Origin of the sequence: Xanthomonas sp. BRIP62411, from assembly GCF_003993525.1 — a bacterium.
GTDB lineage: Bacteria > Pseudomonadota > Gammaproteobacteria > Xanthomonadales > Xanthomonadaceae > Xanthomonas > Xanthomonas euroxanthea.
The window spans coordinates 57,672-115,342 of record NZ_QEZI01000010.1; the positions used below are offsets into that span (position 1 = coordinate 57,672).

Consider the following 57,671-nt stretch of genomic DNA (forward strand, 5'->3'; position numbering starts at 1 on the left):
GCTTGCAGTTCCACCATGTAGGAGAAGAACGGCGGCTGCGAACGGCTCAGGTAATAGCTGCGGTTGCCGTTGGGGATATGCCCGTAGGTGTCGATCAGGTAGGCGAAGTTGTCCAGCATCTGGCGGCTGAGCGTGGTCTGCCCGCTCTTCACCAGGCCGAGCATGGTGAAGTAGGAATCCCAGTAGTACACCTCGCGGAAACGCCCGCCCGGCACCACGTACGGATATGGCAGCGCCAGCAGGCTGCTGTAAGGCGGCACGTGGGTCTGGCTGCGCACCAGCTTGGGCCACAGTTCGTCAATGTGTTCGCGCAGCGCGGTGTCCTGGCGGATCGCGTCGGTCTGCACCGGCGGCGACTCTTCGAAATTGGCATCCACGAACTTGCGCAGGTCAAAGCCGGGGTGATCGTGCTGCGCCAGATAGTCGGCGTTGATCAGCGCCGGGTCGCGCAGCGGCAGAAAGTCGACGAAGTGCTTCTGGTCGTCGAACAGCTCGCCGCGCTGCACCGCCTGGAACAGTTCCGGGTAGGCCAGGTCGGGCGTGGGCGGGGTGGCCGCCGGGGCGTTGACGACCGGAGTGTCCATCGGCGCGGCGGTCAGCGTGCAGGGCGCCACGAACATGCTCAGCGACAGGCCAAGCAGCGACGTGCAGCACGGGGGCGCGGCAGAACTCATGGCATCTCCAGAACGGGCAGTGACGTGCGGCATGGTAAACGACCGAAGTGGCGGGCGGGGCCGGACGAGGGGGTCGGCAGGCCGACAGACTTCGCACGGAGACGACAGGATTCAGCAAGGCGATCGGGCGCGGGACTGCAGGTGGTTGCGCCGGTTGCCTTGCCGATTCAGGCCTATCGGCCCGGATCGAGGCAGCTTGAGCCGCATCCAGGCCGCGTCGGATTGCCGACATTGCTGCAAGATGCGCGCCACAGCGTGCGGCGGGTGCGCAGCGGAGTGAGCGACGGGCGGGGTGGCGCTGCCCGTGCACGGCAGCCGGTGCACGTGGGCAATGGCGGGCGTCAGGCGGCCCGCGCCCGGCGAATGGCGGCGGCGTGGACGCACCGGGCTGCACCGGCGGCAGGCCGGGTCACGCCAGGCGGCCTGCCGTCTTCGTGTGGTCCAGGCGCACCTGGGTGTTCTTGCGTCAGCCTGGGCGCTGGCGACCGATCTGCAGCAGCCGTTGCAGCTGCAGCGCGTTGGGCACCGCGAGCCCGGCGGCGGTGTTGTCGAAGATCACCCAGCGTTCTGCCTGTGGATGCGCCGCATCGTGCGCCGGCTTGCGCACCGCGTCGGCCAGTGCCTGCAGCGCACTGTCGTCGTAGCTGCTGTAGTAAATGCGTGGTGCGCCGTGCCAGCGCCAGTAGTGCGGGCCGGCTGTCGTCCCCGGTGTGGCGGCGGCCGGCACCGGTGCCGGGTCGGCGGCGCAGCGTGCGATGCGGTGGCGCGCCAGCAGCGCCTGTGCCTGCGGCAGGAACCAGCTGGCATGGCGCGGTTCGCAGACCACGCCGCCGTCCCAGCGCCGCCGCAGCATGGCGAAAAACCTGGCCGCCACTGCCGCATCGAAGACGGCGCTGGGTGGCAGTTGCAGCAGCAGGCAGCCCAGTCGCGTGCCAAGCGCGCCAGCCTGGGCGAGGAATGCATCCAGCAATGGGCCGGTGCCCTGCAGGCGTGCATCGTGGCTGATGCTGCGCGGCAGCTTGACCGAAAAGCGGAAATCCTCCGGCACGCTGTCGGCCCAGCGTGCATAGGTCCCGGCACGGTGCGGGCGATGGAACGAGGAGTTGATTTCCACCGCATCAAAACGTGTGGCATAGCGCTGCAAGACGCTGGTGCCATCGCCGAATGCGGCGCGGTCGGCGGCCGGAATCGACCAGCCCGCGCAGCCACAGCGCACGCGCGGCAGGGCGACGGATGAACGAGCTTGCATAGGGTGTGCGCAAGGCCAGTGGGCAGCACTCTATGCATGCGCGCGCGTCAGCGCCGCGTGTGCACCGCGCTCACGGGCGACTCACCGACGACTTCGATACTGGGCACATGCCAGAAGGCCCCTCCCTTGTCATCCTGCGCGAACAGACCGAGGCGTTTGTCGGTCGCAAGATCCTGCGCGTGTCCGGCAACAGCAAGCAGGACATCGCGCGGCTGGGGCAGCAGAAGGTGCTGGCGTTACGCAGCTGGGGCAAGCACTTCCTGATCGAGTGCGCGCAGTTCAGCGTGCGCATCCATTTCCTGTTGTTCGGCAGTTATCGCATCGACGAAGACAAGCCGAATGCGGTGCCGCGCCTGTGTCTGGAATTTTCCAAGGGCCAGCGCCTGAATTTCTACGCCTGCTCGGTGCAGTTCATCGAGCGCCCGCTGGATGAGGTCTACGACTGGACGGCCGATGTCATGAACCCGCACTGGGATGGCGCGCAGGCACGGCGCAAGTTGCGCGCCGCACCGGGCATGCTCGCCGCCGATGCATTGCTGGACCAGGACATCTTTGCCGGCGTCGGCAACATCATCAAGAACGAAGTGCTGCATCGCATCCGTGTGCATCCGGAAAGCCCGGTGGGTGCGTTGCCGGCGCGCAAGCTTGGCGAGCTGGTCACCCAGGCGCGCGCGTACAGTTTCGATTTCTACACCTGGAAAAAAGCCTTCGTGTTGAAGAAGCATTACCAGGTGCATACCAAAACCAGCTGCCCGCGCGATGGCGCGCCGTTGCAGTATCGCAAGCACCTGGGCAAGGCCGGGCGGCGGGCATTCTTCTGCGAGGTCTGCCAGCGGCTGTACCGCTCGGAGGACGGCTGAGGCGGGCACGTCCCGCGCCCGGCGAGCGTGGTCGGTCGCGATGGGCGTGCGCCCGGTGCACGGCAGGAAGGATGCGTGCCGTTGGGGCAGTGGCTGAGGCCGTTGGCAGGCGCCGCAACGACCCGCCGTGCTTGCCAATGTGAATGGCGGCTGGCGTTTGCCGCCCAAACAACGAATTTCAAACGCGCGCTGGCGCCGCGCCCGCTAGATTTGCGCATCCTGCACCGGGTTCACGGTGCGCGCACGCATCCCCCATCTCATCGGTCTCCCGCATTGTGATTACCCGCAGGAAGGAAACGCTTGTCCCGCATGTCGCTGCTGTCGCATGCACGGGCGCCATCCTGTTCTTTCTTGCCTGTCTGTTGCTCTACATGCCGCCGCCGCGCGACCCGGTGCGACGCGACGACAGTTTGCAGGTGTATTTCGTGCCGCGTCCGCAATTGACGCTGCCGGTGACGCCGCCGCCGCAACGCCAGCCCACACCGCGCGCTGCGCCGGCCGCGGCCTCATCCGCCCGCACTGCGCCACCACCGACACGCACCCCGCCGCCGCAGCGGCAGGTGGCAGCCGCCAATGCGCCGGCTGGCGAGTCGATGGCGGCCCAGCTCTACACCGGGCAAGGCCGCTTGCGCATGCCGCGTGACGCGCAGGTCGACCCGATGGCGCAGCCCGGTGCAGCGCCGCCGGGCATGACCGACGAACGCGCGCAGGCCAAGGCGCGCAACGTGATGGAACGGGTCAATCCGGTGCAGTACCAGGACACGCGCTTTGCCAAGGACTGGAAGAGCGACGGCACGCTGGGCGATGTGGCGATGCAGGAAATGAATCGCGGCATGAAGAAGTTCAACGACATGCTCAACGGGCCGCAGACGCAGGTGGCCAAGGCGCGGCCACCGCCGGATGTGCGCTTTAACCCCGCGTTGGCCGGCAACCAGGCCGAGATGGGCAGCGAAGCGACCGGCGATGCCTACAAGGCCGCGCCAATCGCGCACGAGACGCCGCCCGACCTCAAGGGCGAAGCCAGCCGCCGTATCCGCGAGGCGCTGGCAGCGCTGGAACAACGCAGCGCGCGTTGCGATGCGTCCAAACGCAAATCCCTGTTGTCGCCGGTGCGCGCGCATCTGGGCGACCTGGAACGCGCCGAGCACGCCTTGAACAATGGCGCCGACCCGGTGATGGCCGCGCAGATGCTGCCGCGCCAGGCCGATAGTGCCTATGACCTGGCCCGCCGCGCGCTGTGGTATGCGGACCGCCAGTTGAAGCAGTGCGCGATCGGGTGAGTGGTTCGGGGAGCGCGTTTGCCTGCGCTGCGCTGTAGGTGGCTGACAGCACCTTTAGAACGCTGCTGACAAGACGACTGAATGTCAGGGCGTCGCGGTATCTGGGTGTAGTCAACAGCTCGGTAAGTCGCGTGCGCGGCGCCCTCACCGCTTGCGGGACAGGCCGTGAACCCGTCCCTGGGGGCTCGGTGGCGGCATCCATGCCGCCACACGGTCCCGCAACCGGCGAGGGCACCGCACCAGATAGTTGGTCGGCGCTCATCTGAAAAGCTGTCTGTCGTGCGGTGTGCATCAGACCTGGAGCCGACGCTTCGATGATCGAACAAGACGCATCCGGCACCGCTCTTGCCATGCACACCGACCATCCCGACTGGTCCTTGCCCGCTCACCGTCGCGGGCTCTTACGCGGCATGGATGCCGCGTAAGAGCCTACAAGGACGTACTTGCGGCGTGTCCTGCGATGGTGGGCGGGCAAGGACCCTGCAGCCAAACCGCAGCTCCGCGGCTCTGCAGCCGACTCACCCACACCGCTCAATCACCTGGTCGCCGCGCGAAGTGGAAGTGGACGAGTGAGGAAGTTGGTGTGGTCGGAGACAGCCAGGAGCTATGAAAGCTTGCACGCCAAGCGCGCCGCACGAGCGCGTAGCAACCGCACCCTCATCCGGCGCTGCGCTTCCCTTCTCCCGGTGGGAGAAGGAAAGTGTCCCGACAGGAATTGAAGCAGTAAGGCAGTAATTGAAGAAGTAGGCAGTCTTCGTCAGATATCGCAACTAGCCCCCCCCGCCGGGGCGAGAAGGCACGGCTTTCGCAGCGAGGGCGCGTGTGCCTTGGAGCGCCCGCGCCGCAAGCGCGGTTGGAGGCGCGCAGCGGAAGGTGTGAGGGCACGTCTATGAAACGGCGGATCAGCCGGCAGCCGGGCTGCCGCCCGCGCTACATCAGGCGCTGAGTCCGTCCTGCGCCAGACTCTGGCGGTAACGGTCCTTCTCCGCGCTCAGCGCGACTTCGGCACGTAGGAACACTTGCCCGATCGGCTCGTCGCCGCGGGTTGCCTGCGCCTGGCCAATCAGCACCGTCAGGCCGTGGGCATGCTGTTGGTGGGCGATATCGCGCAGGCGCTGCAGCTTCTGGTCGGCATCTGCGCCGCGCAGCACGGCGATGAATTCTGCACTGTCGGTCACCCGGTCCACGCTGTCGCCGTCGGCTTGTGCCTGCGCTGCCAGGGCCTGGTCGAGCTGTTGCAAGGCGCGGCCCAGCAGCCGCTCGCTTTGTTTTTCGGCCAGCGCGGCCAGTTCCTGCACTTCCAGGATCACCAGGTAATAGCCGGTGTCGGCGGCCGCCGCGATGGCAACCGGTGCCACCGGCTGCAGGATCGCTTCGCGCTCGAGCTGCAACTCGCGCTTGCGCTCGTCCAGCAGGCGCATGGTGACGCGTGCCAATGCCTGCAGCCCGGTGCGTTGCATGTCGGTGAGCGTGCGCGGCTCGGTGTCGAGCACGCAGACCGTGCCCAAGGCCACGCCGTCGGAGGTGACCAGGGGCATGCCGGCATAGAAGCGCGCACCGGTCTCGCCGGTGACGACCGAGACGTCCGCAAAGCGGCTGTCCTGGGTGAGGTCGGGCACTTCCATCAGTTGCTCTGGGCTGCGGATGGCGTGATCGCACACCGCCTGGCTGCGGTCGGTCTGCTGCATGCCCAGGCCGAGCTGGGCCTTGAACCATTGGCGGTCACGGTCGACCAGCGACATCAGGGCGATCGGTGTGTCGCACAGCGAGGCCGCCACCTGCACGATGTCTTGGTAGGTGTCCTCGGGCAGGCTGTCGACGATGCGATAGCCGTCCAGGACCTGTTGGCGAGAGGCTTCGTCAGCCGGGGGCATGTGCTTCATCGAATAAGCCGGGCAAGCGCGAACGAGAAAGATGCCACGATACCGGCGCTGCCGATAACGCGGCGTGGATATCGGCCACGCGCCCTGGCGTGACCTCACGGGCGGATCCGGATCCGCATCCCTGTCGCACTGCGCAGGCGAGGAAGCAGGAACCGGCGGGCTGAAGCGCCGGGGGCCAGCTTGCCAGCCCGCGTGGGCCGCCTGCGTCTTGCGCGCAGGAGCCGGGTACTGAGACGCACACACGCCATTGCGTACCGCGCACCTGGCGACGGCGCGGCTTGCAGGCCGCGCCGTCGGTGTGCGACTGACCAGCCTCAGCGCTTGACCGGCTTGCCGTCCACGTCCAGCACCTGCACCTCACCCAGCTTGAGCGCCCGCACCGGGGCCTCGATCTTCTTCAGGTCGCCCACGATCACCCAGGTCATCGCATTGGGGGCGATGATTTCCTTGATGGCGGCCTGCGCGGCCGGCTGGTCGATCGCTTCCAGGCGCGGCTTGAGCGTCTGCACGTAATCGTCGGGGCGGTCGAACTGCACGATGCCCTCGATCGCACCCAGCACCGCGCCGGTGGTTTCGAAGCTGCCGGGCAGCGCGCGGATGCGCTGGTTCTTGATCTTCTCGATCTCGTCGGAGGTCAGCGGCTTGTCGCCGATGACCGCGGTGGCTTCCTTGAGGATCTCGTTGGCCGACTCGGCGGTCTTGTCGGTCTGCACCGGCGCGGAGAACATGTACGGCCGCTGGCCCTGCGCATCCAGCATGCGGGTGCCGGCGCCGTAGGCCCAGCGCTTGTTCTCGCGCAGGTTCATGTTCAGGCGCGAGGTGAAGGTGCCGCCGAAGGCACCGTTGGCCACGCCGATCGCCAGGTTGTCCGGCGCCTTGGTGGACGGTGCGAGCAGGCCGGCCAGGATCACCGACTGCGGCGCATCCGGCCGGTTGATCAGGTAGACGCGCGGCTTGGGCTGCGCAGCGACGTTGACCAGGTTCTTCTTCGGCAGGGGCGTTGCCGGCGCCTTCCAGTCGCCGAAGGCGGCATCGAGCTGCGGGATGATCTGCGCCAGCGTGGTGTCGCCGGCCACCAGGATGCGCAGGTTGTCCGGACGCAGCCACTGGCGGTGGAAGGCCTGCAGGTCCTGGGCATTGAGGCTCTTGATCGCCGCCTCGGTGCCGCTGCCGGTGAGCGGGATGCCGTAGGGGTGGTTCTGGCCGAACAGCAACGGCGGCAGCGCACGCAACGCCAGGCTGTTGGGCTGGGTCTTTTCCTGCGCAATGCCGGCCAGCCATTGGCCGCGGATGCGCTCGATGTCGGCAGCCTTGAAGGCCGGGTTGCGCACGATGTCGGCGAACAATTGCAGCGACGGCTGCAGCTGGTCGTTGAGCGCATCCAGCGAGGCGCTGCAGCTGTCCAGGTCGCAGCCGACCGCGGTGATCGCGCCCAGGCGCTGGCGACGCTGCGCCACTTCCACCGAATCCAGCGCCGCGGTGCTCTCGTTCATCAGCGCGGCGCTGAAGCTGGCGGTACCGAGCTTGTTGCCCTGGTCGGCCGCATAACCGGCATCGAACAGCAGCTCCACCTGGGTGACCGGAATGGTGTGGCGCTCGGCCAGGATCACCTCGATGCCGTTCTTCAACTTGCCGCGCTGCAATTGCGGGAAGCTCAGGTCGGGGAACTGGCTGGTCTGCGGCACGCCCTTGCCGCGGTCCAGTGTGGAGGCGGTGACGTTGTACTTGCCGGCGGCCGGCAGCTTGGGCGCCGGCTTGCCGGGTTCGGCACCACGGGCGACCACCGCCTTGTCTTCGGCGGCGGGGTCGAAGCCCTTGCCGGCCGGCAGCACGGTGAGCAGGTAGTCGCCCTTGCCGAACCAGGTGGCGGCGGTCTGCTTGACGCTGTCCACGGTGGCGGCCTGGCCGCGCTGCAGATCCTGCTTGTAGGCGCCCGGGTCGCCGCGATAGACCTGGCCCTCGGCCAGGATCACCGCCTTGCCACCGAAGCCGCCGACCTTTTCCAGCCCGCGCACGAAGCCGGCGCGGTAGGCCACCTGCGCGCGCTGCAGTTCGTCGGCGGTCGGGCCCTGGGCGATGAACTTCCTGAGTTCCTCGTCGATGATCGCCTCCACCTTGGCCGGGTCCACGCCGTCCTTCACGTCGGCCTGGATCTGCACCTGGCTGGACAGCGCGAACGGCTGGATCGCCGCCGACACGTCATCGACCAGATTGTCCTGGTAGACCAGGCGCTGATACAGCCGCGAGGTCTTGCCGCCGCCGAGCACGGTGGTGGCCAGATCCAGCTGGATCGCCGCATCGCTGCCCAGTTGCGGCGCCACCCAGGTGCGGTAGATGCGCGGCTGCGAGACGTGGTCGTGCTGCACGCCACGCTTCTGCGCGGCCAGCGGGGTCACCCAGGGCTGCTGGCGCGCCACCGGCTTGCCGGACGGGATGTCGCCGAAGTACTGCAGCGCCTTGGCGCGCGCCTGCGCCACGGTGATGTCGCCGGCCAGCACCAGGGTGGTGTTGGCGGCGCCGTAGTTGTCGTTGAACCACTGTTTGACGTCGGCCAGCGAGGCCGCGTCCAGGTCTTCCATCGAGCCGATGGTGTCGTGCTGGTACGGATGGTTGGCCGGGAACAGGTTGGACAGGATGTTCTGGTCCACGCGGCCGTAGGGGCGGTTCTCGCCCTGGCGCTTCTCGTTCTGCACCACGCCGCGCTGGGTGTCGAGTTCTTCCTGGCCGATCGCGCCAAGCAGGTGGCCCATGCGGTCCGATTCCAGCCACAGCGCGGTGTCCAGCGCAGTGGTCGGCACGGTCTCGAAGTAGTTGGTGCGGTCGAACCAGGTGGTGCCGTTCATGTCGGTGGTGCCGACCTTTTCCAGCGGCGCAAAGAAGCTGCCCTTGTTGTTTTCCGAGCCGGAGAACATCAGGTGCTCGAACAGGTGCGCAAAGCCGGTCTTGCCGGCCGGCTCGTCACCGGAACCGATGTGGTACCAGATGCTCACTGCCACCACCGGCGCCTTGTGGTCTTCGTGCACCACCACGGTCAGGCCGTTGGGCAGGGTGAAGCGGGTGTAGCCGATCTCGGGGATGGCACTGCTGGCCGCGGGCTTGGACAGGCTGGCCGGGGCGGCCGCGATGGCGGGGGCAACGGGACCGGCAGCGGCGCCGAGCACACCGGCGATCAACAGGGACAGCGGACGCAGCATGTGACACTCCAGGGGCAAGACAATCGGCCGAGGGTAGTGGCTGGCTGGCGGCGTCGCAAATGCTGTCCGGCAGGGGGGGCATGTGCGGGTGCCGGCAGGGCGGCAGGTGAACGAGGCCGGCTTGGGCGTCGGCCAGGGCGCGGCGGTCGGACCGGGCACCTTCGGGGGTGCCGGAGCGGCCCCCCGATCCCACACCGGGCCTGACGGCAAGGCGGGTGCAGGTGGCCTGGGTCATTCGCTCCCCCGCCGGGCGCGGTCGATTGCGCAGGCACGGCAAGTGCACCGGGCCGAGCAGCGAAGCCTTGCGACATTCAGATGCCAGCGGATCGGCCGGCGGGCACTGCGACCGCGCGCCGACCAGCCATCAAGCAGGCCCGGCCGCACATGCTCAAGTTGCCCGTCGCTTCGCCGTTACCTGGGGCGACCTACCTTGCCCAGACCTGACCTGCCGACCACGCCATGACCGTCCTGTTGCCGCCCGTGCCCGTTCCCGCCGACGACGCCTTGCGCGTGGAGGCGGTACGTCGGTTGGGGGTGCTGGACACCGAGCCGGAGGCCGAGTTCGACGATATCGCCTGGCTGGCTGCACACATCACCGGCGCCCCGATGGCGCTGGTGTCGCTGCTGGACGCCGACCGCCAGTGGTTCAAGGCACGTTGCGGCACCGATCTGGAAGGCACCCCGCGCGCCATGTCGTTCTGTTCCTATACGGTGATGGGGACCGAGCTGCTGGAAGTGCCCGATGCCGTGGCCGATGCGCGTTTTGCGCGCAACCCGCTGGTCACCGCCGCGCCAGGGGTACGCTCGTATGTGGGCGTGCCGCTGATCGGCCGCGAAGGCTATGCCTACGGCACCCTGTGTACGCTCAGCACCCAGTCGCGCCTGCTCGACGAGAGCCAGAAGCAGGGCCTGATCCGTCTGGCGCGTCAGGCGGTCAGCCAACTGGAGGCGCGCCGCGACCGGCTGGCCGCGCAAGCGCAGCGGCAGACCCTGAGCCGCCTGCTGGAAGCCATGCCCGATGGCGTGGTGTCCTGCGACAGCGACGGGCTGCTGCATGAGTTCAACCACGCCGCGCGGCAATGGCACGGCACCGATCCGCGCCTGTTGCCGCCATCGCAATGGGCGCAGCACTTCGACCTCTACACTGCCGACGGCAGTGCGCTGCTGCCCACCGAGGCCATTCCGCTGGTACGCGCCTGGGCCGGCGAGCACGTGCGCAATGCCGAGATGGTGATCCGCTCCACCGGCCAGCCGGCACGCAGCGTGCTGTGCAATGCCGATCCGGTGGTCAGCGACCAGGGCGTTGCCCTGGGGGCGGTGTGCGTGATGCATGACATCACCCAACTGCGCGATGCCTCGGCTGCGTTGGCGGGCGAGCGCGCACGCCTGCAGTCGCTGGTGGACGCTTCGCAGGATGTGGCGATCATCGCGTTCGATCCGAACGGGCGCATCGAATTGTTCAATCCCGGTGCCGAGCGCCTGCTGGGCTACGCGGCGGACGAGGTGGTGGGCAGCTGCCCGGCGCAGTTCCATCTGCCGGCCGAGCTGGAGCGGCACATGGCCACGCTGGCGTTGTCGCCGCCGTCCTACCTCAAGCTGGCCGCCGCCGCCGCGGGCGATCAGCTGGAAGAAGAAATCTGGACCCTGGTGCGAAAAGACGGCGGACTGCGGCGCGTGCGGCTGTGCTTCAACATCATCCACGACGCGCAGCAGGGGGTGTCCGGCTACCTGGCCATGGCCATCGACGTCACCGCCGAGCTGCAGGCGCAGGCCGCCGCGCAGCTGGCGGCGGAACACTTCAGGGGGGCGTTCGAAACCGCCCCGCAGGGCATGGCGATCGTCTCGCTGGACGGCGCCTGGCGCGACGTCAACCCGTCGCTGTGCAGCATCCTGGGATATCCGCGCGAGCAGTTGTTGCGCACCACCTTCCAGACCATCACGCATCCGGACGACCTGGATGTGGACCTGCGCCTGGTGGAAGAGCTGATCGACGGCAAACGCGACAACTACAGCCTGGCCAAGCGCTACATCAGCCAGCAGGGCGCGCTGATCTGGGCGCAGCTGTCGGTGTCGCTGGTGCGCGACAGCAGCGGCGCGCCGGTGCATTTCGTCTCGCAGATCCAGGACGTGACCGAACGCCATGTCGCCGCAGAACGCCTGGCCGAAAGCGAAGCGCGGCTGCGTGCGATCAGCGATGCCACGCCCACCCTGGTGGGGCATTACGATGCCGCCCAGCGCTGCCTGTTCGCCAACCAGGCGCATCGCGACTGGCTCGGCGTGGAGCCGGCCAGCCTGGTCGGCTCCACGATCACCCAGGTGCTGGGCGAGGACCTCGGTGCGGACGCGCGCGCTGCGCTGGCGCAGGTGAGCACCGGGCAACGGGCCAGCTTCGAACACGTCCTGCGTGGCGGTGCGACACCGCGCGATGTGGAAATCACCCTGGTGCCGGAAGTGCAGGGCACGGCGACGCAGGCGCAGGGATTCTTCCTGATGGCGCACGATGTCACTGCGCACAAGTCCCTGCACCGGCTGATGCACGAACGCGCCACCCGCGATGCCCTGACCGGCCTGCCGAATCGCCACGCCTGGTCCGAGGCGCTGCAGGTCGCGGTGACCCAGGCGCAACAGCAGCAGTGCGCGGTCGCGGTGATGTTCCTGGACCTGGACGGCTTCAAACGCATCAACGACGTCCATGGCCACCGTGCCGGCGACGCGGTGCTGGTCGCCTTCGGCCGCTGCCTGCAGCAGGCCGCAGGCAGCCGCTATCTGGTGGCACGCCTGGCCGGCGACGAGTTCGTGGTGTTGCTGGACGACCTGCAGGATCCGCAGACCGAATGCGCCGCAATGGCAGAACGGATTCGCACCGCGGCCGCAGCGGGCGCCGTGTTCGGGGAGCAGCATCTGCCGATCCACCCAAGCATCGGCGTCGCCTGGCAACACGGCCAGCACGCCGACGCTGCCAGCCTGATGCATGCGGCAGACGAAGCGATGTACGCCGCCAAACGCGCCCGCTGCGGCAACGCCACCGCCCCCACCGGACGCGACGCCTCGCGCTGACGCAATGCATCCAGCACCACTCCCTTCTCCCCCTGAGAGAAGGTGCCCGAAGAGCGGATGAGGACACGGCCGACCCGCAAAGCTGCATCAACCAGGAACACACCCTTCTCCCTCCGGGAGACAGTGCCCGCAGGGCGGATGAGGACATGGCCGACTCGCAAAGCTGCATCAACCACGAACACTCCCTTCTCCCTCCGGGAGAAGGTGCCCGAAGGGCGGATGAGGGCATAGCCGACCAGCAAAGCTGCATCAACCAGGAACACTCCCTTCTCCCTCTGGGAGAAGGTGCCCGCAGGGCGGATGAGGGCATGCCCTGCCCATAAAGTCGCGTCAGTCAGAAGTGCGCGTTGCACGGATCGATGTGGCGCTGGCAATGCAATCGCATCGATCGATGGTCACTGTCCGCGGCGTTGAAGCTCTAGATCCCTGTCGTGTTTAGAGGCGATAACCGTATGGAAGCGTCGATTGCACAGCGGCTGATCTGCGGCCTGGCTGCAGGTCCCTTGCCCGCCCACCATCGCGGGGACACGCTGCAAGTACGTCCCTGTCAGCTCCTAGGCGGCATCCATGCCGCGTAAGCTCCCGCGACCGTGGGCAGGCAAGGACCCGTCAGAAGGGTCGGTGCGCATGGTTACGAGCAGGACAGGGGCGTGCGTTGTCCGGATCACCGCGCCCCCCGATCCGCCGCCCCCGATCCGCTGCTCCCAGGCAGGCGCACCAGTGGCGTGCCTGCCGTCTCTTCCCGCCGCGCAGGGGCGCGGGCGATCACCCCATCGATCAAGCCGCCTGCACGACCGAGCGCCGTTGCGGCAGCGCAGCCTGCTGCGGCACCAGGCGGAACACTGCCACGGCGCGCGTCAGATCCGCCGCCTGATCTTCCATGCTGCGTGCCGCGGCGGTGGCTTCTTCCACCAGCGCCGCGTTCTGCTGGGTCATTTCATCCAGCTGCATCACCGTGGTGCTGACCTGCTCGATGCCGGCGCTTTGCTCGGTGCTGGCGGCGGTGATCTCGGCCATGATGTCGGTCACCCGCTTCACCGAGCTGACCACCTCGGTCATCGTGCTGCCGGCCTGCTGCACCAGGTCCGAGCCCTGCGCCACTTTTTCCACCGAATCGGAGATCAGCTGCTTGATCTCCTTGGCGGCGCCGGCCGAACGCTGCGCCAGTGCGCGCACTTCGGTGGCCACCACCGCAAATCCGCGGCCCTGCTCACCAGCGCGTGCCGCTTCCACCGCCGCGTTCAGGGCCAGGATATTGGTCTGGAACGCGATGCCGTCGATCACCCCGATGATGTCGGAGATGCGCGCCGACGATTGCGTGATCGCCTGCATGGTGGTGACCACTTCCTGCACCACGCGCCCACCGCTCTCGGCCACCTCGCCGGTGCCCTTGACCAGCTGATTGGCCTGGCGCGCGTTGTCGGCGTTCTGGCGCACGGTGGAGGTGAGTTCTTCCATCGACGCGGCGGTTTCTTCCAGGTTCGCGGCCTGATGCTCGGTACGCGTGGACAGGTCGGCATTGCCGCTGGCGATCTCGCCGGCGGCGGTGTTGATCATCTCGGCCGAGTGCTGGATGCCCTGCACGATGGTGGTCAGCTGGATCGCGGTGCGGTTGGCCGCATTGGCCAGGCGGCCGAATGCGCCCTCGTAATGCGATTCCACCCGCTGCGACAGGTCGCCATCGGCAATCGCGGCCATGATGCGGCCGACATCGTCCAGGCCTGCATCGGCCTGCTGCATCAGCCGGTTCAAGGCCTGCACCATCTCGGCGAACGCGAACTGGTAGCGCGCCTGCTCGCCGCGTGCGGAGAAGTCGCCGCGCGCGGCCGCATCGGCCAGGCGTGCGATGTCGCTGTTGATCGCCGACAGATTGCCCTTCACCGTATCCAGCGCCTCATGCAGCGCCGCGCGCTGGCCGGGCAGGCGGCGCATGTCGCGGCGCAGATCGCCACGGCCATACTCGCCCATCAGGTCCATCGCCTCGTTGATGGCATCCAGATGCTCGAATACCACCGTGTTCACGCCGTGCGCCAGGGTGCCGTAATCGCCGGGGAAATCCTCCGGAATGCGGTGCGCGATGTTCTCGCCCTGCTGCAGCCGGATCATGGTCTGCATCTCGCCGTTGAAGCGCTGCAACTGGGTCTGCATCTGCTGCATGCTGTGCATCAGCTGACCGGTCTCGTCGCGCGACTCGACCCGGATATCGTTATCGAAGCGGCCCGAGGCAATCGCCTCGGCGGTGCGCGATGCTGCGCGCAGCGGTGCCGCCATCGCCGAGGCGATCAACCAGCACAGGCCGATCACCATGGCCACCAGGGCGCCGCCGATCAAGGTCAGGGTGCGGGTGAAGCCCCAGGCCTGCACCTGGATGTCCTCGGCGTACACGCCCATCACCAGCACCCAGTTCCAGGCCGGAAAGGTCTTGGCATAGCTGATCTTGGGCAGCTGTTCCTGCTTGCCCGGCTTGGGCGCATCGTAGTAACTGAAGCCGTCGCCGCGCTCGATCGCGGTCTTGATGTCACGATAGACGTACTGCCCGGCATCGCTCTTGTAGTCGCTCATGTCGGTGCCGACGGCGCGCTTGGGATGCATCAGGATGCGCATCTGCGGGTCGACGATGAAGAAGTAGTCCACGCCGTCGTTGGTGCGCATGTCCGCCAGCGTGGTGCGCGCAGCTTCCTTGGCCTGTTCGACCGTCAGTTCGCCGGCCTTGGCCTTGTCGGCATAGTGCTGCATCACGGTCAGGCCCATCTCCACCTCGGTCTTGACGCTGAGCTTGCGCGCCTCGATCAGGTCCAGATACTGCAGGCGTGCCGCGGCCACTGCCAGCAGGATCACGCCCACCGTCAACAAGCTGCACAGCAGGACGAACTTGCGGGTGAGCGGGAGATTGGCAACGTGACGACGCAACAGGGACACGACAGGCATGGCAACGAGATCCAGAACGCGCACACGGCGCTATGTCATGGATAGCGGCTGATTCGCATGCGGGTTGAATGCTAATTGCGGCAGCGTTCGCTTGGACAATGCAGCAACACGCCACTGCAATGTAGGAGCGCACCCGGGCGCGCCCGGGCGTTACCGGTAACGCCTGGTCGCGCCCGGGTGCGCTCCTACGACGTCAGGAGCATTGATCCATCGACGCAATGGCGGACACGCGCTGCGTGCCCGCCGCATGCATCAGCCTGCCGCGCAGAAGCCGAACTCGGCCGTCGCACCGGCCGCCAGGGTGCGGTTGAAGTCCACGCCGCTGGCCTTGAGCGTGCTGCCGCTCTGCGACCAGGTGACGTTCCAGGCATTGTTGACGGTGCCGGTGACCGGCAGCGAGATCGCCCAGGTGCCGCTGGCGGTGCCGGTATTGGTGACCTGCACGCGATTGCAGTAGCCGCCGTTCCACTGGCTGTCCACGCTCACCTTGGTGCTGAAGCTGCCGCTGGGTGTCGGTGTCGGTGTCGGCGTGGGAGTCGGAGTCGGAGTGGGTGCGGGCGCCGGCGTGGTGCTGCTCAGCGTGCCCCACAGCGTCCGCAGCAGCGCCATCTTGTCTTCGCGCACGCTGGTCCAGTCGTCGCGCAGGATGCCGCCGGTGTCGCCGCTGTTGGGATTCCACGACCAGTAGAAGCCTTCGTTGATGCCCTTGCTGCGCAGGTACTGCACCAGCGCGTCCTGCCAGACCTTGTCGCGTGCGTCGCCTTCGCCGTACTTGCCGCCGAATTCGCCCAGCAGCAGCGCATACGTGCCGGCGAACTGGCCGAAGTGACGGTCCCAGATCGCAGGCATGTTGTTGGGGAACGTGCTGTCGTTGAAGTACGCCTGCGCGTACACGTCCGGCCCGTACACATGCGGTGCCAGCAGCAGCCGGTTGGCCGGAATGTTCAACGGGGTGCAGGCCAGCGGCTGCAGATTGCCGCCCCAGAAGATGCCGCCATTGGTCGAGCAGACCGGATTGTCGGTGATGCCTTCCACCGCGATGATCCATTTGGGCGCCACCGCCAGTACCGCGGCCGAACCGCGCTCGGCGGCCTTGTTCCAGTCGGTGGCCGCGTTGCCGGTGCCCCAGGTCGCGGCACCGTGCGGCTCGTTCTTCAGGTCCAGGCCGATCACGCTGGGCACGTTCTTGTAGCGGTTGGCGACAAAGCGCAGATCGTCCAGCCACTGCGCTTCGGAATACGAGCCGGTGTACCAGAGCTCGGAGATGGCAGCGCAGTCGGGGGTGTGGTGATCCAGCAGCACGTACATGCCGCGTGCGTTGAATTCGTTGATCACCTTGTCCAGGATCTGCAGCGAGCTCAGGCCCTGCAGATCGGCATTGAGGCTGTAATCGATGCTGGTCGGCATCGTGCTGCTGCGCAGGGTGGCCGGGCAGAACGGCAGACGCACGGCGTTGAAGCCCAGGCCCTGCATCTGGTTGATCATGTCCTTCCAGTTGCGTGCCCACAGGCCATGCATGACATGGTTGCCGGTCTCGAAGCCGAACACGTTGACGCCCTTGAGCTGGACCACCTTGCCGCTGTCGTCGACGATCTTGTTGTTGCTGATGGAGTAGCTGAAGGCCGGTGCGGCGGCGAGCGCCAGCGCCGTGGCCAGTGCGAGCGTACGTGCAGTCCTGAAGATGGACATGGTGGTCTCCCTAGCGAACCCGGCTCGACACCCGAACCCGGTGAGGGGGGCATCTTGGTCCGCGGCTGCGTCGTTTGGCGTGATCCGGCCCACAGAAAGGCGCATTGCCGCACCGATCACACGCCGGCTGCGGGCCGGTTCGCTTTCGCGCACACTATCGTCGTTGTGGCCTGTCCGCAGGCTGTCCTTTCTGTCCCCGGAGTGTCTTCCAATGTCTTTCCTGCGTGCCGAACTGGCGCAATGGCGCGCCTCGCCTGCGCGCGAACTGATGGCCGGTGCGGTCGCCACCTTTGCGCTGATTCCCGAAGTGATCGCCTTTGCGTTCGTGGCCGGTGTCGACCCGCAGGTGGGGCTGTTCGCGTCGTTCGTGATCGGGATCGTCATCGCGGTCTTCGGCGGGCGCCCGGCGATGATTTCCGCCGCGGCCGGGTCGGTGGCCCTGGTGGCCGCACCGCTGGTGGCCGCACACGGCTTGCCCTATCTGCTGGCGGCCGGGCTGCTGGCCGGTGCGGTGCAGATCCTGTTCGGCCTGTTGCGGCTGGGCGTGCTGATGCGCTTTGTCAGCAGCTCGGTGCGCACCGGCTTCGTCAATGCATTGGCGGTGCTGATCTTTGCAGCGCAGCTGCCACATCTGCAGCACGCCAACCTGGCCACCTGGGGCATGTTGGCGTTGGGCCTGCTCATCATCTACGGCCTGCCACGGCTGCCGCTGCCGGGCGTGTCGGCGATTCCGTCGCCGTTGCTGTGCATCCTGGTGCTGACGCTGCTGGGCTCGGCCCTGCATCTGCCGCTGGAGACGGTGGCCGACCTGGGCAAGCTGCCCGACGCGCTGCCATTCCTGCAATGGCCGGCGGTGCCGCTGACGCTGGAGACCTTGCGCATCATCGCCTTGCCGGCGCTGGCCATCGCGATGGTGGGGCTGCTCGAATCGCTGATGACCGCACGCGTGGTCGACGAACTCACCGACACTCCGAGCAACAAGAACCGCGAGTGCACCGGGCTGGGCCTGGCCAACACCGCTGCCAGTCTGTTCGGCGGCATCGCCGGCTGCGGCATGATCGGGCAGACCGTGGGCAACGTGAAGTACGGCGGGCGCGGCCGTCTCTCGACCCTGTTCGCCGGCGTGTTCCTGCTGATCCTGATGGTGCTGCTCAAGCCATGGGTCTCGCAGGTACCGGTGATCGCCTTGGTGGCGATCATGGTGATGGTCTCGGCCGAGACCTTCGACTGGCGTTCGCTGCGCACCGTGGTCACCCATCCGCGCACCTCCAGCGTGGTGATGCTGGCCACCGTGGCGGTGACCCTGGCCACCCGCAACCTGGCCGCCGGCGTGGCGGTGGGCGTGGTGCTGAGCGGTGTGTTCTTCACCTTCAAGGTGGCCGGGCTGCTGCAGATCACGCACAGCGACGGCGACGATGGCGTGCGCACCTACCACGTGCGCGGGCAGGTGTTCTTCGCCTCGGCCGACGTGTTCATCGACGCCTTCGACGCGCGCCAGGTGCCTGGTCGTGCGGTGGTGATCGATGTCAGCCGCGCGCATTTCTGGGACATCACCGCGGTGGCGGCGCTGGACAAGGTGGTACAGCGGCTGCGCCACCATGGGCTGGAGGTCCAGGTCAAAGGCCTGAATGCCGGCAGCCGGCGGCTGATGCAGGCGCACGCGCTGGGCGACGATGCGCTGGAGTCCGCATTGCCCTGAGCGGCGCAGGGATGCAGGCCTGTCGCGCGCCTGCACATCCGTGTACGCCGGCTGGCCGTGCGCGGCGGCGGCCGGCGGGCAGACTCAAGTTCGCGCGCGCAGCGCCGATGAACCGGCATCGAGATTGCCGGTAACCCGTCGTGATGCCAGTGCGTTCCAGCCCGAGAGGTGTGCCCGCGTGCCGTGACCGGCGCTGCGGGCCTGCGTCCGCCCGCAGAATGGTGGGGCAATGACCACGGCACCGTTGCTGGAACGCATGGTGGACCTGACCGCCATCCGCGACGCCGATCTGCTCGATCTGAGCCTGTTGCGCACCATGCGCGAGGTCTGCGCGTCCGAGGAGCTGTCGTTGCTGCGCATCGCCCCGGATGGCCGCACCATGGCCGAGACGCGGCTGCGCGAGGATGGCCGGCTGTCGCTGACGGTGGCCGACATCCACGACGCGCACCTGCGCACGCAGCTGGCCGACCTGCACGGGCCGGGCGATGTGGTGCAGTTGCAGCAGGACGGCCGCGCGTTGCTGGTGTATCCGATGATGGAAGCACGCGGGATCCGCACCTGCCTGCGCGTGGGCGGCACGCGCGCACCCGGCGCCGCCGAGCAGGTGATGCTGCAGGGTTTTGCACGTTTCTTCCAGAATTACCGCAGCCTGCTCGACGATGCCCAGCGCGATGCGTTGACCGGCCTGCGCAATCGCAAGACCTTCGACGATGTGATCCTGCGCCTGTTCTCCGGTGGCGCGGATGCAGCGGCCAGCGAAGGCGTGTGGCTGGGGATCGTGGACATCGACCACTTCAAGCGCGTCAACGACGGCTTCGGCCATCTGTATGGCGACGAGGTGCTGCTGCTGGTGGCCCAGTTGATGCAGCGCTGCTTCCGTCAGGACGACCTGCTGTTCCGCTTCGGTGGCGAAGAGTTTGTGATCGTGTTGCGCGGAGTGGATCGCGACACGGCGGTGGCGTTGTTCGAGCGCTTCCGCGTGGCGGTGGCCGAGCATGTATTTCCGCAGGTCGGCAAGGTCACGCTCAGCGCCGGCATCGTCGAGCTGACCGACGGCCGGCTGATCAGCCAGTTGCTCGACGAGGCCGACAAGGCGCTGTACTGGGCAAAGCAGCATGGCCGCAACCGCGCCGAGGTCTACGCCGAACTGGTGGCCAGCGGGCAGATGCGCCAGGTTGCCCAGCAGGTCGGCAGCGTCGACCTGTTCTGAGACGCATCGGCGTTCGCCGGCGGTAGCGCTGCAGTGTTGGCCGCCGCGGCATGCGGCGGCTGGACGCCACCCGGCGCCATGACACGCCCGCACAGCGCAGGCCGTGCGTCGGTGGCAGCATCGTCGCATGGCATCGCCACCTGGCCTTGTCGATCAGTGCTGCGTCGCTGCCACTGCACGTCGCCGCGCATCGGTGTCCGCCGTGCACACTCGATCGAACGCCGCAGTGGCTACACTCCAGGGCTGTTCGGACACTACCTGGGTGCTGCAGTGAAGCGAGTTGTTACCAAATGCGTTGCAATGGGGATGTTGGCGATGGCGGTCTCGACCGCACTGATGGCGGCCACGCCGACCTTCGATGGCGCGCGCATCTCGCGCGACGTCAAGGAGCTGGCCTCCGATGCCTACGAAGGCCGCGGCCCGGCCACTGCCGGCGAAGAAAAGACCATCGCCTACCTGAGCAAGCAGTTCGCCGCTGCCGGCCTGCAGCCGGGCGGCGATCTGCGCGACGGCAAGCGCGCCTGGACCCAGGCGGTGCCGCTGCGCCGCGCCGATATCGTCGGTACGCCGACCATCGCCCTGCAGCATGCCGGCAAGCCGCAGGCGCTGACCCAGGGCAAGCAGATCGCCATCCGCGCCGCGCTGGACGGCTCGTCCAAGGTCGATATCGCCAACGCACCGCTGGTGTTCGTCGGCTACGGCGTCAAGGCGCCGGAGCGCGACTGGGACGACTTCAAGGGCGTGGACCTGAAAGGCAAGATCGCGGTGGTGCTGATCAACGACCCGGACTTCGAAACCGGCAAGGGCGCCTTCGACGGCGCCGGCATGACCTACTACGGCCGCTGGACCTACAAGTACGAAGAAGGCGCACGCCAGGGCGCGCTCGGCGTGCTGGTGGTGCACGAAACCGCGCCCGCCTCCTACGGCTGGGACACGGTGGCCAGCTCCAACACCAACACCATGTTCGATGTGGTGCGCGACAACCCGCGCGCCGCGCATCCCACCCTGGAAGGCTGGATCCAGCGCGACCTGGCCGCCGACCTGTTCAAGCAGGCCGGGCTGGATTTCGATGCCTTGAAGAAGCAGGCGCAGACGCGCGGCTTCAATCCGGTGGAACTCAAGGGCCAGGGGCTGAGCGCAAGCTACCAGGTCAAATCCGATGTGATCACCTCGCACAACGTGGTGGCGCGGCTGGATGGCAGCACGCATCCGGATGAAACGCTGATCTACAGCGCGCATTGGGACCACATCGGCGTGGGCAAGCCGGACGCACGCGGCGACACCATCTTCAACGGCGCGCTGGACAACGCCAGCGGCACGGCCGCACTGCTGGAACTGGCGCGCGGCTTTGCCGCCGGCCCCAAGCCGCAGCGCTCGGTGGTGTTCCTGGCTGTCACCGCCGAGGAAAAGGGCTTGCTGGGCTCGGAGTTCTACGCCTCCAAGCCGCTGTACCCGCTGGACACCACGGTGGCGGTGATCAACATGGACGGTATGAGCCCGTTCGTGCCGTCGCGCGATTTCGGCATCTACGGCACCGCAAAACTCCAGTTGCTCGATCAGCTCAAGACCGTCGCCGGCCAGTGGAAGCTGCGCTACACGCCCGATCCCAAGCCGCAGGCGGGGTACTTCTTCCGTTCGGATCATTTCTCCTTTGCCAAGCGCGGCGTGCCGGCGCTGTCGTATGCGGCCGGGCAGGATTGGGAAGTGGGCGGCGTGGCCGCAGGCAAGGCCGCCTCCGACGACTACACCGCCAAGCGCTATCACCAGCAGGGCGATGAGTGGAAGCCGGACTGGACCTTCGCCGGTGCCGCGCGCGATCTGGGCGTGCTGTACGCACTGGGCCAGCAGCTGGCCGATTCGCGCCAGTGGCCGAACTGGAGCAACGATTCGGAGTTCCGCGCCACCCGCGATGTCAGCGAGGCGGCGCGCAAGTAGGACCGGCACGCGGCGACGGCGCTTCCATCAGCGGCGTCGCTGTTGCCCGATGCGGCATGTGCCCCGTGTGCATGCCGCCATCCGGCTCAAGCCACGTGCCCGGTGCTCGGGGGTCTTGTCAGTTGCTTCAAGGCGGTGAGCCTGCGGTTGTCCAGGCAGCCCTGGGTGCCATGGATGCGTCGTTTTGCAAAGCGGCTGACAAGTGGCCTGGTTCTCAGGCCAGTGCCAGCGCATCGGCGTGCTGCGAGGGCGCCAGAGCGGCGGAGCCGCGGGTTGGCTGCAGGGCCCTTGCCCGCCCACCATCGCAGGACACGCCGCAAGTACGTCCGTGTAGGCTCTGGCGCGGCATCCATGCCGCTCAAGGTCCCGCGACGGTGGGCGGGCAAGGACCAGTCGAGATGGCGGTGTGCGTGGTGCAAGCAGGGCATGGGGTGCGTTGTTCGAATCACGTTGCGTCCGATCAGTTCCTCGCGCAAGCCGAGCGGCAGACAGGCCTCCAACACGCAACCTGCAAACGTCTCGTCTGCTCCCCGCAAGCCGGGCAACACGCTTTCAAGAAAACAGCCGACCAACTGCCTGGTGCGGTGTCCTCGCCGTTCGCGGGACCGTGTGGCGGCATGGATGCCGCCACCGAGCCCCCAGGGAGGGGTTCACGGCGTGTCCCGCGAGCGGTGAGGGCGCCGCGCCCTCGACCCGCCAGGCGTTTGACCTGGCCTTCTGACTGCATCTAGACGCGGCACCGACGCGAGAATCCCGGTTGTCTTGAAGCGGTTACAGAGTGCGGAACGCACCGCCCGTGGCCAGAACAAGGTCGGCGCGGGCCTATAGCGCTGATTTCGAGACCCCCCTGACGCGCGCCTGCCGTCGCAATCCGGTCAACGTCATCGCCGCGATCGCCAGCGCCGGCAGGCTGTCGCTACAACCGATTGCGCCTCCTGGCACATCTATTGCATTTGTCTGACACGACAGCGTGGTTTGACGCCCGTGACGGCACGCGTGCCAGACTGCAATCTGTTGGGGTAGCGTTCGGTCGCTGCGGCGTAGTCTGCCGCGCGGTCCTCGTCAGGTGGGGCGAAGACTGCAGCGCGGCCTTCGTTTCCTTTAACGGTCGATTCTTTAAGATGAGCCGCGGCGTCATCGTCGCAGCCAGGAGAGCTTGTGCATCGGAGTGGTCTTAGAGCTGCTAATTCTGCGACGTGGTCGCGCACCGCCGGGCCTGCCCGGACCAGGGTGCATGCGACGGCGGCGCCACGCGTAGCGGGTAGGGATCTTCCGCTTCAGCCCACACTGCCGCGATCGTGCGGCGGGCAGCCTTGATGGACGGCACAGTGACTCTTTCCCCCGCACCAACCGATCTTCACCCCGTTTCCGCCCTCGACGCCGGTCAGCCCACGCTGCCACCGGAAGCGCCGCTGGCCATGCCCGAGCAATCCCTGCGCGAAGGTCGCCTGCAGGTGCCGCATCAGCGCACCGCGCCGGTCGGCATCGGCCTGCGGCGTTTCTATCTGATTGGCGGCACCGTCGCCACCACTGCGGTGGCGGTCTGGGTGATGCTGAGCGTGCTGTGGCCCGATGGCCTGAGCGTGCTGGAAGGCTGCCTGCTCGGCCTGTTCGTGCTGCTGTTTGCCTGGATCGCGATGTCCTTCGCCAGCGCGGTGGCCGGCTTCGTCACCGTGGTGGCGCGCGCCGGACGCAAGCTCGGCATCGACCCGGACGCTCCGCTGCCGACCCTGCACACGCGCACCGCGTTGCTGATGCCGACCTATAACGAGGACCCGCGCCGGCTGCTCGCCGGCCTGCAGGCGATCTACGAATCGGTGGCCGAGACCGGCCAGCTGGAGCATTTCGACTTCTTCGTGCTCAGCGACACCACCCGCGAACACATCGGCGCTGCCGAGGAACTGGTCTACAACGAGCTGTGCGATCGCGTCGGCGGACACGGGCGCATCTTCTACCGTCGCCGCGCCGACAATGCCGCGCGCAAGGCCGGCAATGTCGCCGACTGGGTGCGCCGTTTCGGCGGCAACTACCCGCAGATGCTGATCCTGGATGCCGACAGCGTGATGACCGGCGACACCATCGTGCGGCTGGTCGCCGGCATGGAAAACAATCCGGACGTGGGCCTGATCCAGACCCTGCCGGCGGTGGTCAACGGGCAGACCCTGTTCGCCCGCATGCAGCAGTTCGGCGGGCGCGTGTACGGGCCGATCATCGCCTTCGGCGTGGCCTGGTGGCACGGTGCCGAGAGCAATTACTGGGGCCACAACGCCATCATCCGCACCCAGGCCTTTGCCGACCACGCCGGGCTGCCGTCGCTGCGCGGGCGCAAACCGTTCGGCGGCCATGTGCTCAGCCACGATTTCGTCGAAGCAGCGCTGATGCGGCGCGGCGGCTGGGCCATGCACATGGTGCCCTATCTGCAGGGCAGCTACGAAGAAGGCCCGCCCACGCTGACCGACCTGTTGATCCGCGACCGCCGCTGGTGCCAGGGCAACCTGCAGCACGCCAAGGTGGTCGGCGCCAAGGGCCTGCACTGGGTCAGCCGCATGCACATGCTGATCGGCATCGGGCATTACTTCACCGCGCCGATGTGGGGCCTGCTGATGCTGATCGGCATCGGCATTCCGCTGGCCGGTGGCGGCATCGATCTGGCCGGCGACCTGCCGTTCTCGCCTGCCCGCTACTGGCATGGCAGCAGCCAGGGCAATGCGATCTGGATCTTTGTCTGCACCATGTTCGTGCTGCTGGCGCCCAAGTTGCTCGGCTACATCGCGTTGCTGCTCAACCCGCGCGAACTGCGTGCCTGCGGCGGCGCGATCCGCGCGCTGCTGAGCATCCTGCTGGAAACCGTGCTGGCGGCCCTGATGGCGCCGGTGGTGATGTACCTGCAGTCGCGCGGGGTGTTCGAAGTGCTGGCCGGCAAGGATTCGGGGTGGGATGCGCAGGTGCGCGACGACGGCAAGCTGTCGTGGCCGGCGCTGTTGCGCAGCTACGGCGGGCTGACCGTGTTCGGCCTGTTCATGGGGGCGGTGGCCTATACGGTGTCGCCGTCGCTGGCGGCCTGGATGGCGCCGGTGATCGTGGGCATGGCGGTGTCGATCCCGGTGGTGGCGTTGACCTCGCTGCGTCGCACCGGCCTGGGCCTGCGCCGCGCCGGCATCTTCTGCATTCCCGAAGAGCTCGATCCGCCCAAGGTGCTGGTGCGAGCGGCCGAGCTGCGCCGCGCCGCCGCGCTGGAGCCGTCGCTGATCTGAGCGCCTCCCAGGCGCATGGCGGTATGGCCATGCGCAGCGTGAGCTACCCGCCTGTCCTGCCAGGCAGGCCGCGACAGTGGCGACCCGGGTCACGCGCATGTCGCTTGGCCGCTCCGTGAGCGGCCCGGCCGATGGCGCAAGGCATAATGCCCAGCCCGCAAGCGGAGCTGGATGATGCTGGAAGTGATCGAACGCGAGACCGGACCGAACCCGCAATGGACCGTGCTGTGGCTGCACGGCCTGGGCGCCGATGGCAGTGACTTCGCCCCGATGGTGCCGGAGCTGGTGCGCCCGCAGTGGCCGGCGCTGCGTTTCGTGTTTCCGCATGCGCCGGTCCGCCCGATCACCATCAACAACGGCGTGCGCATGCGCGGCTGGTACGACATCGTCGGCATGGATTTCGCCACGCGCGCCGATAAGGCCGGCATCGCCGAATCGGTGGCCCAGGTCGAGGCGTTGATCGCCCATGAGCAATCCCGCGGCATCGCTCCCGAGCGCATGCTGCTGGCCGGGTTCTCGCAAGGCGGCGCGGTGACCCTGGCGGTCGGGCTGCAGCGCCGCGTGCCGCTGGCCGGGTTGATCGCCCTGTCCACCTACCTGCCGGACCCGGCGGCGGCCGCCAGCCAGCTGCAGTCGGCCGCCGCCCGCCAACCGGTGTTCATGGCCCACGGCACGGCCGATCCGGTGGTGCCGTTCGGCGCCGGCCAGGCCAGCATGCAGACCCTGCGCACGCTCGGGTTCGAACTGGACTGGCACACCTACCCGATGGGCCACCAGGTCTGCCTGGAAGAGATCGAGGCCTTGTGCAACTGGATGCAGGCGCGCTTCACCGCCGCCTGAGGCCATGGCCCAGCACGCGCCCCAGATCGCCTGGATGCCGGACCTGTGCCGGCTGCCACGGTTGGGCGCCATGCTGGGCCTGGCCGAACTGGTGGTGCTGGTGGTGACCCTGGTGCCCGACGCCGGTGCGGCGCGCACTATCACCGTGTCGCGCTTTGTCTCGGCCAGCGGCCTGGCGCTGTGGCTGGCGCTGGCGGTCAGCGTGCTGCTGTGCGTGCTGCGGCCGTCGTTGTCGCGGCTACCGCCACGCGTGGGCGCGCTGGCCGCGCTGTCGATCGCCGCGGTGGTGGCCATGCTCGGTGCCGGCATCGTGCATGCCCTGTATGCGGCGCTCGACCAGGCCCCGCTTGGCCTCCTGGTCGGCTTCTGGCGTTTCACCCTGGGCAGCGCGGCGACCGTGGTGCTGATCACCGCGCTGGCGCTGCGCTACTTCTACGTCAGCGACCGTTGGGAAGCACAGGTGCAGGCCAATGCGCGTGCCCAGGCCGATGCCTTGCAGGCGCGCATCCGCCCGCATTTCCTGTTCAACAGCATGAATCTCATCGCCAGCCTGTTGCGCCGCGACCCGGTGGTGGCCGAGCAGGCGGTGCTGGATCTGTCGGACCTGTTCCGTGCCGCGCTCGGTGCCGGCGAAGGCGTGTCCAGCTTGCGCGCCGAATGCGAACTGGCCGAGCGCTATCTGGCGATCGAATCACTGCGCCTGGGCGAGCGCCTGCAGGTGCGCTGGCATCGGCAGGAGCCGTTGCCATGGGAGCTGCCGATGCCGCGCCTGGTGCTGCAGCCGCTGGTGGAGAACGCCGTGCTGCATGGCGTTTCGCGCATGCCCGAGGGCGGCACGCTGTACCTGTCGCTGCGCCAGCGCGACAACCAGTTGCAGATCCGTATCGTCAATCCCGCCCCGCAGCCGGGCACCCAGTTGCCGCTGGTGGCCGGTGCCGGCCACGCCCAGGCCAGCATCTCGCACCGGCTGGCATTCCAGTTCGGTGCCGGGGCACGGATGGCGGCCAGCTGGGCCGAGGGCTACTATGCGTGTGAGATCACATTGCCGCTGCCGTGACGGGGGAGTCGCTGCAGCGAAGGGGGATGTCCATGACGGCCACGCAAGTGCGGGTGCTGATCGCCGATGACGAGCCGCTGGCGCGTGAGCGCCTGCGCATGCTGCTGGGTGAACATCCGCACGTCGAGGTGATCGGCGAGGCCGAAAACGGCCAGCAGGTGCTGCAGCAGTGCCACCACCTGCATCCGGATCTGGTGCTGCTGGACATCGCCATGCCCGGCGTCGACGGCCTGGAAACCGCGCGCCTGCTGCGCCAGAACCAGCCGCAGCCGGCGGTGGTGTTCTGCACCGCCTACGACCAGCATGCGCTGTCGGCCTTCGATGCCGCCGCGCTGGATTACCTGATGAAACCGGTGCGCCCCGAACGCCTGGCCGCCGCGCTGGAAAAGGTGGCCACCTTTCTGGCCGGGCGTGCGCCCAGCGCCGCGCCGCCGCGCACGCACCTGTGCGCACGCCTGCGCGGCAGCCTGCGGCTGATCGCCATCGGCGATATCCGCTACCTGCAGGCCGAGGAAAAATACGTCATCGTCCACCACAGCCGTGGCGAGGACCTGATCGAAGAGTCGCTCAAATCGCTGGAAGACGAGTTTGCCGATCGCCTGGTACGCATCCACCGCAACTGCCTGGTCGCGCGCGCCGAACTGGTGGAGCTGCGCCGCAGCGGCGATGGCCAGGTGCATGCGGTGCTGCGCAACGTGCCGCACCCCCTGGAAGTGAGCCGCCGCTGCGTGGCCAGCCTGCGCGAGCAGTTGCGCTAGCGCGCGGCATGCCGGAGTGTGGCCGGGTGCATTGGCCGGTCGGCGGCGCGGTGTTGCGGGCGCCGGCGTGCGGCCCAGGTAGGAGTTCCGCGCCCGGTCCGTGATAATGGCCCGATGACCACGCTCCGCATCGCTACCCGTAAGAGCCCGCTCGCCCTTTGGCAGAGCGAACACGTCGCCACCGCGCTGCGCCAGCACCACCCGGGGCTGGAGGTCGCGCTGGTGCCGATGAGCACCCGTGGCGATGAGGTGCTGGACCGCTCGCTGGCCGCGATCGGCGGCAAGGGCCTGTTCCTGAAGGAGCTGGAGCTGGCGATGCTGCGCGGCGAGGCCGATTGCGCGGTGCATTCGCTCAAGGACGTGCCGATGGAGCTGGACGCGCCCTTCGTGCTGCCGGCGATCATGGAGCGCGGCGATGCAGCCGATGCGCTGGTGTCCAACCTCTACGCCACCTTGCAGGCGCTGCCGCTGGGCGCGCGCGTGGGTACGTCCTCCCTGCGGCGTCAGGCGCAGCTGCGCGCCGCGCGCCCGGATCTGGAATTGATCGACCTGCGTGGCAACGTCAACACCCGCCTGGCCAAGCTCGACAACGGTGGCTACGACGCCATCGTGCTGGCCTGCGCCGGCCTGCAGCGGCTGGGCCTGGATGCACGCATCACCGCGCGCCTGGACGTCCCCGACTGGTTGCCGGCGCCGGCCCAGGGCGCGGTGGCGGTGGAATGCCGTGGTGACGATGCGCGCATCCACGGCCTGCTGGCGGTGCTGGATGCCGGCCGCACGCGCGCCTGCGTAGAAGCGGAGCGGGCAATGAATCGCGCGCTGCACGGCAGCTGCCACGTACCGGTGGCGGCGTTCGCGCGTTGGGAGGGGCAGGGCCTGTTCCTGCAGGGCATGGTCGGCAGCGCCAGCGACGGACGCCTGATCCACGCCGAGGCGCACGGCAGCGCCGACGACACCGAGGCACTGGGCCGCCTGGTCGCGCAAGGCCTGTTCGACAAGGGCGCCGCGCAGCTGCTGGCCGAGCTGTAAACACGCCGCCGCGTCACCTGTACCTGTAACGCAGTCGGCATCGAGATGGCGGCAGGTGCAAGTCCAGCCCTCGCCGCCAAGCAGGCAATACCCGCCCTCATGTGACGCCCGCTCTCGTAGGAGCGGCCCCGGCCGCGAGAGGCTTTACCGGTGAAGCCCCTTCGCGGCCAGGTCCGCTCCTACAGGGCGCGGTTGCGTATTCGAATGTGGGACTGACCGACTGACCGCCGCATCGCGGCCTGTCCGCCAAAGGCACCGCTCTTCGTAGGAGCGGCCCCGGCCGCGAGAGGCTTTACCGGGAAAGCCCTTCGCGGCCAGGTCCGCTCCTACAGGGCGCGGCTGCGTATTCGAACGTGGGGCGATCGACCGCCGCGTCGCGGCTTGTCCGCCAAAGGCACCGCTCTTCGTAGGAGCGGCCCCGGCCGCGAGGGGCTTTACCGGTAAAGCCCTTCGCGGCCAGGTCCGCTCCTACGGGGCGCGGTTGCTTATTTGAACGTGTAGACCAGGTTCACGGTGGTCAGCGTGTCGGTCTTCTTGTCGCCGTCGCTGACCTCGCTGTTGTGGCGCATCTGCCAGGCGGCCTTGAGCGCGAAGTGCGAGTTCATGCTGACCTGCACGCCGAAATCGTTCTGCGCGTAGGTGTTGTATTCGCCCGATTCGACCAGCAGCGTGTTGATCAGGTCGGTGTTGTCGGTGACGGTGTACTTGAGGTCGAACAGCCCGCGCCCGATCAGGCCGGTCTCGTTGCGGTCTTCGTCGCTGTTGTGCGCGCGCCGGATACCCGGGCCGATCTGTGCATCCAGATAGAAACGTTCGGCATCGATCAGGCGCGTGCCGTAACCGATACCGAAGGTGGCCAGGCGGTCGTAGGTGGCGAAGTCGTCGTGTTCGTAACGGCCGGTGGCGGTGAGCTGGCGGTGTTCGCCCAGCTGCAGCGCGCTGCCGGCGCTGCCGGTGTAACGCTCGGCCGTGGTCTGGCGTTCGCGCGAGGTGCTGCCGTCGTCGTTGGTATTGGTGTACTCGGAGCTGGAGCGCAGCGCGGTGGCATCCAGGCTGTGGATCCAGTCGCCGTCGGTGTAGCGCAAGCGGACCCGGCCGTTGAGGCTGTCGGTGGTGCTGTTGCCATGGGCGGCGGCGTAGCCGAGCTCGCCACTGCTCCCGCTCCACGGCGACGGCATCACGGCGGCAGCGGGGTCCGCCGGTGCCGGTGCAACTGCCTGGGCCCAGACGGTGGGCGTGATCAACAACAGGGGCAGCAGGGCAGACAACGGGGCACGGCGGGACATGGGCGGCTCGCTTTGGAGGTCAGGGGCGAAGAAGGGTGGAAGCGATTTCATGATAACGGACTGAGCGGCTGCGTCATGAGCGAGTGAACGCTACGCTTCAGAAGAGGTTGGGGCGCCGGCACCGGAACGGCAGCGACTGGCCCGGTTGCGCACCTCGCAGGCAGATCCGGCCCGCGCGCAGCACAGGCGAACGCGCCGGCCACGGTGGCACCGCCGCGGCGGCGTCGAGGCGGGCATGATTGCCGGTAGACAGCGACGCTCACCCCGCCACGCAAAGACTCGGACATAATCGACGCATGGACCGCTACGAACGCATCAATTCCCTGCATCGCTTGCTCAAGTCGGCACGCTACCCGGTCACGGTGGCGCGGCTGCAGGATGAGCTGAGCTGTTCCCGCGCAACCGTGTACCGCGATCTGGCGTTCCTGCGCGATGCGCTGATGGCGCCGGTGGAAGGCGACGGCGAATCGGGGTTCCGTTATCTCTCTGGCGAAAGCGATCGCTTCGAGCTGCCTGGCCTGTGGCTGAGTTCGGAGGAGCTGCACGCGCTGCTGGCGTCCCAGCAATTGCTGGCGCGCACCGGCGGCGGGGTGTTGTCCTCGATGCTGGCGCCGCTGCAGCAACGCATCGAAGGGTTGCTGGCCGCCCAGGCCGGTGTGTCGCAATGGCCGGTTGACCGGGTGCGGGTGATTCCGCACCGCGGCCGCAAGCTGGACGAGGCCAGCTTCCGCACCGTCGCCTCGGGTGTGCTGGAGCGCAAGCAGCTGAGCTTCGACTATCGCGCCCGTTCCACCGACGAATCGACCAAGCGCACCGTGTCTCCGCAGCGCATCACCCACTACCGCGACAACTGGTACCTGGACGCCTGGGACCACGGCCGCGATGGCGTGCGCAGCTTTGCGGTGGACCGCATCAATCACGCGCGGCTGCTCGAGAGCGTGCCGCGCGATGTGCCCGACAGCGAGCTGGACGAGCAGCTGGCGGCCAGCTACGGCATCTTTTCCGGCGCGCCCAAGGGCTGGGCCACCATCGTGTTCAGTGCCAAGGCCGCGCGCTGGGTTGCCGACGAGCATTGGCATTCGAAGCAGCAGGGCCGCTTTCTGGCCGATGGCCGTTATGAGCTCAAGGTGCCCTATAGCAACTCGCGCGAGCTGCTGATGGACGTGCTGCATTACGGCTCGGATGCGGAGATCGTCGAGCCGGTCTCGCTGCGCGAGCAGGCCAAGGCGCTGCTATCGCTGGCATTGAGCAACTACGACTGAGCCTGCGTCAGCGCTTGCTTGGCACTTCAAAACCCAGGCGGTCCACCTGCTCGCGCAACTGCGGCACGCGCTTGAGCTTGTCGGTGTAGATGGAATAGTCGTCGCGCATCTTGTCGACCAGCTTGCGGTACTGGTCGCGGCTCATGTCCGGCTTGCGCGCGAAGATCCAGGCCAGGTCGCGGCCGGGATAGGAAATCAGCATCCAGGAGCCGTCCGGCGCGATTTCCAGGATGCGCTGCTTGGCCGGAATGACCTTGTAGAACCACACCCGCCAATCGCGGTTGCCGCTCTCGGCGTCCACCGAGGCGCGCGCGTTGACCTCCTTTTCCGGCTCGCCGAAGCCCTCGCGGTACAGATAGCGCACCGCCACCTTGCCGTCTTCGACCAGGGTGTACTCGTCGCGGCTGGTGACGTGGCCACGCTCCACCGGATTGGGCATACGCGCAATCACGTACCAGGTGCCCATGATCTTGGACAGATCGACTGCCGGCTCGCTGGCAGGCGTGTCCTTGGCGGATGCCACGGGCAGGCCGAGGACGAACAGAAAAGCGAGGGCGATCGTAACGGTCAGGCGCATCGCAACATCACAAAGGGGCAGTTGGAGCAGCACACTACCGCATGCAGGGGGCAAGTTCGCGTCAACGGTCGGGTCTGGCGCACGCGGCTGTCTCAGACGCGGCATCTGGGGACTGGGTCTGGGTGCGAAAGAGGGTGCCGTTGGCGGCCTGGCGGTGCTGGTCGCGTTGCCGGGAGCGCTGCCGCTGCCGTGCCGGAGCGCCTTGGTGCCGGAGCTTTTGCTGGTTTCGCAGCCAGGTCGCAGCCGGTGAGATGGGCGCAGGCAATCCTGCCGGCCTGTTCCGATCCTTCCTGCCACGGAGTGCCGCCATGTCGATTCGTCCTTCCCGTCGTTCCGAACGTCCCGACCCGCGCGTGCTGCGCCTGGTCCGGCAGATCGCCCTGGCCGGCCTGGCCCTGGTGCTGGTATGGCCGGCCGCGCGCGGCCACAGCGAATGGATCGGCTGGCTGCCGCTGTGGCTGGTCGGCATGCCGATGCTGGCCTGGTGGAGCCTGCACCGGTTCGCGCTGCCGACCCTGGCGCGGCCCGGTGCGCGACGCGGCGCGCCACGTCGGCGCGGGCCGCAGGCGCAACGCCGACGCAGCACGTCGCGTGCGGCGACACAGGTGCGCGCGGCCTGACCTTCGGCAGGGTCGGGCGGGCGGAGGGCTATGCTACGTTCCCGGCGTTCGTTCTCCCGGAAACATTCATGTCCAAACTCGCCTCGATCTGCCTGGTTGCCGGTCTGATCACCGCTGGCGCCGTCTCTGCAGAGGAAACCGCCGTGTCCAACGACCCTTACGCCTGGCTGGAAGATGTCTCCGGTGCCAAGTCGCTGGACTGGGTCAAGGCCCAGAACGCCAAGACCGAGGCGCGCCTGGCCGCCACGCCGGCCTTCAAGCAGATGGAAACCAGCATCCGCGAGGTGCTGGATTCGGATGCCAAGATCCCGGGCGTGCAGAAGATCGGCGAGTACTACTACAACTTCTGGAAGGACAAGCAGCACGAGCGCGGCCTGTGGCGGCGCACCACGCTGGATGAATACCGCAAGCCGGCGCCCAAGTGGGAAACGGTGCTGGACCTGGATGCGCTCAACAAGGCCGAAGGCGAGAACTGGGTCTGGCACGGCGCCGACTGCCTGCGCCCGGACTACCAGCGCTGCCTGATCGCGCTGTCGCGCGGCGGCGCCGATGCCGATGTCACCCGCGAGTTCGACCTGGCCGGCAAGCAGTGGGTCAAGGACGGCTTCTTCCGTCCCGAATCCAAGGGCGGGCTGGGCTGGATCGACCAGGACACCGTCTACGTGTTCACCGATTTCGGTGCCGGCACGATGACCAGCTCCGGCTATCCACGCATCGCCAAGCAATGGAAACGCGGCACCCCGCTCAGCGCCGCCACGGTGGTGTACGAGGGTAAGCCCACCGACATGTACATCGCGGCGATGCATGACGACACGCCCGGCTTCGAGCGCGATTTCGTCAGCCGCACGCTGGCCTTCTACAACGAGGAGCTGTACCTCAAGGGTGCCGACGGCAAGCTGGTCAAGGTGGACGCCCCCAACTCGGCCAGCAAGTCGGTCAAGCGGCAATGGCTGACCCTGGAGCTGCGCGACCCGTGGACCGTGGGCGGCAAGACCTACAAGGCCGGCTCGTTGCTGGCGACGCGGTTTGACGACTTCATGGCCGGCAAGCGCAGCTTCGATGTGCTGTTCGAGCCCACCGACAGCACGTCGCTGGCCGGCACCGCGTGGACGAAGTCGCACCTGGTATTGAACGTGCTGGAAGACGTCAAGAACCGCCTGAGCGTGATCACGCCCACGCAGGATGGCTGGAAGAAGAGCGCCTTCGTCGGTGCGCCGGCATTCGGTACCGTCGATGTCGGCGCGGTGGACAGCGACGACAGCGACGCGCTGTGGTTGACCGTCACCGACTACCTGACCCCGACCACCTTGTCGTGGGTGGAGGTGGGCAGCGCGCCGCAGCCGCTCAAGTCCATGCCGGCGTTCTTCGATGCCGGCAAGGACAGCATCGAGCAGCACTTCGCCACCAGCAAGGACGGCACCCGCGTGCCGTATTTCCTGGTGCGGCCCAAGGCGTTGACGCTCGATGGCAGCGCGCCGACCCTGCTGTACGGCTACGGCGGTTTCGAGATTTCGATGACGCCGAATTACTCCGGCGGACTGGGCCGCGCCTGGCTGGAAAAGGGCGGCGTCTACGTGGTGGCCAACATCCGCGGCGGTGGCGAATACGGTCCGCGCTGGCACCAGGCCGCGCTCAAGCAGAACCGCCACAAGGCCTATGAAGACATGGCTGCGGTGGCAAAGGATCTGGTCACGCGCAAGATCACCTCGACCAGGCACCTGGGCGTGCAGGGCGGCAGCAATGGCGGCCTGATGACCGGCAACATGCTGACCCAGTATCCGGAGCTGTTTGGCGCAGTGGTGGTGCAGGTGCCGCTGCTGGACATGAAGCGCTACAGCCATCTGCTGGCCGGTGCCTCGTGGATGGCCGAATACGGCAACCCGGACACCGACGACTGGAAATTCATCCAGACCTTCTCGCCGTATCACCTGTTCGATCCGAAGAAGACCTATCCGCCGGTGATCTTCCTCACCTCCACGCGCGACGACCGCGTGCATCCGGGCCACGCGCGCAAGATGGCCGCCAAGATGATCGAGGCGGGCAAGGACGTGACCTACTACGAAAACATCGAAGGCGGCCACGGCGGCGCGGCCAACAACGCGCAGGCAGCGCACATGGCGGCGCTGGCCTACAGCTTCCTGTGGGAGCGACTGGCCGATTGATCAGGCGTTGATCGAACGCAGTCGGTAACGCGATTGCGTTGCTCATGCGGTGCCTTGAAGAAGCCCTGGGCCAAATGGCCAGGGCTTTTTTTCCTTCTCCCGCCGGGAGGTGCCCGAAGGGCGGATGAGGGTACATGCGCACGCAACCGGCGACGCCGGGACGGGGCGCACGTACTGCCAGGCGCGGCTGCGGTGCAGGCCTCGCTTCAGCGCGAGGCCTGCCCGCAAACAGCAGTGCAAAAACAGCGGCCAGCAGCAGTCACGGCTGTTTCCATCGGCGCAGTGAACCTGCGGCTAGGGCCAGGCGCTACCCGGAGAGAGGAGCCGTGCGCACTGCCGGCCGTCTGATCAAAGGCCTTGTAACCCACGCGCGATGCGCTCCACCGCCTGTTCCAGCCGCGGCAGGCTTTGGGTGTAGGCGATGCGCACGTGCTGGTTGGCGCGGTGGACGCCGAAGTCGATGCCGGGGGTGAAGGCGACATGCTCGGTTTCCAGGAAATGCGCGCAGAAGGCCTGGGCATCGTCAGAAAATGCGCTGATGTCGGCGTAGAGGTAGAACGCGCCCTGCGGTTCGACGGCGATGTTGAAGCCGAGCTGGCGTAGCGCCGGCAGCAGATAGTCGCGGCGTTGCCGGAACTCGGCGCGGCGGGCTTCGAAGATGGCGATGCTCTCGGGCGTGAAGCAGGCAAGCGCGGCGTGCTGGGCGATGGTGGAGGCGCTGATGTAGAGGTTCTGCGCGAGTTTTTCCAGCTCGGGCACCGCCGCCGGAGGGGCGATCAACCAGCCCAGGCGCCAGCCGGTCATGCCGAAGTACTTGGAGAAACTGTTCAGCACGAAGGCGCTGTCGTCCACTTCCAGCACGCTGTGCGCGTCCATGCCATAGGTCAGGCCGTGGTAGATCTCGTCCACCACCAGGTGCCCGCCGCGTGCATGCAGCGCCTGGGACAGGCCGGCCAGTTGCGCGCGCGACAGCACGCTGCCGGTGGGGTTTGCGGGCGAGGCGACCAGTGCGCCGACGCTGCCGGTGTTCCAGCAGGCCTCGACCAGGCCGGGCGTCAGTTGGTAATCGGTGTCTGCGCCGACCGGCACCAGTTGCGCGGCGCCTTCGACCAGGCGCAGGAAGTGCCGGTTGCACGGATAGCCGGGGTCGGCGAGCAGCCAGTGTTTGTCCGGGTCGACCAGCAGGCTGCTGGCCAGCAGCAATGCACCGGAGCCGCCCGGCGTGACCAGGATCCGTTCCGGGTCGAGATCACAGCCATAACGCTGCGCATAGAAGCCGGCGATGGCGGCACGCAGTGCGGGCAGGCCACGTGCAGCGGTGTAGCGGGTGTGTCCGGCCGCCAGTGCGGCCTGTCCGGCCGCGACGATCGGTGCAGCGGTGGTGAAATCCGGCTCGCCGATCTCCAGGTGGATCACATCGTGGCCGGCCTGTTCCAGCGCATTGGCGCGCGCCAGCAGCGCCATCACATGAAACGGGGCGATGTCCTGGCTGCGGCGGCTGTAACCGGAGAAGTGCGGAGGCGTGGTATCCATCGCCATGATGGTAGACCAGCGGCGGCACGGGTTTTGTTACTGCGCGGGAAAGCGCGCTACCAGCCCCCCTGGCACATGACGCTGCGCGCCGGTCTCTTCTACACTCGGGCGCTGGGATGGCATTGCGTTCATCCAACGGACCCCAATCTGATGAAGCCTGTCCTCTCTTTTCTGATCGCCAGCCTGATGACCACATCTGTTCCTTCCGCCCTCGCAGCTCTGCCATCGCCGCCGGACGTGGCCAAGCGTCCGCATGTGGTCAAGGCCCCGTTCGGTGCCACCCGTGATGACGACTATTACTGGTTGCGCGACGACAAGCGTGAGGACAAGGCGATGCTGGCCTATCTCAATGCCGAGAACGCCTACACCGACACGGTGATGGCGCCGCTCAAGCCGCTGGAAGACACGCTGTACACCGAGATCGTCGGGCGCATCAAGCAGGACGACGCCAGCGTGCCGTATCGCGAGCGTGGCTACTGGTATTACACGCGCTTCGAAGCCGGCAAGGACTACCCGATCCAGGCGCGCCGCAAGGGCAGCATGGAGGCGCCGGAACAGATCCTGCTCGACGTCAACCAGATGGCGCAGGGCAAGGGGTACTTCAGCGTCGGCGATGCGGAAGTCAGCCAGGACAATCGCATCCTGGCCTGGGCCGACGATGCGGTGGGCCGCCGCCAGTACACGATCCGCTTCAAGAACCTGGACACCGGCGAGATCTATCCGGACACGGTGGAAGGCGTGTCGCCCAACGTGGTCTGGGCCGACGACAACAAGACCCTGTTCTATGTCGAAAACGATCCGGAAACGCTGCTCACCGTGCGCGTGAAAAAACACGTGCTGGGCACGCCCGCCAAGGACGACGTGCTGGTCTACGAGGAGAAGGACGACAGCTTCTACATGGGCATCGGCCGTACCCGCGACGACAAGTACATCACCATTGGCGTGGAAAGCACGGTGTCGTCGGAGACGCGTTACGCGCCGGCCGACAATCCGGAGCGGTTCACGCTGCTGGCCAAGCGCCAGCGCGATGTCGAATATCACCCCGAGCATTTCGACGGCCGCTGGGTGATCCGCACCAATGCCGATGGTGCCAAGAATTTCAAGCTGGTGACCGCACCCACCGACGCGACCACGCGCAAGCAGTGGACCGACTGGGTGGCGCACGATGACAAGGTCTACATCGAGAATTTCGAGCTGTTCGATGGTTTCACCGCGGTCGAGGAGCGCTCCGGCGGCCTGGAACGCGTGCGCCTGCTCAAGCGCGACGGCAGCCAGGAGTACGTCAAGGCCGATGAGCCTGCGTATTCGATGGGCCTGGCGATCAATTCCGAGCCGGACACCGCATGGTTGCGTTACAGCTACACCTCGCTGACCACGCCGGCCACGACGTACGAACTCAATACGCAGACCGGCGAGCGCAAGTTGCTCAAGCAGCAGCCGGTGATCGGTTACGACGCCGGCAAGTACGTCACCGAGCGCGTCTGGGTGACCGCGCGCGACGGCGTCAAGGTGCCGGTGTCGCTGGTGTACAAGCAGGGCTTCAAGAAGGACGGCAGTGCCGCGTTGTTCCAGTACGCCTACGGCAGCTACGGCATGTCGATGGACCCGGCATTCAACCTGCCGGCGATCAGCCTGCTGGACCGTGGCGTGGTGTATGCCATCGCGCACATCCGCGGCGGCCAGGAAATGGGCCGCCAGTGGTACGACGACGGCAAGCTGCTGCACAAGAAGAACACCTTCACCGACTTCATCGACGTCACCCGTGGCCTGGTGGCACAGGGCTACGCCGCCAAGGATCGCGTCGCCGCCTCCGGTGGCAGTGCCGGTGGATTGCTGATGGGTGCGGTGGCCAACATGGCCCCGCAGGACTACCGCGTGATGGTTGCGCAGGTACCGTTCGTCGATGTGGTCACCACCATGCTCGATGCCAGCATCCCGCTAACCACCAACGAATACGACGAGTGGGGCAACCCGGAAAAGAAGGCCTATTACGATTACATGCTGTCCTACTCCCCGTACGACAACGTGACCAAGCAGGCCTATCCGGCCCTGTTCGTCGGCACCGGCCTGTGGGATTCGCAGGTGCAGTACTGGGAGCCCGCCAAGTGGGTGGCCAAGCTGCGCGACGACAACACCGGCACCCAGCCGATCGTCTTCCGCACCAACATGGAAGCTGGCCATGGCGGCAAGTCCGGCCGTTTCCGCCGCTACCGCGAGCTCGCCGAGTCGTATGCGTTTGTGCTGGAGCAGCTTGGGGTCAGGTAGCTGAGGGGCGGGGATCGGGGAGTCGGGATTGGGGATTGGGGATTGGTAAGAGCAGGTGGCTGGGTCCAACACCGACGCCAGGCCACCTCAACGCCGGCTGGCCGTATCATTTACCCATGACGCGACCGACTCGATTCCGCTGGGCCTGGTGGTTGCTGGCCTACGTCAGCCTGGCGACCGGCATCGTCGGTATCTTCGTGCCCGGCCTGCCGACGACCGTGTTCATCCTGATTTCCGCCTGGGCCGCCTCGCACGGCTCCGAGCGCCTGCACACCTGGCTGCTCTCGCACCCGCGCTTCGGCCCGGCGATCGTCGAGTGGCAGACCTATCGGGCGGTCAGTCGCAAGGCCAAGTGGATGGCCACGCTCACCATGAGCGTGTGCGCCGCCATCATGCTGTGGTGCGTGCCGGTGTTCTGGGTCAAGTGCGTGTCGATCGGCAGCATGGCGGTGGTGGCGATCTGGTTGTGGCTGCGCCCCGAGCCGCCACCGCGCGCGATCTCCGCGCCGCGCTGAGCACACGTCAGTCAGGGTGTTCTGGCTATACTTCGACGCATGAGCCTTCTGTCCCGACCATCCGTTCGCCTCGCACTGGTTGGTGCGACCTTTGTCCTGCTTGCCGCCTGCGGCAACAAGGGCCCGCTGGTGATGCCGCAGAAGCCGGTGCCGGTGGAAGCCCAGCCCGTGCCGCAGCCGCCGGACGCGCCGCAACCACTGGACGAGTCGAACCCGGCACCTGCGCCGGTGAATACCGATCCGCAGCCCGCGCCCACCACCGACCAGCCCGCTAGCAGCGGCAATGAGCGCTGACGGTCGCAGCGGGCGCCTGCGTTTCACCAAGATGCATGGCGCCGGCAACGATTTCGTGGTGCTGGACCTGCGCGACGGCACGCCGCCGCCGGATGCCGCGCTCGCTGCACATCTGGCCGACCGCCATTTCGGCGTGGGCTGCGACCAGATCCTGACCATCGAGCCTCCGCGCAGCAGCGAGGCGGTGGCCGCTTACGGCATCTGGAATTCCGACGGCACGGCCGCGCGCCAATGCGGCAACGGCGCGCGTTGCGTGGCGGCCTGGCTGGTGCGCGACGGCACTGCGCAGGGCGATGATTTCGTCATCGATAGCCCGTTCACCTCCCACCGCGTGCAACGTCTGGACGCAGGCACCTACGCGGTGGCGATGGGCGTGCCGCAATTCGAGCCCACACAGATCCCGCTGGCCGGCTTTGCGCGCGCGCGCGAGGAGTACGCGCTGCCGGTGCATGGCGAAACCGTGCGCTTTGGCGCGGTGTCGATGGGCAATCCGCATGCGGTACTGGAAGTGGGGCGGGTGGATGCGGCGCCAGTGGAGCGCGTCGGCGCCTCGCTGCAGCAGAACGCCGCGTTCCCCGATTCGGTCAATGTCGGCTTCGTGCAGGTTGTCGACCCCACGCACGTGCGCCTGCGCGTGTTCGAGCGCGGTGTCGGCGAAACCCTGGCCTGCGGCAGCGGCGCGTGCGCGGCGGCGGTGGTGCTGATGCAGCGCGGCCGTGTCGAGCGCGACGTGCAGGTGTCCTTGCCCGGTGGCGAACTGCGCATTCGCTGGGATGGCGATCAGCAGCAGGTGGTGATGTCCGGTCCGGCCGTGTTCGTCTTCGATGGAGAGTGGAACTGATGAGCGAGAACACGGACAAATTCGGCGCGCACGACGTGGCAACCTGGTTGCGACGCCATCCGACCTTCCTCAAGCAGTTCCCGGACCTGGCGGTGAGCCTGCTGGTGCCGCGCGACGACGGCCCGACCGCGTCGCTGGCCACCTACCAGCTGGAAGTGCTGCGCGACAAGAATCGCGAGCTGTCGCGGCGCCTGCACGAGCTTGGCCACAATGCGCAGGACAACGAGCGCCTGGCCGTGCGCACGCATCAACTGACCCTGGCACTGATGCGCCAGACCAGCGCGGCCGACACGCTCAAGGCGATGGCCGCCTCGCTGGCGGAGGATTTCAACGGCGAACTGGTACGGCTGGTGTTGCTCAAGCCGGTTGCCGGCCTGGAGGCCGACTGGCTGCAGGTCATTGCCGCCGATGACGCGCGGCTTGCCCCGTTCCGCGATTGCCTGGGCGACGGCGAGCCGATCTGCGGCCGCCTGCAGACGGAAAAACATGCGCTGCTGTATGCCGGCCAGGCCGCCGACGTGCAATCCACCGCGCTGCTGCCGTTGCCCGGCATCGGCCTGATTGCGGTCGGCAGCAGCGACGCCAACCGCTTCTATCCCGGCATGGGCACCTTGTTCCTGCGCATGATGGGCGAGTCCTTGAGCGTGGCGTTGCAGCGCTTCGATACATGATGCGTGGCGCGGGCTGCGCCGATGCGTGCCGCCTGCGTTGGATGGCCGCGCCGATGACGTGGCAACGAGGAGTCTGAGGTGGCGTCGGTCGACGATTTCCTGGCGTATCTGCAGATCGAGCGGCAGGTGTCTGCGCATACGCTGGATGCCTACCGGCGCGATCTTGCCGCGTTGGTGGGGTGGGCCGGCGAACAGGCCATCGACGATGTTGCGCAGCTGGAGAGCGCGCAGTTGCGGCAATTCGTCGCGGCCGAGCACCGGCGCGGCTTGTCGCCCAAGAGCCTGCAGCGTCGCCTGTCGGCATGCCGCAGTTACTACGCCTGGTTGCTCAGGCATGGCCGCATTGCCGCCAGTCCTGCCGCGGCGCTGCGTGCGCCCAAGGCGCCACGCAAGTTGCCGCAGGTGCTGGATGCCGACGAGGCGGTGCGTCTGGTCGAGGTGCCGACCGATGCGCCGCTGGGCCTGCGCGATCGCGCCTTGCTGGAGCTGTTCTATTCGTCCGGGCTGCGCCTGAGCGAGCTTTGCGCGCTGCGCTGGCGTGATCTGGATCTGGACAGCGGGTTGGTGATGGTGCTCGGCAAGGGCGGCAAGCAGCGCCTGGTGCCGGTAGGCTCGCATGCGATCGGCGCCTTGCGCCAATGGCTGCGCGACAGCGGCGGGCGTGCCGACACGCATGTATTCCCCGGCCGCGCCGGCGGAGCCATTTCGCAACGCGCAGTGCAGATCCGCATCAAGCAACTGGCGGTACGCCAGGGCATGTTCAAGGACGTGCATCCGCATATGCTGCGGCACAGTTTTGCCAGCCACATCCTCGAATCCTCCGGCGACCTTCGTGGCGTGCAGGAGTTGCTTGGGCATTCGGATATCGCCACCACCCAGATCTACACGCATCTGGATTTCCAGCATCTGGCCAAGGTCTACGACGCCGCGCATCCGCGGGCAAAGCGCAAGAAAGCCGCCGAGTAGGCGGGACGCAGCGCCTGACGTTGCGATGCCTGGTGCGCAGCGCAAGGATCTGCCGATTGCGTGATGGACAGCCACAGGCAGTTGATGCACGTCGCCGGCCGACCACCGCAGCTATCGCCTCTCCGCCGGTGCTAGAGGGGCTTGACCGCACTCAGGTGCTGCCATGTCCGAAGGCGGCGAGCAGGGCCGGCACGCGTGCGTCACGCTGCGCTTCCGCCTCTGGAAGATCGTCATGACCTCGTTTCGTTTGACCGGGCTCGATCCGGCCCTGTTCGCCCATCTGCACGGACTCGATGACGTTGCGTTGACCCGCCACCACGCAATGCGTGTGATCGCCGATGCCGATCACGGATTTCCGTGTCGTGTCAGCCTGCAGGATGCGCGCGCAGGTGAGCAGTTGCTGCTGCTGCCGTATCTGCATCAGGCTGCCGACTCGCCCTACCGCGCGAGCGGGCCGATCTTTGTGCGTGCCGCAGCGGTGCCCGCACGGCTGGAGCCCGATGCGGTGCCGGCTGCGATCCAATCGCGGCTGATCTCGCTGCGGGCCTACGATCATCGCCATCATCTGGTGAACGCCGAGGTGTGTGCAGGCGACCACGTCGCAGCGTGGTTGCACGCGTGCCTGGACGATACGCAGATCGCCTACGTGCACCTGCATCACGCCCGTCAGGGCTGTTACGCGTGCCGCGCCGATCGCGTTGCGGGGACTGAGCGTGATTGAAATCCTCGCCCAGCACCCCGGCGTGTGGCGAGGGTAGGCACGGGCGATGGATCGGCCGATGGCAGGCCGGATGTCGTGTAGACCGCGGCCCATCTGCCCGAAGCAGGCCTGCGGGCGCTGATGCGCCGAAGGTGCCGGGAGCAGTCCCGGGCGGACGCTGTCGCGCGCGTAGGGCGCACTCACCCCCGCCTAGATGCGGCGCCTGGTCGCAGCGCGCTTGAACCCGGCAGGGGCGTCCCCACCTCATGGGAAACCCCCGGAGGACCCATGGATCCCAGCCAGAATCCCAACATCGTTCACGCCACCACCATCATCTCGGTTCGGCGTGGTGGGCATGTCGCCGTTGCCGGCGATGGCCAGGTCACCCTCGGCCACACGGTCATGAAGGGCAATGCGCGCAAGGTGCGCCGGCTCGGCCGCGAGGGGCAGGTGCTGGCCGGTTTTGCCGGCGCCGCTGCCGATGCGTTCACCTTGTTCGAGCTGTTCGAAGCCAAGCTCGACAAGCATGGACAACTGACCCGCGCCGCTGTGGAGCTGGCCAAGGACTGGCGCACCGAGCGCCGCCTGGGCAAGCTCGAAGCGCTGCTCGCGGTCGCCGATAAAGAAACCTCGTTGATCATCAGCGGTACCGGCGATGTGATCGAACCGGAAGACGGCATCATCGCCATCGGTTCGGGTGGCTCGTACGCCTTGTCGGCCGCTCGCGCGCTGCTGGCGCACACCGAGCTCGATGCCAAGACCATCGCCACCGAAGCGATCAATATCGCCGGCGATATCTGTATCTATACCAATCGCAATGTGGTGGTCGAGGAGCTGTGAATCGGGAGTAGGGAATCGGGAATCGCAACAGCGGTTTCGGTTCCACCCCGACGACAGAGGCTCTTGATTTCGCGCTTGCGATTCCCCTTTCCCCATTCTCGATTCCCCAATGCCAAATCCCGATAGCTCAACCATGACTCCGCGCGAAATCGTGCAGGAGCTCGACCGTCATATCGTCGGCCAGCACGATGCCAAGCGTGCGGTTGCCATCGCGCTGCGTAATCGCTGGCGCCGCATGCAGCTACCCGAAGAGCTGCGCAACGAGGTGATGCCCAAGAACATCCTGATGATCGGCCCGACCGGCGTCGGCAAGACCGAGATCGCACGCCGCCTGGCCACGTTGGCCAATGCGCCGTTCGTCAAGGTCGAAGCCACGCGCTTTACCGAAGTCGGCTATGTCGGCAAGGATGTGGAGCAGATCATCCGCGATCTGGCCGATACCTCGGTCAAGCTGTATCGCGAACAGGCCAAGGTGCGCGTGCGCAACCAGGCCGAAGAGCGCGCCGAAGATCGCATCCTGGACGCGCTGCTGCCGCGCCGTGCGGCCGGGATCGGCTTCGATCCGGAAGCAGCACGCAACGAGCCCTCGTCGCAGGACAACGACACCCGCATCAAGTTCCGCCGCATGCTGCGCAGTGGCGAACTGGACGAGCGCGAGATCGAGCTGGAAGTGGCGGTCAATGCCAGCATGGACATCATGACCCCGCCGGGCATGGAAGAAATGGGCCAGCAGTTGCGGCAGATGTTTTCCAACCTGGGCAGCGGCAAGTCGCAAAAGCGCAAGCTCACCATCAAGGCCGCGCGCCCGCTGCTGATCGAAGAAGAAGCCGGCAAGCTGGTCAACGAAGACGATGTGCGCACGGCGGCGATCGAAGCCTGCGAACAGCACGGCATCGTGTTCATCGACGAGATCGACAAGGTGGCCAAACGCGGCGAAGCCGGCTCCAATGGCGGCGATGTCAGCCGCGAGGGCGTGCAGCGGGATCTGCTGCCGCTGGTGGAAGGCTCCAACGTGTCGACCAAGTACGGCACGGTCAAGACCGACCATATCCTGTTCATTGCCTCCGGTGCGTTCCACCTGGCCAAGCCCAGCGATCTGATTCCCGAATTGCAGGGCCGTTTTCCGATCCGCGTGGAATTGACCGCGCTGACCAAGGCCGATTTCGTGCGCATCCTCACCGAGCCCAAGGCGGCGTTGATCAAGCAGTACGAGGCCCTGCTGCAGACCGAGGGCGTGCGCCTGACCTTCGGCGCCGATGCGGTGGAGCGCCTGGCCGAGATTGCCGCACAGGTCAACGAGCGGCAGGAAAACATCGGCGCGCGCCGCCTGCACACGGTGCTGGAGCGTCTGCTCGATGTGCTGAGCTACGAGGCACCGGACCGTGACGGGCAGAGCGTCACCGTCGATGCGGCCTATGTCGATGCGCAGCTCGGCGAGCTGGTGCAGGATCCGGACCTGAGCCGCTACATCCTCTGATCGCAGCGCATTTGCGCGCAGATGCGCAATGCAATGCGCGTATGGCGTCTGCCGTGAAATGCAGTGCAAGCGCGGCAGAAACGCATCACGGGACGATGCAAGCTGGCCGCATGCTGGCAGATGCAGTCAAAAAGCCGAGTCGGTGGAGGGCGCGATGCCCTCACCGCTTGCGGGACACGCCGTGAATCCATCCGTGGAGGCTCGGTGGCGGCATCCATGCCGCCACACGGTCCCGCAACCGGCGAGGGCACCGCACCAGACAATTGGTCGGCGCTTAGTTGAAAAGCTGTCTGCGTTGTGGCGTGCATCAGACATGGAGCCGAGGCTTCATGATCGAACGAGGCGCATCCAGCACTCGAGGCGCATCCAGCACTGCTCTGCCATGCACACCGACCATCTCGACCGGCCCTTGCCCGCTCACCGTCGCGGGACCCTGAGCGGCATGGATGCCGCGCCGGAGCCTACAAGGACGTACTTGCGGCGTGTCCCGCGATGGTGGGCGGGCAAGGGCCCTGCAGCACACTCGCAGCGCCGAGCGCGCTGCGCCCTCACCGCTTGCGGGACACGCCGTGAACCCATCCCTGGGGGCTCGGTGGCGGCATCCATGCCGCCACACGGTCCCGCAACCGGCGAGGACACCGCACCAGACAATTGGTCGGCGCTCATCTAAAAAAGCTGTCTGTCGTGTGGTGTGCATCAGACCTGTAGCCGATGCTTCAATGATCGAACAAGGCGCATCCAGCACCGCTCCATCATGCACACCGACCAACTCGATAGGTCCTGCCCGCCCATCGTCGCGTAAGGGCCTACAAGGACGTACTTGCGGCGTGTCTCGCGATGGTGGGCGGGCAAGGGCCCTGCAGCCAGGTTGCAGATCACTCCCTGCAACGAAGGCGCAGATCATCGGCTCTGCAATTGGCCCTCACCTTGGCAGCCACCTGCACTGCACAGCCAATCTAAATCCGGCAAACCGCTCAGTCCTCGCCGATATCCTCGTTCCACACGTCCGGGTTGGCGGCGATATAGCCGCCCAGCAGGTCGATGCATTCCTGGCTCTGCAGGTCGATGACAGTGACGCCATGCTCGCGCAGCCAGGACACCCCGCCCTGGAAGGTGACCGACTCGCCGACCACCACGGTGCCGATATTGAACTGGCGCACCAGTCCGCTGCAGTACCAGCAGGGCGCCAGCGTGGTGACCATGATGGTGTCCTTGTAGCGGCGCTGACGGCCGGCCTTGCGGAAGGCATCGGTTTCGCCATGCACGGAAGGATCGTTTTCCTGCACGCGGCGGTTGTGACCACAGCCGAGCAGGCGCCCGTCGTTGTGATACAGCGCCGCGCCGATCGGGATGCCGCCTTCGGCCAGGCCCTGGCGGGCTTCGGCAATGGCGGTATCGAGCAGGGCGCGGTAGTCGGGGGTGGTGATCATGCAGGCTCCTGGGTGGCAGCGTCGGCGCGACGCAGCATGTCGATGTGGGGAATGCCGTCTTCCAGATAGGGGGCGGACGAGGGCGTGAAACCATGTGCGGCGTAGAACGCCTGCAGGTGCGCTTGCGCGCCGAGTTGCACGGCACTGGCAGGCCAGTGTTGCTGCACCACGCGCAAGCCTTCGCGGAGCAGTGGATGGGCAAAGCCGTGCCCACGCTGCGCGGCGGCAATCACCACCCGGCCGATGCTCGGCTCGGGATAACTCACGCCTGGCGGCAAGACGCGCAGATAGGCAGCCAACGCATCATCGTCGGTACTGCCGAGCAGATGCAGCACACCTGGCAGGCTGTCCTTGCCATCCAGCTCCGGGTACGCGCACTGCTGCTCCACCACGAACACGTCCGAGCGCAGCCGCAGCAGCGCGTACAGCTGCGTGGTGCTCAGTTGGTCGAAGCGCAGGCATTGCCAGTGCAGCGAGGGTAGGGGCAGGGACGACATCAGCGCATCATAGCGGCTGCGTCGCCTCAGTCGACCGCACTGTCGGTGTCGATCGCCACCACCACCGACATGCCCGGGCGCAGCCGCGGTGCCAGCGGCTGGTCGGGATCGACGCTGATGCGCAGCGGAATGCGCTGGGCGATCTTGACGAAGTTGCCGGTGGCATTGTCGGCCGGCAGTACGCTGAATTCCGAGCCGGCGGCCGGGGAGATGTCCTGCACGCGCCCGTGCAGGCGCGCATTGTCCAGCGCATCCACGGTGAAGCTGGCGCGCTGCCCGATGCGGATCCTCGCCATCTGGGTTTCCTTGAAGTTGGCCACGATCCACAGCGTGTCCGGCACCAGCGCCATCAGCTGCGTGCCATTGGTGACGTAGGCGCCCTGGCGTACGCCGAGCTGGCCGAGCTGGCCATCGCGCGGGGCAAGGATGCGGGTGTTGTCCAGATTGATCTGCGCCAGTTGCACCGCCGCCTGCGCGTTGGCCACTGCCGCTTCCAGCGCGGCGCGATTGACGGTGACGCTGCGTGCGTTTTCTTCGGCGGCCTGCACCGCGGCACGTGCCTGTGCCACGCCGGCATCGGCCTGCGCCCGTGCGGCGAAGGCGGTGTCGCGGTCCTGTTCGGAGACCAGTTTCTGGTCGGCCAGCTGCTGCGCCCGCGCATAGGCCGAGCGGGTGCGGTCGCGCTGGGCCTGGTTGCTGCTCAGTGCGGCACGTTGTTCGGCGATGGTGGCAGCGGCGCTATGCCGCTGCTGGTCCCAGTTGGACAGGTTGGCCTGCGCGGTCTGCAGTTGCGCCCTGGCCTGCTCGAGCTGCTGGGCGTAGATGCGGTCGTCGATTCTGGCCAGCAACTGGCCGTGTTTGACGTGCGCGAAGTCCTGCACCGGCACCTCGGTGACGTAGCCGCTGACCTGCGGCGCGATCACCGTGATCTGGCCATGCACCATCGCGTTCTCGGTGCGCTCGACGGCGCTGACGAAGGGCGGCAAGCGCCATGCATACAGCACCAGTGCGACGCCGAGCAGGGCCAGCCCGCCAAAGCCGATCACGCCACCGATGCGACGACGTCTGCGACGTTGCCGATCGGCAGCAGAGGTTGAATCTGCAGGTGTATTCATGGGCGTGGACTGGAAGCAGGAGAAGGGGGCGAAGCGGGTGGGCGCAGATAACGCCGCCACACCAGCACGGACAGGATCCACAGCCCGGTGGCGATGGCGATGCAGCCGATCAACAGGAACACGTCGTTATAGGCGAGCACGTTGGCCTCGCGCGTGGCCACGCTGCCCAGGGCGCGGACACCCTGGGCCTGGCGCAGGGCCGGGTCGCCGATGCTGCGGCCGTACAGGGTGGCATAGGCCTGCACGCGTGCGGCCACTTGGGGGTCGGTCAAGGTCAGATGCTCGACCAGCTGGCTGGAATGGTATTTCTCGCGTACGACCTGCACGGTGCCGAGCAGCGCGCTGCCGAGCAGGCCGCCCATGTTCTGCGCCATGCCGAACAGCACGATGAAGCTGATCAGGTTGGCCGGCTGCGCAATGACCCGGCCCAGCCCGGCCACCATCGCCGGGCCGATGAAGAAGGTGCTGCCAAAGGCGAGCAGGAACTGGCTGAGGTACATCTGCTCCGGGCGGGTGAGGCTGGTGGCATGGGCATCCATGAAGCAGCCGATGCAGATCGCCGCCACCGCGATGATCAGGTGCTCGGCCACGCGCGCCGGGTTGATCAGCCACGCGCTGGCGGCCACGCCAACCACCGCGCCCAGCAGCATCAGCACGAACAGGGTTTGCAACTGCGTGTTGGCCAGCCCCAGGGTCTGGAAGAAGCCGATCGCGCCGGTGCTCTGCTCGGACAGCACCAGCCGGATCAGCAGGATCGCCAGACCCAGCCGCAGCATGTCGCCGCTGGCTAGCCAGCGCGTGTTGATCATCGGGTTGCGGCGGTTGTGCTCGATCCACGCCGCCGTGCACAGCAGCACGATGGAGGCCGCCAGCACCACGCCCAGCCACGGCGTGCTGGTCCACCACAGTAGCCGCCCCAGCGACAGCACCGCCGCCAGGCCGGCCGCACCGGCCGCGAACAGGCTGAAGGTGAGGAAATCCAGCGGCTCGAACACGCGATAGCGATCGCTCGGCGGCAGCTTGAGCGCCAGCACGCAGGCCAGCGCGAACACCGCCAGGCCAAGTTCGAACAGGTACAGGCCCTGCCACTGTGCAAATTCCAGCAGATCGGTGGAGAACACCCGCGCCAATGGCAGCGCCAGCTGGGTCACCCCCAGCCCGGTCACCACGGCCTTGAGCCGGTACCGGGCCGGAAACGCCTGGATCACGTAATACAGCCCCAGCGAACTGAGCGCCGCGCCCACCAGTCCATGCGCGGCACGCACGGTGATCGCCGAGCTCAGGCTGTGCACGAACAGGTGCGCGAAGGCGATGACCGCATACAGCGCCAGGAAGATCTCGGTGAAGCGCCGCAGCCCGAACTGCTGGCGGAACTTCACCAGCAGCAGGTTGGCCGACATGTTGGTCATCACGTAGGCGGCCGGCAGCCAGGCCATTTCGGTGGCGTAGGCGCCCAGCGTGCCCTGCAGATAGGTCAGGTTGGCGGTGACCAGCGCATTGCTCAGCCCGCCGGTCAGCGCCACCACCACGCCCACCAGCCCGTACTGGATGCGGCGCCGGGTGGAATGCAGGGGCGTGGAGGCCGACCCGGGCAGGGTGGGCTTCTCGTGGGGCTGCCAGTCGCGCTGGACGTACTTGTCGTGCACGCAGGGCTCGCAGGGCCGGTCGCAGGGAAGACAGCGATTGTGGTCCGGTTGCGGTCATGGCGGCGTCAGCAGTGCGATAATCCGCCCATGAGCGAATCCCCCTATACCTCCGGTACCACCCATTTCGGCTTCCGCGATGTCGCTGCCAAGGACAAGCAGAAGCTGGTCGGCGAAGTGTTCACCTCGGTCGCGCGCAATTACGACCTGATGAACGATCTGATGAGTCTGGGCGTGCACCGAGCATGGAAACGCTACTTCGTGGCGACCGCGCAGGTGAAGCCGGGCGACCGTGTGCTGGATCTGGCCGGCGGCACCGGTGACATCGCCGTGCTGCTCAAGGAGCGCGTCGGCAACGAAGGCGCGGTGGTGCTGGGCGACATCAACGCCGGCATGTTGTCGGTGGGCCGCGACCGGCTGACCAACCGCGGCCTGGTGGCCGGCTTCGATTACGTGCAATGCAATGCCGAGGCGCTGCCATTCCCGGATCAGAGCTTCGATCTGGTGACCATCTCCTTCGGCCTGCGCAATGTCACCGACAAGGACGCCGCGCTGCGCGAGATGTACCGCGTGTTGAAGGTGGGCGGGCAGGCGCGCGTGCTGGAATTTTCCGAAGTCACCGCCGACTGGTTCAAGCCGATCTACGATTTCCACTCGTTCAAGATCCTGCCCAGGCTGGGCCAGCTGTTCGCGCGCGATGCCGACAGCTACCAGTACCTGGCCGAAAGCATCCGCAAACATCCGCCGCAGGAATCGCTCAAGGGCATGATGGGCGAGGCCGGGTTCGCGCGTTGCCACTACAAGAATCTGACCGGCGGCATCGTGGCGATCCATTCCGGCTACAAGATCTGAACCGGATCGGGCGGGTGCGTGTCTGAGCATCCCGCCCGGCGCACATCCCGCGCCGGGTACCGCGCGCCGGACATCGCACGAGCACGCCATGCTCGTGTTCGCTTGCCGCACGATTGCAGTCTGCGCGTGTGCGTTTGCCGACAAACTTTTGAGACTCCCGTCGCGTCGGCTCCACCAACGGTCGGCGACACTAGGCGCTCTTTTGTCGGAGACGTGGATGCGCTTGTACGCAGGGTTGTCGCGCGTGTTTCCCCGCTCCTTCAGTGCCAAGCTGCTGGCGGTGACCTTTGTCGGCATCCACCTGCCGCTGCTGTTGTTGATCGCCTGGCTGGCCGCGCAGAGCGAGTTGAGCGGGCGCCCGCTGTGGTCGGTGGTGATCGTGGCGCTGCTGGCCACGCTGGCAGGCACCGCGGCCACCTTGTCGGCGCTGTATCGCCTGCTCGCACCGCTGCGCATCGCCGCCGACGCCCTGGATGCGTATTACGCCGACCAACGTCTGCCCAGCCTGCCCGAACATGGCGACGACGAGCTGGGGCGCTTGCTGCGCGGAATCAATCGCAGCCTGCGTGGCATCGATGCCGGCATGCGCGATCTGAAGAAGCATGCCTTGTTCGACCCGCTGACCGAGGCCTTGAACCGGCGCGGTTGCGAGCAGGCGATGCGCGATTCGGTCACCGCCGCACAACGCGAAGGCTGGCCGTTCGTGTTGTTCGTGCTGGACATGGACAACCTCAAGCCGATCAACGACCGCTTCGGCCATCTGGCCGGCGATCGCGTGCTGGTAAGGCTGGTGGAGTCGGCCTACGGCTGGCTGGGCGCGCAGGACTGGATCGGGCGCTGGGGCGGCGATGAATTCCTGATCGGCGTGCATGCCAGCGAAGACGACGCCACGCTCAAGCTCAATCAATGGCTGTCGATGCTCGAACGCGAGGATGCCGACGAGGCGCCGCTGCATGTGAGCGCCGGCAGCGCGGTGTGCGAGCGGGGCCTGGATGCCACTGAGCTGTATCGCCGCGCCGATGCGGCGATGTATCGCGCCAAGTTTTCCGGCGGCCGGCGTCTGGTACGCGACGGGCATGACAGCCCGCGCAGCCATCCGGTGGTCTAGGCGCGATCCGGAGATCACCTGGCGGGCGGGCCGCAGGCTGCTGCGCGGCTGCGCACCGGCGGCATGCATCACGCTACCGCTGCGGCGGGCGCAGACGGTTCGCGCCGGCCCAGGCAGCGACATGGGCGTGGTCCTTTGCCGCCGCAGCTTGACCAGCCGCCAGGTGCTCGCCTGGCGCCACACGGGCAGGCAAAGGCCCGTGGCGTTAAAATGCCCAATTCCCTCGCTGCGGTGCCGTCGATGCGCTTCCCGTTCCTGTCGCTGTCCCTGGCCGTGTCCATCGCGCTGGCCGGCTGTTCCAATGAGTCCACGCCGCCGGCCGCCAGCACCGCCGCGCCGGCCACCACTGCCAAGGCCCCCGTGAAAGCAGACGCCCGCAACCACGATGAGAGCTCCTACGCCCAGCCGCAGCTGGTGGTCATCAAGGATCTGGCGCTGGACCTGAAGCTGGACTTCGACAGCAAGCAGATCGGCGGCACGGCCACCTATACGCTGCAGTGGAAGGACAAGGCCGCCAAGCAACTGGTGCTGGACACGCGCGAGCTGAGCATCGCGCAGGTGCAGGCCGACGACGGCAAGGGCGGCCTGGCACCGCTGCAGTTCGCGCTGGCGCCGGCCGACAAGACCTTCGGCAGCAAGCTCACCATCGAAGCGCCGACTCAGCCGGCCAAGGTCGTGATCACCTATCACACCGCACCGACCGCCTCCGGCCTGCAGTGGCTGGAGCCGTCGATGACCGAAGGCAAGCAGCTGCCCTTCATGTTCAGCCAGTCGCAGGCGATCCACGCACGCAGCTGGGTGCCGTTGCAGGACACCCCGAGCGTGCGCTTCACCTACAGCGCGCATGTGACCTCGCGCCCGGACGTGATGGTGCTGATGAGCGCCGACAACGACCCCAAGGCCGCGCGCGACGGCGACTACAGCTTCAAGATGCCCGAGCCGATTCCGTCCTATCTGCTGGCGATCGCCGCCGGCGATGTGGTGTTCAAGCCGATTTCCGCACGCTCGGGCGTGTGGGCCGAGCCGGCCATGGCCGACAAGGCCGCCAAGGAATTCGAAGACACCGAAAAGATGATCGGCGCCGCCGAAAAACTCTATGGCCCGTATCGCTGGGGCCGTTACGACATGCTGGTGCTGCCGCCGTCGTTCCCGTTCGGCGGCATGGAGAATCCACGCCTGACCTTCGCCACGCCCACCGTGATCGTCGGCGACAAGTCGCTGGTCTCGCTGGTGGCCCACGAACTGGCGCATAGCTGGTCGGGCAACCTGGTGACCAATGCCAGCTGGAAGGACATCTGGCTCAACGAAGGCTTCACCACCTACGTGCAGGCGCGCATCACCGAGGCGCTGTACGGCGCGGAGATGGCCGAGATGGAGCGCGAGATCGACCAGGGCGATCTGCTGGCCGAAGTGAAGGACATGGCGCCGGCCGACCAGGCGCTGGCATTGCCGCCGCTGGCCGAGCGCGACCCCGACGAGGCCCTGAGCCAGGTGGCCTACGTCAAGGGTGCGTGGTTCCTGCAGTTCCTGGAGCAGCGCTTCGGGCGCGCGGTGTTCGACCCGTTCCTGCGCGGCTGGTTCGACGATCATGCGTTCCAGAGCGCCACCACCGACCAGTTCGTCGACTACCTCAGGAAGAACCTGCTGGACAAGCATCCCAACACGGTCAGCGCGGCCGAGGTGGATGCGTGGCTGAAGCAGCCGGGCATCCCGGCCTTCGCCACCAAGGCGCGCTCGCGCAGCTTCTCGATCGTGGACACCGCGCGCATTGCCTGGAGTGGCAGCGGCACGCTGCCGAGCAAGCAGGTCACCGGCGAATGGGGCACGCAGGAGTGGGTGCACTTCCTCAGCGGCATGGGCGCCACGCTCAAGCCCGAGCAGCTCAAGCAGCTGGATGATGCCTATCACTTCACCGGCACACCAAACGGCGAGATTGCCATGCGCTGGTACCCGCTGGCGATCCGCAGCGGCTACACCGATGCGCGCACCGCCGCCGGTGAGTTCATCGAACGCGTCGGCCGCCGCAAGCTGGTGCTGCCGATCTACACAGAACTGCTGAAGACCCCGGACGGCATCGCCTTTGCCGAACAGGCCTTCGAAAAGGCCAAGCCCGGCTACCACCCGATCACCACCGCATCGGTGGCCGAGATGATCGCCAAGGCCAAGTCGGCACCGCCGGCGCAGCCGCAGCCGCAGCCGTAATGGCAGAGGAGGGCGGTGCAGACGCCCTCCGTCGCTTCCATCGCCGCATCGTGCCTGCAATCACCGCCGTAGGAGCGCACCCGGGCGCGACAGGCTTTCCCGGTGAAACCCGATCGCGCCCAGGTGCGCTCCTACGATGCGGGGTGGCTGATCGCGGGTGGTGCGGCAGGCCGGTATCGTTGCCGCTGCCGTCCATGCCTTCCGGAACCGACGATGCAGTCGCGCCGTGGTGCATGCCCGCCCGCCGCTTCCATCGCCGCATCGTGCCTGCAACCACCGCCGTAGGAGCGCACCCGGGCGCGACGGGGCTCCACCGGGAAAGCCCGTCGCGCCCGGGTGCGCTCCTACGCTTTGCGGCGGTTGATCGCGGGGCATGCGGGCAGGCTGGTATCGTTGCCGCTGCTTTTCATGCATTCCGGAGTCGACGATGAAGTATCTGCTGAGTGCGGCCTTGTGCGTCGCTGCAGTGAGTGGCTGTACTGATCGCGAGGCGCAACGCCAGGCGCAGGAAACCGCGCAGGCGCAAGCCAAGGAACACGATGCCGATGCACTCGCCAAGCAATACGACGAGGCAGTGAAGGCCGAAAACTGGGACATGGCGCGTGCGCATGGCGCCGCGGTGCTGGAAGGGTTTCCGGGCACGGCGGCGGCCATACGTATCGAGCCCGGTTATGCCGACATCAAGGCCAAGGGCGAACAGGCGCGCGAACTGCGCCGCATGCAGGCGTTGTGGCAGTACTCGCAAGTGCCGGCCAAGGGCGGCACGCAGCGCTCGGCGATGATCGATGCCAAGAGCCGCGTGGATGTCGACGGCAGCGGCCCCAAGCCGGTGAGCCTGGTGTTTCGTGATCACCCGCAGTGGAAGCGCCACAGCTATCTCGTGCTCAAGGCCGGCGACTTCAACTGCTATCGCGGCTGCAAGGTGCAGGTCTCGGCCGATGGTGGCGCACCACGCGCGATGGCCGCGCACCGCCCCGATACCGACGAAGCGATCGCGATGTTCATCGACGATGACAAGGCGCTGTGGACGCTGGTGCGCAACGCCAAGCGCATCAGCATCGCGTTCCCGGTGAAGGCCGGCGGCACCCGCACGGCAGAGTTCGACGTGGGCGGCCTGGAGACCACCCAGATGCCGGGCTGGAAGTAGGCACGACCGCCGGCTGCCTGGCACCGGGCGCGCGCTCGGTGTACGGCATCGGCATGCACTGCTGGTCCATTGGGGTGAATGCGCCAGGTGTGGGTTCACCTGGCGACGGCTTGCGGTATCGCGTCAACCATCTCTCGAGTGTTTGCACGTATGGACGGTAGGACCATCCCACAGAGAACGCCCGCACTTTCCACCTACCGCCATTGGGTGTTCGACATGGACGGCACGCTGACCGAAGCCGTGCATGATTTCGCGTTGATCCGGCGTACGTTGGAGATTCCGCCCGAGGCGGACATCCTGCATCACCTGGCAGCGCTGCCGGCCGAGCAGGCCGCAGCCAAGCATGCGTGGTTGCTCGCGCACGAGCGCGAACTCGCGCAGGCCGCACAGCCGGCACCCGGTGCAGTGGCATTGGTGCACGCGTTGCAGGCCGCCGGCTGCCGGCTGGGCATGCTGACCCGCAACGCGCGCGCGTTGGCGCAGGTAACGTTGCAGGCGATCGGCCTGCACGATGCGTTTGCCTGGGACGACATCGTCGGCCGCGATGAAGCTGCCCCCAAACCCGCACCCGACGGCCTGCAGTACTTCGCACGACGCTGGTCGGTGGAGGGCGCGGCCCTGGTCATGGTCGGCGACCACCACAACGACCTGGCCTGCGGTCGTGCAGCCGGCGCCCGCACCGTGCTGGTCAACACGCCCGGCGATCCGTGGCCCGGCCTTGCCGACTGGCGATTGCAGGATTGCACGCAGTTGCTGGCGCAGTGGAACCGCTAGCGTGAGGTTTGGCGAGTAGGCCAGGCGCGCGGAAGGATGGATCGCGACGTGTGACTGGCCGCGTGTCGCTGGAGGTTGCTTGCGATCAGGACATCGTCATCGCATTGGACCCCGTCATCGCATTGGAAGAGTGGCATGCGCCCGAGAGGCGTGGACGCTGCTGAATCCTGCAACGCGTCATCGGCAAGCCGGACACCACACGGGCTGTCTGCGCCGTCAACGCATCCACCCGTCGGGCAGCGTCTCCCGATGGCAGAAAGAAATGCGGCGGCACCTTGGTCAACCCTGTCGTACGGTCTGTGGATGATCTGCGGCATTGAGTTGCACGAACCAGAGACAAGCATGTCGCCTCGCGCAAGCTGAGTTCATGGCACCGGCTGACAGGCCGTTCCACATCCGCTGCGCCACCAATGTCACAGCACGCCCGGCGCAAACTGTGCCAGAACCGTGACAGCGCGCCTGACGCAAGCCACTGCCATCACTGCAGATGCCTGCTGCTACGACATGGTGCGTCGCACCAGTACGCTGGCATGGCGTTTGCTCTTTCCCTCTCGACGTTTTCCGACGTCCGCGACGCAACTGGCGGGTGCAACGCCGGCGTCGCGGGATGTTTCAACCGACTGGTTGTTCAATCGAGAGGGGTAGACGCACATGCACCAATCTTCCTGCCGCAGCCTGCGCAGCAGTGTGCTGCTCATGCTTGCGCTGAGCGCCGCGCTGGCCGGCTGTAAAAAAGAGGCCGCCACCGAGACCGCTGCGCCGGCACCGGCCGCTGCACCCGCCGCTGCGCCGCCGGCCGCCGCCGTGGTCGATACCGATGGCGAGTTCACCACCAATGCCAGCAATCCGGACAACTGGGGCGGCATCGGGCGCGACTTCGCGCTCACCCGGCACAGCCCGCTGGCCGAGATCAATCGCGACAACGTCAAGAACCTGAAGATGTCGTGGGAAATGAAGACCGATGCCACGCGCGGCCACGAAGGCCAGCCGCTGGTGATCGGCAGCATCATGTACATGGTCAGCGCGTATCCGAACAACGTGTTCGCCATCGACCTGGCGGCGCAGGACGACGGCGGCAAGGTGCTGTGGAAATACACCCCGCAGCAGGACGAGCGCTCGGTGGCGGTGGCGTGCTGCGATACGGTCAACCGTGGCGCCTCGTATGCCGATGGCAAGCTGGTGTTCGGCAGCCTGAGCGGCGATGTGATCGCACTCGATGCCAAGACCGGCAAGGAAGTGTGGAAGCAGAAACTCGCGCACCCGGACAAGGGCGAGACCATCACCATGGCGCCGATCATCGCCGACGGCAAGGTGGTGGCCGGCATCAGCGGCAACGAGTTCGGCGTGCTCGGGCGCGTGGCCGCCTACAACCTGGCCGATGGCAAGCAGTCCTGGTCCTGCGATGCGGCCGGCACCGACAAGGCGATCTGCCTGGGTGCGGATTTCAACAAGGCCAATCCGCAGCACGGGCAGCTCGGCGATCTGGGCGTCAAGACCTTTCCCAACGACGAATGGAAGCGTGGCGGCGGCGCGGCCTGGGGCTGGTACAGCTACGACCCGAAATTGAAGCTGCTGTATTACGGCACCGGCAATCCCGGCCTGTGGAGCCCGTCGTATCGCTGCGGCAAGACCTCGCAGGAGGAATGCAACAACGGCGAGCATGACAACAAGTGGTCGATGACGCTGTTCGCGCGCAAGATCGATACCGGCGAAGCGGTGTGGGGCTATCAAAAGACCCCGTTCGACCAGTGGGATTATGACGGCATCAACGAGCCGATCCTGGTGGACCTGAGCATCGACGGCAAGCAGGTGCCCTCGGTGGTACAGTTCGATCGCAACGGCTTTGCCTACGTGCTCGATCGGCGCGACGGCACCTTGCTGCGCGCGCACAAGTTCGTGCCGGCCAACTGGGCCGAACGCATCGACATGAAAACCGGCCGCCCGGTCAAGGTGGCCGCGCATTCGCCGCTGGAACGCGGCAGGAAAGTGCAGGCCTTCCCCTCTGCCATGGGCGGCAAGGACCAGCAGCCGTGCTCGGTGGATCCGGCCAACTCCGCAGTGTTCTTCTGCGGCACCAACAACTGGCACATGGAGCTGGAACCGCAGGAACGCGGCAACACCATGATGGGCCTGCCCTACGTGTTCGCCAACGTGATGATGAAGCCCAACGAGCCGGGTGCGCTGGGCATCGTCAAGGCCTTCGATGTGGTGGAAGGCAAATCCAAGTGGGAGATCAAGGAGAAGTTCCCGGTGTGGAGCGGCACCCTGGTCACCGACGGCGGGCTGGTGTTCTACGGC

Annotated in this window: 41 protein-coding genes and 1 pseudogene (2 of these 42 cut by a window edge); 29 read left to right on the forward strand and 13 right to left on the reverse strand. The window is 67.0% G+C overall.

All coding sequences use genetic code 11. The features are described 5' to 3' along the window. Window positions 1-674 carry the 5' portion of an alpha,alpha-trehalase TreA gene (treA, locus tag EO139_RS07835; RefSeq protein ID WP_126970106.1) on the reverse strand. It extends 1,000 nt beyond the left edge of the window, so only the first 674 of its 1,674 coding nucleotides appear in the window; the start codon lies at window positions 672-674; its stop codon lies beyond the left edge, outside the window. 466 nt (window positions 675-1,140) lie between these two features. Then, on the reverse strand, window positions 1,141-1,923 hold the full coding sequence (locus tag EO139_RS07845; RefSeq protein ID WP_126970108.1) for a DUF72 domain-containing protein: 783 nt from the start codon (window positions 1,921-1,923) through the stop codon (window positions 1,141-1,143). A 107-nt stretch (window positions 1,924-2,030) separates the two neighbouring features. Between EO139_RS07845 and EO139_RS07850 the strand changes: the two genes are divergently transcribed. Beyond that, the gene (locus EO139_RS07850; protein ID WP_104649252.1) at window positions 2,031-2,783 is read left to right on the forward strand and encodes a DNA-formamidopyrimidine glycosylase family protein; all 753 of its coding nucleotides are present in this window, start codon (window positions 2,031-2,033) and stop codon (window positions 2,781-2,783) included. Window positions 2,784-3,058: 275 nt separating this feature from the next. Then, on the forward strand, window positions 3,059-4,063 hold the full coding sequence (locus tag EO139_RS07855) for a hypothetical protein (protein ID WP_164739777.1): 1,005 nt from the start codon (window positions 3,059-3,061) through the stop codon (window positions 4,061-4,063). Between the two features lie 935 nt (window positions 4,064-4,998). Here EO139_RS07855 and EO139_RS07870 read toward each other — a convergent pair. After that, the gene (locus tag EO139_RS07870; protein ID WP_126970110.1) at window positions 4,999-5,946 is read right to left on the reverse strand and encodes a GAF domain-containing protein; all 948 of its coding nucleotides are present in this window, start codon (window positions 5,944-5,946) and stop codon (window positions 4,999-5,001) included. A 314-nt stretch (window positions 5,947-6,260) separates the two neighbouring features. Beyond that, a complete protein-coding gene (locus tag EO139_RS07875; RefSeq protein ID WP_126970112.1) occupies window positions 6,261-9,140 on the reverse strand; it encodes a pitrilysin family protein in 2,880 nt (959 codons plus the stop codon). A gap of 384 nt (window positions 9,141-9,524) precedes the next feature. Between EO139_RS07875 and EO139_RS07880 the strand changes: the two are divergent. Continuing rightward, window positions 9,525-12,197: pseudogene (locus EO139_RS07880) on the forward strand (PAS domain S-box protein). Window positions 12,198-12,974: 777 nt separating this feature from the next. On the opposite strand, the gene EO139_RS07890 reads toward EO139_RS07880, so the two are convergent. Further along, a complete protein-coding gene (locus EO139_RS07890; protein WP_180496982.1) occupies window positions 12,975-15,107 on the reverse strand; it encodes a methyl-accepting chemotaxis protein in 2,133 nt (710 codons plus the stop codon). A gap of 270 nt (window positions 15,108-15,377) precedes the next feature. Further along, a complete protein-coding gene (locus EO139_RS07895; protein ID WP_126970116.1) occupies window positions 15,378-16,814 on the reverse strand; it encodes a glycoside hydrolase family 5 protein in 1,437 nt (478 codons plus the stop codon). 211 nt (window positions 16,815-17,025) lie between these two features. Between EO139_RS07895 and EO139_RS07900 the strand changes: the two genes are divergently transcribed. The 8 genes from EO139_RS07900 (at window position 17,026) to hemC (ending at window position 28,596) form a co-directional block, all read left to right on the forward strand. Further along, on the forward strand, window positions 17,026-18,513 hold the full coding sequence (locus tag EO139_RS07900) for a SulP family inorganic anion transporter (protein ID WP_126970118.1): 1,488 nt from the start codon (window positions 17,026-17,028) through the stop codon (window positions 18,511-18,513). Between the two features lie 229 nt (window positions 18,514-18,742). Further along, window positions 18,743-19,723, forward strand: a complete 981-nt coding sequence (locus EO139_RS07905) for a GGDEF domain-containing protein (protein WP_164738999.1) — start codon at window positions 18,743-18,745, stop codon at window positions 19,721-19,723. Window positions 19,724-20,029: 306 nt separating this feature from the next. Then, on the forward strand, window positions 20,030-21,658 hold the full coding sequence (locus tag EO139_RS07910; RefSeq protein WP_164739784.1) for a M28 family metallopeptidase: 1,629 nt from the start codon (window positions 20,030-20,032) through the stop codon (window positions 21,656-21,658). Between the two features lie 1,316 nt (window positions 21,659-22,974). After that, window positions 22,975-24,912: a glucans biosynthesis glucosyltransferase MdoH gene (gene mdoH / locus EO139_RS07920; RefSeq protein WP_126970122.1), complete on the forward strand. Its 1,938-nt coding sequence runs from the start codon at window positions 22,975-22,977 to the stop codon at window positions 24,910-24,912. Between the two features lie 171 nt (window positions 24,913-25,083). Beyond that, window positions 25,084-25,752, forward strand: coding sequence for an alpha/beta hydrolase (locus EO139_RS07925; RefSeq protein ID WP_126970124.1), 669 nt, complete (start codon window positions 25,084-25,086; stop codon window positions 25,750-25,752). A gap of 4 nt (window positions 25,753-25,756) precedes the next feature. Then, window positions 25,757-26,809, forward strand: coding sequence for a sensor histidine kinase (locus EO139_RS07930; protein WP_126970125.1), 1,053 nt, complete (start codon window positions 25,757-25,759; stop codon window positions 26,807-26,809). A 32-nt stretch (window positions 26,810-26,841) separates the two neighbouring features. Continuing rightward, window positions 26,842-27,567, forward strand: a complete 726-nt coding sequence (locus tag EO139_RS07935; RefSeq protein WP_164739778.1) for a LytTR family DNA-binding domain-containing protein — start codon at window positions 26,842-26,844, stop codon at window positions 27,565-27,567. Window positions 27,568-27,681: 114 nt separating this feature from the next. Beyond that, window positions 27,682-28,596, forward strand: coding sequence for a hydroxymethylbilane synthase (gene hemC / locus EO139_RS07940; protein WP_119129546.1), 915 nt, complete (start codon window positions 27,682-27,684; stop codon window positions 28,594-28,596). 485 nt (window positions 28,597-29,081) lie between these two features. Here the strand turns inward: hemC and EO139_RS07945 are convergent, their stop codons facing one another. Further along, complete coding sequence (locus tag EO139_RS07945; protein ID WP_104583746.1) at window positions 29,082-29,882, reverse strand: DUF481 domain-containing protein; 801 nt, start codon at window positions 29,880-29,882, stop codon at window positions 29,082-29,084. A gap of 296 nt (window positions 29,883-30,178) precedes the next feature. Between EO139_RS07945 and EO139_RS07950 the strand changes: the two genes are divergently transcribed. Beyond that, window positions 30,179-31,144: a YafY family protein gene (locus tag EO139_RS07950; RefSeq protein ID WP_024940221.1), complete on the forward strand. Its 966-nt coding sequence runs from the start codon at window positions 30,179-30,181 to the stop codon at window positions 31,142-31,144. Window positions 31,145-31,151: 7 nt separating this feature from the next. On the opposite strand, the gene EO139_RS07955 is transcribed toward EO139_RS07950, so the two are convergent. Beyond that, complete coding sequence (locus EO139_RS07955; protein WP_104583747.1) at window positions 31,152-31,721, reverse strand: lipocalin family protein; 570 nt, start codon at window positions 31,719-31,721, stop codon at window positions 31,152-31,154. 308 nt (window positions 31,722-32,029) lie between these two features. Between EO139_RS07955 and EO139_RS07960 the strand changes: the two genes are divergently transcribed. Beyond that, window positions 32,030-32,341 carry a hypothetical protein gene (locus EO139_RS07960; RefSeq protein WP_126970127.1) on the forward strand — a complete coding sequence of 104 codons (312 nt, stop codon included), beginning with the start codon at window positions 32,030-32,032 and terminating at the stop codon, window positions 32,339-32,341. Window positions 32,342-32,409: 68 nt separating this feature from the next. Next, entirely contained in the window at window positions 32,410-34,503 is a 2,094-nt protein-coding gene (locus EO139_RS07965; RefSeq protein WP_126970129.1) for a prolyl oligopeptidase family serine peptidase, read from the forward strand. A 348-nt stretch (window positions 34,504-34,851) separates the two neighbouring features. Here EO139_RS07965 and EO139_RS07970 read toward each other — a convergent pair whose 3' ends face one another. Further along, entirely contained in the window at window positions 34,852-36,036 is a 1,185-nt protein-coding gene (locus EO139_RS07970) for a pyridoxal phosphate-dependent aminotransferase (RefSeq protein ID WP_126970131.1), read from the reverse strand. A 150-nt stretch (window positions 36,037-36,186) separates the two neighbouring features. Between EO139_RS07970 and EO139_RS07980 the strand changes: the two genes are divergently transcribed. The 9 genes from EO139_RS07980 to hslU all read left to right on the forward strand — a co-directional run bounded on the left by EO139_RS07980 (window position 36,187) and on the right by hslU (window position 44,605). Beyond that, complete coding sequence (locus EO139_RS07980) at window positions 36,187-38,301, forward strand: S9 family peptidase (protein WP_164739779.1); 2,115 nt, start codon at window positions 36,187-36,189, stop codon at window positions 38,299-38,301. A gap of 116 nt (window positions 38,302-38,417) precedes the next feature. Further along, window positions 38,418-38,816, forward strand: a complete 399-nt coding sequence (locus EO139_RS07985) for a YbaN family protein (RefSeq protein ID WP_126970135.1) — start codon at window positions 38,418-38,420, stop codon at window positions 38,814-38,816. Between the two features lie 39 nt (window positions 38,817-38,855). Further along, window positions 38,856-39,110: a lipoprotein gene (locus EO139_RS07990; protein ID WP_104583750.1), complete on the forward strand. Its 255-nt coding sequence runs from the start codon at window positions 38,856-38,858 to the stop codon at window positions 39,108-39,110. Then, a complete protein-coding gene (gene dapF / locus EO139_RS07995; protein WP_126944629.1) occupies window positions 39,100-39,951 on the forward strand; it encodes a diaminopimelate epimerase in 852 nt (283 codons plus the stop codon). Before EO139_RS07990 ends, dapF begins: the two co-directional genes overlap by 11 nt. Next, a complete protein-coding gene (locus EO139_RS08000; protein ID WP_164739002.1) occupies window positions 39,951-40,622 on the forward strand; it encodes a DUF484 family protein in 672 nt (223 codons plus the stop codon). Before dapF ends, EO139_RS08000 begins: the two co-directional genes overlap by 1 nt. Window positions 40,623-40,700: 78 nt before the next feature. Further along, window positions 40,701-41,588, forward strand: coding sequence for a tyrosine recombinase XerC (gene xerC / locus EO139_RS08005; RefSeq protein WP_126970137.1), 888 nt, complete (start codon window positions 40,701-40,703; stop codon window positions 41,586-41,588). Window positions 41,589-41,751: 163 nt separating this feature from the next. Further along, window positions 41,752-42,309, forward strand: coding sequence for a DUF1203 domain-containing protein (locus EO139_RS08010; protein WP_241235933.1), 558 nt, complete (start codon window positions 41,752-41,754; stop codon window positions 42,307-42,309). A gap of 267 nt (window positions 42,310-42,576) precedes the next feature. Next, window positions 42,577-43,128, forward strand: a complete 552-nt coding sequence (gene hslV, locus EO139_RS08015; RefSeq protein ID WP_005997221.1) for an ATP-dependent protease subunit HslV — start codon at window positions 42,577-42,579, stop codon at window positions 43,126-43,128. Between the two features lie 109 nt (window positions 43,129-43,237). Further along, window positions 43,238-44,605 (forward strand): ATP-dependent protease ATPase subunit HslU, encoded by a 1,368-nt coding sequence (hslU, locus tag EO139_RS08020; protein WP_119129549.1) that lies wholly within the window; start codon window positions 43,238-43,240, stop codon window positions 44,603-44,605. Between the two features lie 974 nt (window positions 44,606-45,579). Here the strand turns inward: hslU and EO139_RS08030 are convergent. The 4 genes from EO139_RS08030 to EO139_RS08045 are packed head-to-tail and all read right to left on the reverse strand — an operon-like array spanning window position 45,580 to window position 49,293. Further along, window positions 45,580-46,035, reverse strand: a complete 456-nt coding sequence (locus tag EO139_RS08030) for a nucleoside deaminase (protein WP_047126085.1) — start codon at window positions 46,033-46,035, stop codon at window positions 45,580-45,582. Continuing rightward, complete coding sequence (locus EO139_RS08035) at window positions 46,032-46,532, reverse strand: GNAT family N-acetyltransferase (RefSeq protein ID WP_126970139.1); 501 nt, start codon at window positions 46,530-46,532, stop codon at window positions 46,032-46,034. Before EO139_RS08035 ends, EO139_RS08030 begins: the two co-directional genes overlap by 4 nt. A gap of 26 nt (window positions 46,533-46,558) precedes the next feature. Next, entirely contained in the window at window positions 46,559-47,647 is a 1,089-nt protein-coding gene (locus EO139_RS08040) for an HlyD family secretion protein (RefSeq protein WP_126970141.1), read from the reverse strand. After that, window positions 47,644-49,293, reverse strand: a complete 1,650-nt coding sequence (locus EO139_RS08045; protein WP_104583757.1) for an MFS transporter — start codon at window positions 49,291-49,293, stop codon at window positions 47,644-47,646. The genes EO139_RS08040 and EO139_RS08045 overlap by 4 nt, the downstream gene beginning before the upstream one ends. A gap of 87 nt (window positions 49,294-49,380) precedes the next feature. Here EO139_RS08045 and ubiE point away from each other — a divergent pair, with 87 nt between their 5' ends. The 6 genes from ubiE to EO139_RS08075 all read left to right on the forward strand — a co-directional run. After that, window positions 49,381-50,142, forward strand: coding sequence for a bifunctional demethylmenaquinone methyltransferase/2-methoxy-6-polyprenyl-1,4-benzoquinol methylase UbiE (gene ubiE / locus EO139_RS08050; RefSeq protein ID WP_016903622.1), 762 nt, complete (start codon window positions 49,381-49,383; stop codon window positions 50,140-50,142). 217 nt (window positions 50,143-50,359) lie between these two features. Next, window positions 50,360-51,250, forward strand: coding sequence for a GGDEF domain-containing protein (locus EO139_RS08055; protein ID WP_024940237.1), 891 nt, complete (start codon window positions 50,360-50,362; stop codon window positions 51,248-51,250). Between the two features lie 240 nt (window positions 51,251-51,490). Next, window positions 51,491-53,452 (forward strand): M1 family metallopeptidase, encoded by a 1,962-nt coding sequence (locus EO139_RS08060; protein ID WP_206515130.1) that lies wholly within the window; start codon window positions 51,491-51,493, stop codon window positions 53,450-53,452. A 427-nt stretch (window positions 53,453-53,879) separates the two neighbouring features. Beyond that, on the forward strand, window positions 53,880-54,599 hold the full coding sequence (locus EO139_RS08065) for a hypothetical protein (RefSeq protein ID WP_119129557.1): 720 nt from the start codon (window positions 53,880-53,882) through the stop codon (window positions 54,597-54,599). A 150-nt stretch (window positions 54,600-54,749) separates the two neighbouring features. Beyond that, entirely contained in the window at window positions 54,750-55,373 is a 624-nt protein-coding gene (locus EO139_RS08070) for an HAD family hydrolase (RefSeq protein WP_126970144.1), read from the forward strand. 651 nt (window positions 55,374-56,024) lie between these two features. After that, window positions 56,025-57,671 carry the 5' portion of a methanol/ethanol family PQQ-dependent dehydrogenase gene (locus tag EO139_RS08075; protein ID WP_343136464.1) on the forward strand. It continues 378 nt past the right edge of the window, so the window shows 1,647 of its 2,025 coding nt (coding positions 1-1,647); the start codon lies at window positions 56,025-56,027; its stop codon lies off the right edge, out of view.

Excerpts from the sequence above, each read along its gene's own strand:
- EO139_RS07910 (WP_164739784.1), top strand. The coding sequence starts at position 20,030 with ATGTTGGCGATGGCGGTCTCGACCGCACTGATGGCGGCCACGCCGACC.
- EO139_RS07930 (WP_126970125.1), top strand. The coding sequence starts at position 25,757 with ATGGCCCAGCACGCGCCCCAGATCGCCTGGATGCCGGACCTGTGCCGG.
- mdoH (WP_126970122.1), top strand. The coding sequence starts at position 22,975 with ATGGACGGCACAGTGACTCTTTCCCCCGCACCAACCGATCTTCACCCC.
- ubiE (WP_016903622.1), top strand. The coding sequence starts at position 49,381 with ATGAGCGAATCCCCCTATACCTCCGGTACCACCCATTTCGGCTTCCGC.
- EO139_RS07980 (WP_164739779.1), top strand. The coding sequence starts at position 36,187 with ATGAAGCCTGTCCTCTCTTTTCTGATCGCCAGCCTGATGACCACATCT.
- EO139_RS07960 (WP_126970127.1), top strand. The coding sequence starts at position 32,030 with ATGTCGATTCGTCCTTCCCGTCGTTCCGAACGTCCCGACCCGCGCGTG.
- EO139_RS07850 (WP_104649252.1), top strand. The coding sequence starts at position 2,031 with ATGCCAGAAGGCCCCTCCCTTGTCATCCTGCGCGAACAGACCGAGGCG.
- dapF (WP_126944629.1), top strand. The coding sequence starts at position 39,100 with ATGAGCGCTGACGGTCGCAGCGGGCGCCTGCGTTTCACCAAGATGCAT.
- EO139_RS07925 (WP_126970124.1), top strand. The coding sequence starts at position 25,084 with ATGATGCTGGAAGTGATCGAACGCGAGACCGGACCGAACCCGCAATGG.
- EO139_RS08060 (WP_206515130.1), top strand. The coding sequence starts at position 51,491 with ATGCGCTTCCCGTTCCTGTCGCTGTCCCTGGCCGTGTCCATCGCGCTG.
- EO139_RS07905 (WP_164738999.1), top strand. The coding sequence starts at position 18,743 with ATGACCACGGCACCGTTGCTGGAACGCATGGTGGACCTGACCGCCATC.
- EO139_RS08070 (WP_126970144.1), top strand. The coding sequence starts at position 54,750 with ATGGACGGTAGGACCATCCCACAGAGAACGCCCGCACTTTCCACCTAC.
- EO139_RS07965 (WP_126970129.1), top strand. The coding sequence starts at position 32,410 with ATGTCCAAACTCGCCTCGATCTGCCTGGTTGCCGGTCTGATCACCGCT.
- hemC (WP_119129546.1), top strand. The coding sequence starts at position 27,682 with ATGACCACGCTCCGCATCGCTACCCGTAAGAGCCCGCTCGCCCTTTGG.
- EO139_RS07900 (WP_126970118.1), top strand. The coding sequence starts at position 17,026 with ATGTCTTTCCTGCGTGCCGAACTGGCGCAATGGCGCGCCTCGCCTGCG.
- EO139_RS08035 (WP_126970139.1), bottom strand. The coding sequence starts at position 46,532 with ATGTCGTCCCTGCCCCTACCCTCGCTGCACTGGCAATGCCTGCGCTTC.
- EO139_RS07870 (WP_126970110.1), bottom strand. The coding sequence starts at position 5,946 with ATGAAGCACATGCCCCCGGCTGACGAAGCCTCTCGCCAACAGGTCCTG.
- EO139_RS07985 (WP_126970135.1), top strand. The coding sequence starts at position 38,418 with ATGACGCGACCGACTCGATTCCGCTGGGCCTGGTGGTTGCTGGCCTAC.
- EO139_RS08055 (WP_024940237.1), top strand. The coding sequence starts at position 50,360 with ATGCGCTTGTACGCAGGGTTGTCGCGCGTGTTTCCCCGCTCCTTCAGT.
- EO139_RS08010 (WP_241235933.1), top strand. The coding sequence starts at position 41,752 with ATGTCCGAAGGCGGCGAGCAGGGCCGGCACGCGTGCGTCACGCTGCGC.
- EO139_RS07875 (WP_126970112.1), bottom strand. The coding sequence starts at position 9,140 with ATGCTGCGTCCGCTGTCCCTGTTGATCGCCGGTGTGCTCGGCGCCGCT.
- EO139_RS08065 (WP_119129557.1), top strand. The coding sequence starts at position 53,880 with ATGAAGTATCTGCTGAGTGCGGCCTTGTGCGTCGCTGCAGTGAGTGGC.
- EO139_RS07895 (WP_126970116.1), bottom strand. The coding sequence starts at position 16,814 with ATGTCCATCTTCAGGACTGCACGTACGCTCGCACTGGCCACGGCGCTG.
- EO139_RS07935 (WP_164739778.1), top strand. The coding sequence starts at position 26,842 with ATGACGGCCACGCAAGTGCGGGTGCTGATCGCCGATGACGAGCCGCTG.
- EO139_RS07950 (WP_024940221.1), top strand. The coding sequence starts at position 30,179 with ATGGACCGCTACGAACGCATCAATTCCCTGCATCGCTTGCTCAAGTCG.
- EO139_RS07990 (WP_104583750.1), top strand. The coding sequence starts at position 38,856 with ATGAGCCTTCTGTCCCGACCATCCGTTCGCCTCGCACTGGTTGGTGCG.
- EO139_RS07945 (WP_104583746.1), bottom strand. The coding sequence starts at position 29,882 with ATGTCCCGCCGTGCCCCGTTGTCTGCCCTGCTGCCCCTGTTGTTGATC.
- EO139_RS07845 (WP_126970108.1), bottom strand. The coding sequence starts at position 1,923 with ATGCAAGCTCGTTCATCCGTCGCCCTGCCGCGCGTGCGCTGTGGCTGC.
- EO139_RS07955 (WP_104583747.1), bottom strand. The coding sequence starts at position 31,721 with ATGCGCCTGACCGTTACGATCGCCCTCGCTTTTCTGTTCGTCCTCGGC.
- EO139_RS08000 (WP_164739002.1), top strand. The coding sequence starts at position 39,951 with ATGAGCGAGAACACGGACAAATTCGGCGCGCACGACGTGGCAACCTGG.
- EO139_RS07970 (WP_126970131.1), bottom strand. The coding sequence starts at position 36,036 with ATGGATACCACGCCTCCGCACTTCTCCGGTTACAGCCGCCGCAGCCAG.
- hslV (WP_005997221.1), top strand. The coding sequence starts at position 42,577 with ATGGATCCCAGCCAGAATCCCAACATCGTTCACGCCACCACCATCATC.
- hslU (WP_119129549.1), top strand. The coding sequence starts at position 43,238 with ATGCCAAATCCCGATAGCTCAACCATGACTCCGCGCGAAATCGTGCAG.
- EO139_RS08030 (WP_047126085.1), bottom strand. The coding sequence starts at position 46,035 with ATGATCACCACCCCCGACTACCGCGCCCTGCTCGATACCGCCATTGCC.
- EO139_RS08040 (WP_126970141.1), bottom strand. The coding sequence starts at position 47,647 with ATGAATACACCTGCAGATTCAACCTCTGCTGCCGATCGGCAACGTCGC.